The organism is Mucilaginibacter puniceus (assembly GCF_054783175.1).
The window spans coordinates 403,572-461,242 of record NZ_BAAGRB010000002.1 but is presented as its reverse complement, the minus strand read 5'-3'; the positions used below and the strand labels follow the sequence as shown (position 1 = coordinate 461,242).

At 37.8% G+C, this 57,671-nt stretch carries 59 protein-coding genes (2 of these 59 cut by a window edge); 31 read left to right on the top strand and 28 right to left on the bottom strand.

Annotated elements, in window-relative coordinates:
- Together ACYVJ6_RS08985 and ACYVJ6_RS08980 are read left to right on the top strand one after the other, a co-directional pair.
- Positions 1-2,152 carry the 3' portion of a TolB family protein gene (locus tag ACYVJ6_RS08985; RefSeq protein ID WP_460693721.1) on the top strand. It extends 659 nt beyond the left edge of the window, so 2,152 of the gene's 2,811 nt are visible here — the last part of the coding sequence; its start codon lies beyond the left edge, outside the window; it ends in the stop codon at positions 2,150-2,152.
- Positions 2,153-2,181: 29 nt separating this feature from the next.
- Entirely contained in the window at positions 2,182-3,156 is a 975-nt protein-coding gene (locus ACYVJ6_RS08980; RefSeq protein WP_460693720.1) for a helix-turn-helix transcriptional regulator, read from the top strand.
- Between the two features lie 108 nt (positions 3,157-3,264).
- Here ACYVJ6_RS08980 and ACYVJ6_RS08975 read toward each other — a convergent pair whose 3' ends face one another.
- Positions 3,265-4,599: a dihydroorotase gene (locus ACYVJ6_RS08975; RefSeq protein ID WP_460693719.1), complete on the bottom strand. Its 1,335-nt coding sequence runs from the start codon at positions 4,597-4,599 to the stop codon at positions 3,265-3,267.
- A 131-nt stretch (positions 4,600-4,730) separates the two neighbouring features.
- On the opposite strand from ACYVJ6_RS08975, the gene ACYVJ6_RS08970 reads away from it, so the two are divergent.
- The 7 genes from ACYVJ6_RS08970 (at position 4,731) to ACYVJ6_RS08940 (ending at position 12,024) form a co-directional block, all read left to right on the top strand.
- Positions 4,731-6,074, top strand: coding sequence for a DEAD/DEAH box helicase (locus ACYVJ6_RS08970; RefSeq protein ID WP_460693718.1), 1,344 nt, complete (start codon positions 4,731-4,733; stop codon positions 6,072-6,074).
- Positions 6,075-6,083: 9 nt separating this feature from the next.
- The gene (locus ACYVJ6_RS08965) at positions 6,084-6,350 is read left to right on the top strand and encodes a hypothetical protein (protein WP_460693717.1); all 267 of its coding nucleotides are present in this window, start codon (positions 6,084-6,086) and stop codon (positions 6,348-6,350) included.
- Positions 6,351-6,355: 5 nt separating this feature from the next.
- Entirely contained in the window at positions 6,356-6,685 is a 330-nt protein-coding gene (gene gldC, locus ACYVJ6_RS08960; protein WP_460693716.1) for a gliding motility protein GldC, read from the top strand.
- Positions 6,686-6,688: 3 nt separating this feature from the next.
- Complete coding sequence (locus ACYVJ6_RS08955; RefSeq protein WP_460693715.1) at positions 6,689-7,096, top strand: hypothetical protein; 408 nt, start codon at positions 6,689-6,691, stop codon at positions 7,094-7,096.
- Between the two features lie 78 nt (positions 7,097-7,174).
- Complete coding sequence (locus ACYVJ6_RS08950; protein WP_460693714.1) at positions 7,175-10,615, top strand: response regulator; 3,441 nt, start codon at positions 7,175-7,177, stop codon at positions 10,613-10,615.
- Position 10,616: 1 nt separating this feature from the next.
- Entirely contained in the window at positions 10,617-11,447 is an 831-nt protein-coding gene (locus ACYVJ6_RS08945) for a CheR family methyltransferase (RefSeq protein WP_460693713.1), read from the top strand.
- Positions 11,437-12,024 (top strand): chemotaxis protein CheB, encoded by a 588-nt coding sequence (locus tag ACYVJ6_RS08940; protein WP_460693712.1) that lies wholly within the window; start codon positions 11,437-11,439, stop codon positions 12,022-12,024. Before ACYVJ6_RS08945 ends, ACYVJ6_RS08940 begins: the two co-directional genes overlap by 11 nt.
- Before the next feature lie 3 nt (positions 12,025-12,027).
- Here the strand turns inward: ACYVJ6_RS08940 and ACYVJ6_RS08935 are convergent, their stop codons facing one another.
- A complete protein-coding gene (locus ACYVJ6_RS08935; RefSeq protein ID WP_460693711.1) occupies positions 12,028-12,516 on the bottom strand; it encodes a methylated-DNA--[protein]-cysteine S-methyltransferase in 489 nt (162 codons plus the stop codon).
- A 56-nt stretch (positions 12,517-12,572) separates the two neighbouring features.
- Between ACYVJ6_RS08935 and ACYVJ6_RS08930 the strand changes: the two genes are divergently transcribed.
- The 14 genes from ACYVJ6_RS08930 to ACYVJ6_RS08865 all read left to right on the top strand — a co-directional run bounded on the left by ACYVJ6_RS08930 (position 12,573) and on the right by ACYVJ6_RS08865 (position 24,969).
- Positions 12,573-13,286 (top strand): heme exporter protein CcmB, encoded by a 714-nt coding sequence (locus ACYVJ6_RS08930; RefSeq protein WP_460693710.1) that lies wholly within the window; start codon positions 12,573-12,575, stop codon positions 13,284-13,286.
- Positions 13,287-13,356: 70 nt separating this feature from the next.
- Positions 13,357-14,619 (top strand): carboxypeptidase-like regulatory domain-containing protein, encoded by a 1,263-nt coding sequence (locus ACYVJ6_RS08925; protein WP_460693709.1) that lies wholly within the window; start codon positions 13,357-13,359, stop codon positions 14,617-14,619.
- 55 nt (positions 14,620-14,674) lie between these two features.
- The gene (locus tag ACYVJ6_RS08920; protein WP_460693708.1) at positions 14,675-15,349 is read left to right on the top strand and encodes a cytochrome c biogenesis protein; all 675 of its coding nucleotides are present in this window, start codon (positions 14,675-14,677) and stop codon (positions 15,347-15,349) included.
- A gap of 2 nt (positions 15,350-15,351) precedes the next feature.
- Positions 15,352-15,558, top strand: coding sequence for a CcmD family protein (locus tag ACYVJ6_RS08915; protein WP_460693707.1), 207 nt, complete (start codon positions 15,352-15,354; stop codon positions 15,556-15,558).
- A gap of 60 nt (positions 15,559-15,618) precedes the next feature.
- Positions 15,619-17,049, top strand: coding sequence for a Glu/Leu/Phe/Val family dehydrogenase (locus tag ACYVJ6_RS08910; protein WP_460693706.1), 1,431 nt, complete (start codon positions 15,619-15,621; stop codon positions 17,047-17,049).
- A 43-nt stretch (positions 17,050-17,092) separates the two neighbouring features.
- Entirely contained in the window at positions 17,093-18,808 is a 1,716-nt protein-coding gene (locus tag ACYVJ6_RS08905; protein ID WP_460693705.1) for a gliding motility-associated C-terminal domain-containing protein, read from the top strand.
- A 98-nt stretch (positions 18,809-18,906) separates the two neighbouring features.
- A complete protein-coding gene (locus tag ACYVJ6_RS08900; RefSeq protein WP_460693704.1) occupies positions 18,907-19,317 on the top strand; it encodes a cytochrome c maturation protein CcmE domain-containing protein in 411 nt (136 codons plus the stop codon).
- Positions 19,318-19,326: 9 nt separating this feature from the next.
- Positions 19,327-21,807, top strand: a complete 2,481-nt coding sequence (gene ccsA, locus ACYVJ6_RS08895) for a cytochrome c biogenesis protein CcsA (RefSeq protein ID WP_460693703.1) — start codon at positions 19,327-19,329, stop codon at positions 21,805-21,807.
- 40 nt (positions 21,808-21,847) lie between these two features.
- A complete protein-coding gene (locus tag ACYVJ6_RS08890) occupies positions 21,848-22,390 on the top strand; it encodes an STM3941 family protein (protein WP_460693702.1) in 543 nt (180 codons plus the stop codon).
- The gene (locus tag ACYVJ6_RS08885; protein WP_460693701.1) at positions 22,390-23,172 is read left to right on the top strand and encodes a Rossmann-like and DUF2520 domain-containing protein; all 783 of its coding nucleotides are present in this window, start codon (positions 22,390-22,392) and stop codon (positions 23,170-23,172) included. The genes ACYVJ6_RS08890 and ACYVJ6_RS08885 overlap by 1 nt, the downstream gene beginning before the upstream one ends.
- 19 nt (positions 23,173-23,191) lie before the next feature.
- Positions 23,192-23,524: a 2Fe-2S iron-sulfur cluster-binding protein gene (locus ACYVJ6_RS08880; RefSeq protein ID WP_460693700.1), complete on the top strand. Its 333-nt coding sequence runs from the start codon at positions 23,192-23,194 to the stop codon at positions 23,522-23,524.
- Between the two features lie 56 nt (positions 23,525-23,580).
- Positions 23,581-23,823 carry a Fe-S cluster assembly protein IscX gene (iscX, locus tag ACYVJ6_RS08875; protein ID WP_460693699.1) on the top strand — a complete coding sequence of 81 codons (243 nt, stop codon included), beginning with the start codon at positions 23,581-23,583 and terminating at the stop codon, positions 23,821-23,823.
- Positions 23,824-23,828: 5 nt separating this feature from the next.
- On the top strand, positions 23,829-24,350 hold the full coding sequence (locus ACYVJ6_RS08870; RefSeq protein ID WP_460693698.1) for a KdsC family phosphatase: 522 nt from the start codon (positions 23,829-23,831) through the stop codon (positions 24,348-24,350).
- Positions 24,351-24,396: 46 nt separating this feature from the next.
- Positions 24,397-24,969 carry a Maf family protein gene (locus tag ACYVJ6_RS08865; protein ID WP_460693697.1) on the top strand — a complete coding sequence of 191 codons (573 nt, stop codon included), beginning with the start codon at positions 24,397-24,399 and terminating at the stop codon, positions 24,967-24,969.
- Here ACYVJ6_RS08865 and ACYVJ6_RS08860 read toward each other — a convergent pair.
- From ACYVJ6_RS08860 to ACYVJ6_RS08835, 6 genes are all read right to left on the bottom strand, one after another.
- Positions 24,958-25,887, bottom strand: a complete 930-nt coding sequence (locus ACYVJ6_RS08860) for a Ppx/GppA phosphatase family protein (protein WP_460693696.1) — start codon at positions 25,885-25,887, stop codon at positions 24,958-24,960. The genes ACYVJ6_RS08865 and ACYVJ6_RS08860 overlap by 12 nt on opposite strands.
- A 118-nt stretch (positions 25,888-26,005) precedes the next feature.
- Entirely contained in the window at positions 26,006-27,172 is a 1,167-nt protein-coding gene (gene dnaJ / locus ACYVJ6_RS08855) for a molecular chaperone DnaJ (RefSeq protein WP_460693695.1), read from the bottom strand.
- Positions 27,173-27,286: 114 nt separating this feature from the next.
- Entirely contained in the window at positions 27,287-27,862 is a 576-nt protein-coding gene (locus ACYVJ6_RS08850) for a nucleotide exchange factor GrpE (RefSeq protein ID WP_460693694.1), read from the bottom strand.
- Positions 27,863-27,992: 130 nt separating this feature from the next.
- Positions 27,993-28,676, bottom strand: a complete 684-nt coding sequence (locus tag ACYVJ6_RS08845; RefSeq protein ID WP_460693693.1) for a cell division ATP-binding protein FtsE — start codon at positions 28,674-28,676, stop codon at positions 27,993-27,995.
- Positions 28,677-28,681: 5 nt separating this feature from the next.
- Positions 28,682-28,885, bottom strand: a complete 204-nt coding sequence (locus ACYVJ6_RS08840) for a fructose-6-phosphate aldolase (protein WP_460693692.1) — start codon at positions 28,883-28,885, stop codon at positions 28,682-28,684.
- A gap of 75 nt (positions 28,886-28,960) precedes the next feature.
- Positions 28,961-30,007, bottom strand: coding sequence for an acyl-CoA reductase (locus ACYVJ6_RS08835; RefSeq protein WP_460693691.1), 1,047 nt, complete (start codon positions 30,005-30,007; stop codon positions 28,961-28,963).
- 102 nt (positions 30,008-30,109) lie between these two features.
- Between ACYVJ6_RS08835 and ACYVJ6_RS08830 the strand changes: the two genes are divergently transcribed.
- Positions 30,110-30,463, top strand: a complete 354-nt coding sequence (locus tag ACYVJ6_RS08830) for a 4Fe-4S dicluster domain-containing protein (protein ID WP_429376594.1) — start codon at positions 30,110-30,112, stop codon at positions 30,461-30,463.
- Positions 30,464-30,564: 101 nt separating this feature from the next.
- Positions 30,565-31,329 carry a C40 family peptidase gene (locus ACYVJ6_RS08825; RefSeq protein ID WP_460693690.1) on the top strand — a complete coding sequence of 255 codons (765 nt, stop codon included), beginning with the start codon at positions 30,565-30,567 and terminating at the stop codon, positions 31,327-31,329.
- Here the strand turns inward: ACYVJ6_RS08825 and ACYVJ6_RS08820 are convergent.
- The 10 genes from ACYVJ6_RS08820 to ACYVJ6_RS08775 form a co-directional block, all read right to left on the bottom strand.
- Positions 31,326-32,234: a WD40 repeat domain-containing protein gene (locus ACYVJ6_RS08820; RefSeq protein WP_460693689.1), complete on the bottom strand. Its 909-nt coding sequence runs from the start codon at positions 32,232-32,234 to the stop codon at positions 31,326-31,328. The genes ACYVJ6_RS08825 and ACYVJ6_RS08820 overlap by 4 nt on opposite strands.
- A 70-nt stretch (positions 32,235-32,304) precedes the next feature.
- Positions 32,305-32,892, bottom strand: a complete 588-nt coding sequence (hisIE, locus tag ACYVJ6_RS08815) for a bifunctional phosphoribosyl-AMP cyclohydrolase/phosphoribosyl-ATP diphosphatase HisIE (protein WP_460693688.1) — start codon at positions 32,890-32,892, stop codon at positions 32,305-32,307.
- A 102-nt stretch (positions 32,893-32,994) separates the two neighbouring features.
- Complete coding sequence (hisF, locus tag ACYVJ6_RS08810) at positions 32,995-33,750, bottom strand: imidazole glycerol phosphate synthase subunit HisF (RefSeq protein ID WP_460693687.1); 756 nt, start codon at positions 33,748-33,750, stop codon at positions 32,995-32,997.
- Positions 33,751-33,820: 70 nt separating this feature from the next.
- A complete protein-coding gene (locus ACYVJ6_RS08805; RefSeq protein WP_460693686.1) occupies positions 33,821-34,570 on the bottom strand; it encodes a 1-(5-phosphoribosyl)-5-[(5-phosphoribosylamino)methylideneamino]imidazole-4-carboxamide isomerase in 750 nt (249 codons plus the stop codon).
- A gap of 6 nt (positions 34,571-34,576) precedes the next feature.
- Positions 34,577-35,167 (bottom strand): imidazole glycerol phosphate synthase subunit HisH, encoded by a 591-nt coding sequence (gene hisH / locus ACYVJ6_RS08800; RefSeq protein WP_460693685.1) that lies wholly within the window; start codon positions 35,165-35,167, stop codon positions 34,577-34,579.
- 13 nt (positions 35,168-35,180) lie between these two features.
- Positions 35,181-36,323: a bifunctional histidinol-phosphatase/imidazoleglycerol-phosphate dehydratase HisB gene (hisB, locus tag ACYVJ6_RS08795; protein WP_460693684.1), complete on the bottom strand. Its 1,143-nt coding sequence runs from the start codon at positions 36,321-36,323 to the stop codon at positions 35,181-35,183.
- The gene (hisC, locus tag ACYVJ6_RS08790) at positions 36,320-37,366 is read right to left on the bottom strand and encodes a histidinol-phosphate transaminase (RefSeq protein ID WP_460693683.1); all 1,047 of its coding nucleotides are present in this window, start codon (positions 37,364-37,366) and stop codon (positions 36,320-36,322) included. The genes hisB and hisC overlap by 4 nt, the downstream gene beginning before the upstream one ends.
- Positions 37,367-37,468: 102 nt before the next feature.
- Positions 37,469-38,758, bottom strand: a complete 1,290-nt coding sequence (gene hisD, locus ACYVJ6_RS08785) for a histidinol dehydrogenase (protein WP_460693682.1) — start codon at positions 38,756-38,758, stop codon at positions 37,469-37,471.
- 97 nt (positions 38,759-38,855) lie between these two features.
- Complete coding sequence (gene hisG, locus ACYVJ6_RS08780) at positions 38,856-39,707, bottom strand: ATP phosphoribosyltransferase (RefSeq protein WP_460693681.1); 852 nt, start codon at positions 39,705-39,707, stop codon at positions 38,856-38,858.
- 247 nt (positions 39,708-39,954) lie between these two features.
- Complete coding sequence (locus ACYVJ6_RS08775; RefSeq protein WP_460693680.1) at positions 39,955-40,440, bottom strand: D-glycero-alpha-D-manno-heptose-1,7-bisphosphate 7-phosphatase; 486 nt, start codon at positions 40,438-40,440, stop codon at positions 39,955-39,957.
- A gap of 357 nt (positions 40,441-40,797) precedes the next feature.
- On the opposite strand from ACYVJ6_RS08775, the gene gltB reads away from it, so the two are divergent.
- The 3 genes from gltB to ACYVJ6_RS08760 all read left to right on the top strand — a co-directional run bounded on the left by gltB (position 40,798) and on the right by ACYVJ6_RS08760 (position 47,446).
- The gene (gltB, locus tag ACYVJ6_RS08770; protein WP_460693679.1) at positions 40,798-45,315 is read left to right on the top strand and encodes a glutamate synthase large subunit; all 4,518 of its coding nucleotides are present in this window, start codon (positions 40,798-40,800) and stop codon (positions 45,313-45,315) included.
- 8 nt (positions 45,316-45,323) lie between these two features.
- A complete protein-coding gene (locus tag ACYVJ6_RS08765) occupies positions 45,324-46,808 on the top strand; it encodes a glutamate synthase subunit beta (protein ID WP_460693678.1) in 1,485 nt (494 codons plus the stop codon).
- A gap of 215 nt (positions 46,809-47,023) precedes the next feature.
- The gene (locus ACYVJ6_RS08760) at positions 47,024-47,446 is read left to right on the top strand and encodes a hypothetical protein (RefSeq protein WP_460693677.1); all 423 of its coding nucleotides are present in this window, start codon (positions 47,024-47,026) and stop codon (positions 47,444-47,446) included.
- A gap of 11 nt (positions 47,447-47,457) precedes the next feature.
- On the opposite strand, the gene ACYVJ6_RS08755 is transcribed toward ACYVJ6_RS08760, so the two are convergent.
- Together ACYVJ6_RS08755 and ACYVJ6_RS08750 are read right to left on the bottom strand one after the other, a co-directional pair.
- Positions 47,458-47,988 carry an RNA methyltransferase gene (locus tag ACYVJ6_RS08755; protein WP_460693676.1) on the bottom strand — a complete coding sequence of 177 codons (531 nt, stop codon included), beginning with the start codon at positions 47,986-47,988 and terminating at the stop codon, positions 47,458-47,460.
- Positions 47,988-49,151 (bottom strand): galactokinase, encoded by a 1,164-nt coding sequence (locus tag ACYVJ6_RS08750; RefSeq protein WP_460693675.1) that lies wholly within the window; start codon positions 49,149-49,151, stop codon positions 47,988-47,990. The genes ACYVJ6_RS08755 and ACYVJ6_RS08750 overlap by 1 nt, the downstream gene beginning before the upstream one ends.
- A gap of 152 nt (positions 49,152-49,303) precedes the next feature.
- On the opposite strand from ACYVJ6_RS08750, the gene ACYVJ6_RS08745 reads away from it, so the two are divergent.
- Positions 49,304-49,597: a YciI family protein gene (locus ACYVJ6_RS08745; protein ID WP_460693674.1), complete on the top strand. Its 294-nt coding sequence runs from the start codon at positions 49,304-49,306 to the stop codon at positions 49,595-49,597.
- Between the two features lie 2 nt (positions 49,598-49,599).
- On the opposite strand, the gene ACYVJ6_RS08740 is transcribed toward ACYVJ6_RS08745, so the two are convergent.
- From ACYVJ6_RS08740 to ACYVJ6_RS08710, 7 genes are all read right to left on the bottom strand, one after another.
- Positions 49,600-50,334: a hypothetical protein gene (locus ACYVJ6_RS08740; RefSeq protein ID WP_460693673.1), complete on the bottom strand. Its 735-nt coding sequence runs from the start codon at positions 50,332-50,334 to the stop codon at positions 49,600-49,602.
- A 141-nt stretch (positions 50,335-50,475) separates the two neighbouring features.
- A complete protein-coding gene (locus ACYVJ6_RS08735) occupies positions 50,476-53,190 on the bottom strand; it encodes a carboxypeptidase regulatory-like domain-containing protein (protein ID WP_460693672.1) in 2,715 nt (904 codons plus the stop codon).
- A gap of 244 nt (positions 53,191-53,434) precedes the next feature.
- Positions 53,435-53,641 carry a hypothetical protein gene (locus ACYVJ6_RS08730; protein WP_460693671.1) on the bottom strand — a complete coding sequence of 69 codons (207 nt, stop codon included), beginning with the start codon at positions 53,639-53,641 and terminating at the stop codon, positions 53,435-53,437.
- A gap of 520 nt (positions 53,642-54,161) precedes the next feature.
- Positions 54,162-54,491, bottom strand: coding sequence for a YbjQ family protein (locus ACYVJ6_RS08725; protein WP_460693670.1), 330 nt, complete (start codon positions 54,489-54,491; stop codon positions 54,162-54,164).
- Positions 54,492-54,610: 119 nt separating this feature from the next.
- A complete protein-coding gene (gene ppnP, locus ACYVJ6_RS08720; RefSeq protein WP_460693669.1) occupies positions 54,611-54,892 on the bottom strand; it encodes a pyrimidine/purine nucleoside phosphorylase in 282 nt (93 codons plus the stop codon).
- Between the two features lie 53 nt (positions 54,893-54,945).
- Positions 54,946-55,668: a class I SAM-dependent methyltransferase gene (locus ACYVJ6_RS08715; protein ID WP_460693668.1), complete on the bottom strand. Its 723-nt coding sequence runs from the start codon at positions 55,666-55,668 to the stop codon at positions 54,946-54,948.
- Between the two features lie 244 nt (positions 55,669-55,912).
- The gene (locus ACYVJ6_RS08710) at positions 55,913-56,596 is read right to left on the bottom strand and encodes a DUF4397 domain-containing protein (RefSeq protein ID WP_460693667.1); all 684 of its coding nucleotides are present in this window, start codon (positions 56,594-56,596) and stop codon (positions 55,913-55,915) included.
- A gap of 111 nt (positions 56,597-56,707) precedes the next feature.
- On the opposite strand from ACYVJ6_RS08710, the gene ACYVJ6_RS08705 reads away from it, so the two are divergent.
- Positions 56,708-56,998 carry an antibiotic biosynthesis monooxygenase family protein gene (locus ACYVJ6_RS08705; protein ID WP_460693666.1) on the top strand — a complete coding sequence of 97 codons (291 nt, stop codon included), beginning with the start codon at positions 56,708-56,710 and terminating at the stop codon, positions 56,996-56,998.
- Positions 56,999-57,007: 9 nt separating this feature from the next.
- On the opposite strand, the gene ACYVJ6_RS08700 is transcribed toward ACYVJ6_RS08705, so the two are convergent.
- Entirely contained in the window at positions 57,008-57,427 is a 420-nt protein-coding gene (locus tag ACYVJ6_RS08700; RefSeq protein WP_460693665.1) for a hypothetical protein, read from the bottom strand.
- Positions 57,428-57,562: 135 nt separating this feature from the next.
- Here ACYVJ6_RS08700 and mutS point away from each other — a divergent pair, with 135 nt between their 5' ends.
- Positions 57,563-57,671: the start of a DNA mismatch repair protein MutS gene (mutS, locus tag ACYVJ6_RS08695; protein WP_460693664.1), read on the top strand. 2,501 nt of this gene lie beyond the right edge of the window; only the first 109 of its 2,610 coding nucleotides appear in the window; its start codon is at positions 57,563-57,565; its stop codon lies beyond the right edge, outside the window.

The following is a 57,671-nucleotide window of genomic DNA, read 5'->3' as shown; positions in this document are numbered from 1 at the left end:
AGGATACATGATGGTAAGTTATGGCCGCGAGAAATATGGTAATGCATTTTGGAAAGATGTTACCCATGATGCGGCTTCATTTAATGGTTTATTTTACCCATTACAAAAAGCGGTAAAAAAATATTCAGGTGAAAGCTATAAACAATTCAGGACAAACGGTTTAAATTACTTCAAACAACAGTTTGCAGGCGATAAACCATCTTCAAACTCACTCAATCATTCGCTAATTGATAAACAGCATTTTATTGCCGACCAGGAATATCCTGCATTTGTAAATGACAGCACTATCATCTACCTCAAATCTACCTACAGCCATCGCCCGGTATTTGTTATGAACGAGGGAGGTAAGAAGAGAGATATTGCCGTAAGGTCGGTCTCCATAGATAATTACTTCAGCTATGCCAACGGTAAAATAGTATATGCCAGTTACCGCCCTGATGTACGCTGGAGCTATCGCGATTATAGCGAATTGAGGTTGTTAGATGTAAAGACAGGACATGAGCAGCAGATAACGAACGGCACAAAATACTTTTCGCCCGCTTTAAATGATGATGGGAAAACTATTGTGGCCGTGCAGGTTGATCCATCGGGTAAAAGCCAATTACATATTTTAAGTGCCGATAACGGGTGCGTTATTACTGTAGTGCCTAAAAAGGATAACCTGTTTTACACCTATCCCAAATTCTATGGCAGTGAACAGATCATATCAGCAGTAAGGAACTTTGCCGGGCAAATGAGTTTGGTTTTGATCGATATTAAAACCGGTAATATCAAATATTTACTGCCATTTACCTATCAGCCTATTGCTTTCCCGACCGTCCAGAGTAGTGTAGTTTATTTTTCGGCTACGTCGGGTATTTATGATCGGTTATTTGCGTTGGATATGAGTTCGGGTAAACTATCACAGGTCAATAAGGATAATACAAGCCAATATCAACCCGCTGTGGGGCAAAATAAGCTTGCCTGGGTTGAGCAAACTGCTTACGGGTATCAATTACAGCAAAAAAATAAAAATGCGTCAGAATGGACGGAAATCAATAATATCCCAAATGGATTACCAGATTTTGGAGTGTCGGCGTTAAGGAAAGATTCGGCTGCTAATTTATTGACAACAGTAAGCAACAAACCATTGCGGGTTACTAACTATAATAAAGCTTACCAACTATTTAACTTTCATAGTTTGATACCTGATTTTACTGATCCTAATTATAAGTTATCGTTGGTTGGCGAAAATGTCTTGAATACTTTCCAATCAGAATTATCATTTAATTACAACCGGGTTGAGGGCTATAAACAGTTTGGGTTTGACGCTATGTATGGGGCATTATTCCCCTTCATCACCGCAGGATATAACTATACGTTAGACAGAAGAGGGTTGTTTAATGGCAACCGTGTATATTGGAACGAAAGCGATTTACATGGCGGCTTGCGTTTACCTTTAAATTTTAGCCGTGGCAGACAATTAACAGGGTTAACGTTTGGAAGCGATGTCCATTATAATTTAACCAGCTTTCAGCAGCCATACCGTGCTATGTTCACTGATGTTAATTATACTTACCTAAACAACTACATCATATTTAGTACGCGTATACAGCAAGCCCGGCAAAATATTTACCCCCGTTTAGGGCAAACTTTCACGCTGAACTATAAAACTACTATTGATAGATCAAACGCCCATCAGTTTTTAGCATCAGGCACGTTTTATTTTCCGGGGTTGCTTCAAAATCATAACCTGGTTATTAATGCCGCCTATCAGCAAAGGGGCAGGGATGATGTTATTAATTTTTCCAATAACTTTCCGTATTCGCGAGGATACACGGCCGAGAACTTATATCAGCTGAGTAAAATAGGCGTTAACTATCATTTCCCGATTGTTTACCCGGATGCAGGTGTGGCCAACACGGTTTATTTTTTAAGGGTAAGAGGGAATTTTTTTTACGACTATACGCACGTTAATGACTTTTTTACCAATGGTGCTACCTTTAAAGCTGATTTTAAATCGGCAGGGGTAGAGGTGTTTTTTGATACCAAGATATTTAACCAGCAAAATATAACCATTGGTGTACGGTATAGCCGTTTATTGGACCGCGACCTGTTTGGTGGGCGAGGTGCTAATCAAATTGAAGTCGTGCTTCCTGTAAGTTTTTTCTAATTGGTGATAGTTTTTTGTTAATTTGAGGCATGAACCGCATCGACCGTATATCGGCTATTTTAATTCAGTTACAATCGCGCAGGGTGGTGAAGGCCAGTGACATTGCTGAACGCTTTAATATCAGCCTGCGTACCGTGTATCGTGATGTTAAAACGTTGGAGGAAGCCGGTATACCGCTGATAGGAGAGGCAGGGGTAGGTTATTCTATTATGGATGGTTACCGTTTACCACCAGTAATGTTTACCCGCGAGGAAGCTATGGCCTTTTTAACTGCCGAAAAGTTTGTAGAGAAGTTAACGGATAGAAATACGTTAACACATTATCAATCGGCCATGTATAAGGTGCGGGCCATACTTAAAACGACGGAAAAGGACATGTTAGAAGGGATGGATAACCGCATAGCGGTAATTGAAACGCCGGTTCAGCAAAACAGTAATACCAATAACCACATTCAAAGTATTTTAAATGGTATCATCAATAAAAATATACTCACCATTAAATACTTTGCCAGCCATAGCCAGGAGGATACCAAAAGGGATATTGAACCGGTAGGCATATTTTATTTATCCAGCTACTGGCATTTGATAGCTTATTGCAGGTTGCGCAATGCATATCGCGATTTTAGGGTGGATAGAATAAAAAGCCTTACCGTTACAGATGAACATTTTAATGCAGAGCACCCAACCTTAAAAGATTACATCACCAAAACAGCTAAGGAAAAGCATTTAGAAGAGGTGGTTATCAGGGTTGACAAAAAGGTACATCGGTTCCTGGATGGGCAAAAATATTACAGCGGATTTATATCTGAAAAGGAAGTAGGAGACAGGATAGAAATGATGTTTTTAACCGACTCGCTCAATCATTTTGCCCGGTGGTTTTTAATGTTTGGCGATAGTGCCGAAATTATAAAACCTGAAAAATTAAAGGAAGAGGTGAAATTGATAATCAGTAAAATATCACAGCAAATAGATACCCCAATACCTGCTGACACTATGTCATATTGATATTTTTATCAATTTAATAATCAGGTATTTATTTAATTTATATGAATATTTAATTTATATAAATTAAATCCTATAATCAATAAATCCTATCAATCAAGGTTCAGACAATTACCTGTTAAAACTCAATCTTTTTCCTGCCGTTTCGCTTACCAATTTGCCTTTGCTCCAAGCCAAATTACCTGATACAAAAGTATGCTCAATGGTAGATTTAAAGGTTGTGCCTTCAAATGGGCTCCATTTGCATTTGTACAATAAGCTATCTTTAGTCACAGTATTGGCCCGGTTCAAGTCTACCAAAACAATGTCCGCCCAATAACCTTCGCGGATAAAGCCACGCTTCTCAATTTGAAAACAGGTAGCCACATTGTGCGACATTTTTTCGGCAATTTGCTCCAGTGTTATTTTACCCTGGTGATAAAGTTCCAGCGTGGCTTGCATAGCCTGTTGCACTAATGGTCCGCCTGATGGGGCTTGCAGGTAGGGTTGTGATTTTTCTTCAATAGTATGTGGCGCATGGTCGGTTGCTATAACATCAATACGGCCATCAAGCACAGCTTTTAATATACCTTCACGGTCGGCAGCGGTTTTTACCGCCGGGTTCCATTTGATCAGGTTGCCTTTGGTTTCATAATCTGCATCGCTAAACCATAAATGATGAATACAGGCTTCGGCAGTTATGCGCTTGTCTTTTAACGGCGTGGTATTATCAAAAAGATGCGTTTCTTTTTCTGTGGATATATGCAATATGTGTAAGCGCGTATTATGCTTTTTAGCTAATTCAACCGCCATGGATGATGATAGATAACAAGCGTCCTCGCTGCGTATTATCGGGTGTAGCTTAACTGGTATATCATCTCCCATTAATTGTTTATAATGGGCCAAATTACGTTGTATAGTAGTTTCATCTTCACAATGCGTAGCTATCAGCATAGGCGATTGCGCAAACAATTGCTCCAAAGTAACCGGGTTATCTACCAGCATATTCCCAGTTGATGATCCCATGAAAACCTTAATCCCGCACACATTTTTGATATCAGTACGTAGCACTTCATCCAAATTATTATTGGATGCACCCATAAAAAACGAGTAGTTAGCCAATGAGTTACGCGATGCTATTTGGTATTTATCTTCCAGTAACTCCTGTGTCAACGTGTTAGGCACAGTATTCGGCATCTCCATAAACGAAGTAATGCCACCTGCCACCGCCGCGCGCGATTCGGTATAGATCTCCGCCTTATGCGTTAATCCAGGCTCCCTAAAATGTACCTGGTCGTCAATTGCACCCGGTAAAAGATGCAAGCCCTCGGCATTAATTTCCTGGTCGGCTTTAACATCAATTTGTGGCGCAATACGGTCAATTAAGCCGTCTTTTATTAACAGGTCGGCAACAAATTGTTTATTCTCGTTTACTATTGTAGCGGATTTTATAAGGATCGTGGGCATGAGACAAATATAAATAATTGCGGGAGAGTTGAGGTGTTCCAAAATGTTCCAATCTCGCAAAAGAACACCCTTGAAAACTTTCCGTCTTACGGTCTTTCCCGACTTCCCGACTAATAGACTATCTTTGCCGCATGGCTGCAAGTTTTGAAGATTTTAAATTTAACCGGCAAGTTTTAAATGCAATTGCCGATGCCGGTTATACCGAGCCAACGCCAGTGCAGCAAAAAGCTATCCCACCTATATTGAACGGACAGGATGTGATGGGTATAGCGCAAACAGGTACCGGTAAAACTGCCGCATATGTGTTGCCTATCATCATGAAGCTTAAATACGCCCAAGGCGACCATGCCCGTGCGCTGATAATAGCCCCAACACGTGAGTTGGCCATGCAGATAGAGGAAAATGTGCGCATCTACGCCAAATACACCGATCTGCGGGTAGTTACGGTTTACGGTGGCCTGGGTCCTAAAACACAAATAGAAAACATTAATAAAGGGGTTGATATTATTGTAGCCACTCCCGGCCGCTTTATGGATATTTATTTAGCCGGCCATATTGTTACCAAACCCATCCAGGTATTGGTACTGGACGAAGCAGATAAAATGATGGATATGGGCTTTATGCCACAGATCAATAGAATATTGGAGGTCGTGCCCGTTAAACGGCAAAATCTGTTGTTTTCTGCTACGATGTCTGATAAAATACACCAGTTATCAGGTAACTTTTTGGAGTTCCCAACGGTGATAGAAGTTACGCCGCAGGCTACGCCTGCACAGACTGTTAACCAAAAGGTATATCATGTGCCCAATAATAAAACCAAGATCAATCTGCTTAAAAACTTATTGGATGCAGAAGGTGATATTACCAAGCTAATGGTATTCTGCAAAACCCGTATGGCTGCGGAGGATGTGTATAAATTTCTGTTGCGCAAGTTTGGCGAGAAAGAAGTAAGGGTATTGCATGCCAACAAGGGGCAAAACACCCGTATCAATTCCATGAACTCGTTTAAAAATGACGAAGTGAAAATACTGGTCGCTACTGATGTAGCCTCGCGCGGAATTGATGTTAGTGATGTGAGCCACGTGATAAATTTTGATGTACCGGTGGTGATTGAAGATTATGTGCACCGTATTGGTCGTACAGGTCGCGCACTACAATCGGGCGAAGCCATAACTTTTTGTAACCCGGCAGAGGAATATTATTTGAATAAAATACAAAAGCTCATCAGGCAAACTATTCCGGTGCAGCCTATACCTGATGAGGTATTTATAGAAGCTACACCTTACGACGAAAAGCAGGATCAGGCCAAAGAGGTTGATATGCAAAAGCGCAGGGAAGACCCTGATTTTAAGGGTGCATTCCACGAAAAGAAAACCTTGAGCCAGCGCAAAAAATTTGATGCCGAAAGGGCCAAACGCACAGGTGGCCATGTACCCGGAACAAAAAGGCCCGGCAGGAAATTTAAAAAGAGATAGTACAATACAATGAAATTCAGAATAACGCCCTTAAACTTTTGCAGCGCGCTACTTTTAATACTGGCAATTTATGTATTAATATATGGTGCCAAAATTACAGGGATGCAATACCCTCATTTGGGCACTGCTATTGGTTTAATATTTTTGCTATTCGCTTTTGTAGTGGCTTTTTTGGATATAATGTTGCGAAATTTCTTTCCTGTGACCAAAACTTTATGGATTGTGGAGCTAAGCTTTATAACTTTGGCCGCAATAATATTTTTACTTGTTAAATAATTTGAATGAAAACTTCTGAAATAAAGCTAACCATACAGCTTGACGAAAATAATATCCCTGAGAATATTTTATGGGAAGCAACCGATGCCGAGAGTAAAGAGAAGCAGGCGGTAAAATCAATGATGCTATCTATGTGGGATCCGCATTATAAAAACACCATGCACATTGGCCTTTGGACAAAAGAAATGCAGGTTGATGAAATGAAGCGCCATTTTTATGAAACCCTGCAAACCATGGGTGATACCTTTTTACGCGCCACCGGTGAAACAAATATTGTAGAGGATCTGCGTGATTATTGTGCGCATTTTGCTGATAAAATGGAAATAAGCAGATAGGATATGAGACTGCCTTCATTGATATCCTTCATTGGGTTTGTACTATTAATGGCTGCTACGTACTGCCCAGTATTGCGACCATTTGGTTTATTTAACTGGGATGTTTATGATCTGAACAAACCTTATGGTATGGTTATATTGTTAATGTCTGTAGTGGGTATTATAGCTGTCGTATTAAACCGGCCAAAATTAGTTAAACTTATATCTTTGATATCGTTAGCACTGGTAACCCTATTGTTGCTGGCTGCATTCTTAAAAATACACACCAGCTTTAGCTTTATACCATTTAAAGGTATAACTGCTTTTTTAGAGCGGCAAATAAAATTTAAATGGGGATGGTATTTATTATTTGCAGGGCCACTGTTGTCATTAGTTGGTACATTCTTTAAACCTTCAAAATATTCAAGGTAGTTGTAAATAAAACCGTTAATTATAATGTAATAATTAAAACAGTTTTTTAACATATTTGTAATTACACAAACCATTGAAATGTTAAAGTTATCTTTTCGTAACCAGGTACTATTAGGCTTTGCCGTATCTATATTGCTTGTTTTTATTGTTGGCATACTATCTTTTAATAGTATTAACCAGTTACAGGATGATACCGTTATGGTTGAGCATACTCAACAGGTAATCAAAAAATCAACCAATTTATTACAACAGTTAATTGACGCCGAAACAGGTATGCGCGGTTATTGCGCTGCGCAAAAGAAGAGTTTATTAGATCCTTATTATAAAGCGTTACCTGCTATAGATGATGATCTGAACGAACTTAAAGGACTTGTTGCTGACAATCCTACTCAGGTTAAAAGATTTGAATTTTTAACTAATATGGTTGATAGCCAGCTAAATATATTTAAAGCTGATATAGAGACCCGGGATAGTAAGGGTTTAGCGTACATGGTCCAGAACAACATGTTTGTGAATGGAAAAAAGAACATGGATGATATCCGTGGACTTATCACAAAGGTTATTGATACTGAAAATCAATTATTAGCCGATCGTAAAGCCAGTTCTGGTGCTGCTTCAAAAAATGCAATGGTATTTATTGTTGTAGGTTCTATTATATTCCTGGTAATAATAATTGTGCTGTTCTATTACATACAGCAAACCTTTGAAGAGCAGAAAAAAATAGAGGAAGAGATAAAAATTGCCAATACTGAGTTAGAAAATGTACTCGGCGAAAATAAAGCTAAAAACTGGTTACTAACGGGTACCGGACTGCTTAACGAAAAGATGCAGGGGCAGCAAAGTGAAAAAGAATTATCAGATAATATATTAAAAGAAGTTTGTAGCTATACTAATGCCAAAGCCGGAACCTTATACTTATTTAATGAAGCAGAGGATAGGCTTGACTTTTATGCTTCGTATGCTTTTGCAAATTTAGGTGCTATAAAAAGAAATATTAAAATAGGCGAGGGTTGGATAGGACAGGTAGCAAAAGATAATAGAGCCGCCGTAGTAAAAGGTAGCTTAAACGAAAAATTGGATCTGGAAACATCAATAATAACCGATGTTTTGGTAGAGAGCTACATTGTACCTTTCTTTTTTGATAAAAAGTTAAAAGGGGTTATTGAGATAGCCTTTGATGAGAAACTGGATGATCACAACCGCGATTATATTACTGCTGTAGCTAATGACATAGGAATAGCAGTTAATACGGCCCAGGCGCGTACCATAATGCACGACCTGTTTGAAGAAACGCAGCAACAGGCCGAAGAATTAGCAGCACAGCAGGAAGAAATGCGTGTTACCAACGAGGAATTGATGAATAAAACAGAAATGTTAGAAGCATCAGAAGAAGAGTTGCGTGTACAGCAGGAAGAATTGCGTACCATTAACGCCGAGTTAGAGGAGAAAGCCAGTTTGCTGGAAGAAAAGAACCAGGCAATTGAAGAGGCGCGCCAGGCCATAAATATTAAAGTAGAAGAATTAGAAACAACCGGGAAATATAAATCGGAATTTTTGGCTAATATGAGTCATGAATTGCGTACCCCGCTTAATAGTATCCTGGTACTGGCACGTATATTAAAAGATAATAAACCGGCCAATCTATCCGAAGATCAAATTAAATACGCAAGTGTAATATTCAATGCCGGTAATGATTTGTTAACACTGATCAATGATATTTTAGATCTGTCGAAAATTGAATCGGGCAAGCTGGATATGCACAACGAGGTTATAAACATAACCGATATTTTGGGCGATATGGAAAGTTTGTTTAGTGAGGTAGCCGTCAATAAAAATATATCCTATACTACTTCCGTTGGCGACAATGTTAACCCCGGCATATTTACCGACAAGCTGCGTGTGGAACAGGTAATTAAAAACCTGCTATCAAACGCGTTTAAATTTACCCCAGAGAATGGTGCTGTAGCGATTAATGTTGTTAAAGGTAAAGGGCAAACTATCGATTTCTGCATTAAAGATACAGGCATAGGGATCGCACCTGATAAGCAAAAAATAATTTTCCAGGCATTTCAACAAGCTGATGGTTCAACCAGTCGCAAATATGGCGGCACAGGATTGGGTTTATCAATAAGCCGCGAACTGGCAAGTTTGTTAGGCGGATCAATATCATTAACCAGCACACCGGGCCAGGGGAGTGAGTTTGTGTTAACACTACCAATTGAGGCTAAACCGGTTGCAGAAAAGAAAGATAGCGATACCATTCCAACTGCTGAAAGTTTTGAACCTATCAGTGAGTTTTTAAAGCCTATTCAACGACCGGTTGGACAGGAAAACCGCGAGCCCTTAGTAGTTATTGTTGAGGATGATAAGAACTTTGCAGATATTTTACAGGATTATGCCCGCGATCATGGTTATAGATCCATCATAGTAAATGAAGGCACTGGTGCTGTTGATGCAATAACTGAAAATATGCCTGATGCCGTGATATTGGATATTATGCTTCCGGGTAAGGATGGATGGCAAATACTAAAAGAGCTAAAGCAAATAAAGGAAGTAGCCAATATTCCTGTTCATTTAATGTCTGCAGGCGATGCCGCTGCCAATAAGGTTAAGGGAGAAGGTGCCATTAGCTTCTTGAAGAAACCAATTGACACTTCCACGCTTGATAAGTTATTTGGCGATATGATGGTACAAAGTGGGGTTAAATTTAAACAGATATTATTGGTTGAAGATCATTTGGCACAAAGTCAGGCTTTAAAAGAAATGATGCAAGCCAATGGCATAAATGTTGAGCAGGCATTTGATGGCGAATCAGCTTTCCAGATGTTGCAGGAGAATGAATATCAATGCGTGATATTGGATTTGAACCTGCCAGACATTTCGGGGCTTGATCTGTTAGACAAAATTAAAGCTATTGAACAATTTGCCGCATTACCAATAATTATAAATACGGCAATGGAATTGGATAAAACATCGGTTAGCAGGTTAATGAAATATGCTAACGCGATGGTTGTAAAAACAAATAAATCATCAGATAGGCTTATAGACGAAGTAAACCTGTTTTTAAATAAAATTAGCGGTACAAATAATCATCATTCCAGATCCAATCCAAACAAACAGGTTATGACAGCAGGTAAAGACATCATTAAAGGAAAAAAAGTGTTAATAGTTGATGATGATATGCGTAATATTTTTGCGTTAAGCAGCGCTTTACAAAGCTATGATATGGTGGTTGAGGTTGCCGGTGATGGCGAAGAGGCGTTAACCAAATTAGAGGACATAAGCGACATTGATATTGTGTTAATGGATATTATGATGCCCAAAATGGATGGCTATGAAGCTACAAGGCAAATACGTAAGAAAAACAAATGGGCCAGGCTTCCGGTTATTGCGTTAACTGCAAAAGCTATGATGGACGATCGTGAAAAATGTATTGAAGCCGGTGCCAACGATTATATTACCAAACCGGTTGATATGGATAGGCTTATTGCTTTAATGCAATTGTGGCTGGAAAAATAATATGCATGCTTCACCCGAAACAATAACTATTGAAGAATTACATGAACTTATAGATCTGATAAAAAAGATATATGGATTTGATTTTTCATATTATTCAAAAGCGTCACTTAAGCGTAGGTTATTAAGGGTTTTGCAATTAAAGCGGCTCCAGTTGTATGATTTAAAGCATTTACTGGTAAATGACCCCGCTTTTTTTCAGTTTCTTTTAGAAGAAATTACGGTAAACGTTACTGAAATGTTTCGTGACCCAAGTTTCTACAAAGCGCTTAACAGCCAGGTAATTCCTTATTTATCGTCCTATCAACATTCAAAAATATGGTGTGCCGGATGCTCTTCCGGAGAAGAAGTTTATTCGTTAGCTATATTGTTGAATGAAGCCGGCCTGCGTAAAAAATCATTTATTTACGGAACTGATATTAATACCGAAGTGTTAAAAGAAGCACGGAAAGGAATTTATAGTTTGCGCAAAATAAAAAGCTATGTAGAAAACTACCAGCTTACCGGCTTAAGCGGGTCCATAACAGATCATTTCACTATATTGTATGATGCAGCCAGTATTCATAACGAATTAAAGCAAAACACCCTATTTTCTGTACACAATTTAGTGTCTGATAATGTTTTTAACGAATTTCAATTAATTAGCTGTCGTAATGTTTTTATATATTTTGAGATAAAGTTGCAGGAACGTATACTTGATTTGTTTTATAAAAGCCTGGCACCTTTAGGTTTTTTGTGTTTAGGAACTAAAGAAACCATTCGGTCAGATTTTTTTAAGAAAAAATTTAAGGTCATCAATCAGAAAGAAAATATATATCAAAAAATTGGCTCTTAACAATGACATAATTGAGCGTTGGCATAAATCAGAACTGCTACTTTTGGGCGGATCGGCAGGTTCATTTAAACCAATTTTTAACGCCGTGCAGGCGTTCCCATCAACACTAAACAAAGCTGTATTGATAATAATTCACCGGAAAAAGAATTTTTTTAGTGATATAGAAAATCTGTTTGCCGAAAATAGTCGAATGTTAATGCGGGAAGTGAACGATAAAGACTGCATAAACAAGCAAACAATTTATATAGCGCCGGCTAATTATCATACCCTAATTGAAAAGGAGAAATGTTTTGGCTTAGATGTATCAGAAGCGGTATGGTATTCAAAACCATCTATTGATGTGAGTTTTGAAAGTGCGGCCGAAACTTATAAGGATTGCTGCACAGCAGTGCTTTTTTCGGGTGCCAATCAGGATGGGGCAGAAGGGTTATTAAAATTGCGTAAAAGTGGTTCGCTAACTATTGTACAAAATCCTAACGAAGCCGAAATGCAGGATATGCCCCAAGCAGCTATTGACATAAAGGCTGCCGAATACGTATTGAGCTTAGCAGATATACTCCAGCTTTTTAAAATGTAATCTCTAAAAAGGCATTTTAATTTGCCCTATTCCTAACGTTGTAGCTTCATGTTCAAGTAACCATTGTTTGCGCCACAAGCCACCGGCATAACCGGTTAAGCTACCGTCAGATCCAATTACGCGGTGGCATGGTACAACTATCCACAAATTATTTTTACCATTGGCCGCCGCAATAGCCCTAATGGCCAGCGGACTTTTCATTTGGTTGGAAAGTTGCGCATAGGTTATAGTTGTGCCATACTCGATATTTAATAACTGTTGCCATACTTGTTGCTGAAAGTCGGTACCTGATTGTTTAATAGGCAGATCAAATTTTTTTCTTTTTCCGGAAAAATATTCATCTAATTGATCAACAGCCATTTTTTGCACTACCGATGCTGGTTCTTTAATGATGGCTTCATCATTATCAGTTATAGTGATAGCGGTTATAAAATCATCTTCTGAACTAATTTTTGCTATCCCAACCGGTGTACGATAATAAATTATTGACATAAGGTAAAGTTAATCATAATCCCAAATACTAATCGCCAATAACTATATTTGTGCTAATGGAACTCATCAATCAAACCTGGTATCTTTTTAAAAAGGAGATATTATTGGAGTGGCGCTCAAAGTATGCTTTTAACGGGGTGTTGCTGTATGTGGTTTCTACAGTGTTTGTATGTTATATTGCTTTTAATTTAACACCTGGTTTTGCCCAGATGGGTGGCGTTAAACCTGGCGAAACGGTAAGCACAGGCTACAAAGTGGTTTGGAATGTATTGTTCTGGATTATTATACTTTTTGCTGCGGTAAATGCCATTGCTAAAAGCTTTTTGCAGGAAAGCAGGAACCGTTTATTATACTATTACACCATAGCCAGTCCACAGGCCATTATTTTGTCTAAAACAATTTATAACATACTATTAATGTCATTATTAAGTGTATTGGCATTAATAATTTATGTACTATTCTTCCCCAATTCTATTGGCGATCCATTATTTTATTTTTTAGCTGTAATATTAGGTAGTATAAGTTTTTCAACTGTTTTTACTATGATATCAGCCATTGCATCAAAAGCAGGCAATAATGGCACTTTAATGTCTATATTAAGTTTCCCGGTTGTTATACCCGTTATTTTAATATTGGTGCGTTTAAGCAAAAATGCTATGGACGAACTTGATCGTAGTGTTAGTTATAGCGATATAGGCGCTTTATGTGCTATTAATGTCATTGTAATAGCTACTGCTTTGTTGCTCTTCCCTTTTTTATGGCGCGATTAACAATGTTGCTACATTGTTGAATGGCTATTCTTAATTAGCATATTTACTACATTTATAGGAATTTAATGCTATGCGCTTATTTTGGTTAATATACTTATGCCTGGTATGCCCAATGGTTACATTGGCACAGCGCGGTAGTATTATCGGTAAAGTAGTTAGTGCAAATTCAAAATCACCAATTCCCCAGGCCAGCGTTTTCTTAAGCAATTCTTCTTTCGGTACAATTACAAAAAATGATGGATCTTTTGCTTTAAACAATATTAGGCCAGGGCAGTATACTTTGGTGGTAACTGCTATTGGTTATCAAGATTTTACGAAGACTATATTAATAGAAGGTGAAACCATAAATATAGATGTAGAGCTGTCGGGAAAATCCATAGAGCTTAGAGAGGTGACCATATCTACCAGTTCAAAAGCTGATTGGCGACGCCATTTTGAACAGTTTAAAACTGAGTTTATAGGCTCGGACGCAAATGCAAAAAATTGTGAAATAATAAATCCGGAAGTGTTGAACTTTACCTATCGTAAAAGCAAACAGGTTTTAGAAGCTTACGCAGATGAATTCCTGATAGTTGAGAACCGTGCATTGGGATACAGGGTTAAGTTTTTAGTGAAAGATTTTAAAAGTGATGGTATATCCGGTATCATATCGTATTCCGGGCAACGACTGTTTGAAGAATTACCGGCCAAAGAGCCGCAAAAGAAAAAATGGCGCGTTAAACGCGATGAAGCCTATTATGGCTCGGCCATGCACTTTTATAGGTCATTATATAAAGATATATTAGACCAGGAAGGATTTGAAATATACAAAATACACAGAGAACTTAACCCTAATCGCCCACCTGATCATGTGATCCAGAAAAAAATAGAAGGATTTAGGGCATTATATAATCAAAGGGGAAATATTACTATAGTACTTGATTCGGTAAATTACTGGACCAGTATGCAAACCATGCCCCGGTATTATAATCAAACCATTAGCAGTGTAAAGTATTTTTCAACCGAGGTGCTTACAACAACCGATAAGCCGGGGATATTTGCGCTAACTTTTCCGGAAAACTTATATGTAATCTATACCAAAAAAAGAGAAGAAACCTATTTCAGAGATGTATATAAGCCATTAACTATGCCCAATTATGAAACCACCATACTTTCATTTCTTGATCAGGCAAGGTTTTCTTTGTTTGATATGAACGGAATAATTGTAGCCAACGGGCCATTATACGAAGGTACCTGGTCCAAATCACGCTTATCAACCTTGTTACCGGTTGATTATATACCCATAGCTGAACAGGAAGCGAATAAACACACACCATTGCCCGCGAAGAGATAGTAACTATTGCCATTTTACAAACCAAGTAAATTATTACATTTGCTTCATATATATTATGAATTTCATTTATCAAACCTGGTGGAAAGTAATTGCAGTATTAATGGTATTTTCTACCTTTTTTACCGGCTTGCTTTTTGATGTGCCTGCATTGCCTGTATTGCACGAAACAATACGGAATTTGTACTTCCATGTTCCTATGTGGATGGCCATGTTAACCGTCTTTGTAATATCTGTATTTTATAGCATAAAGTATTTACAAACAGGTAAAGAAGAATACGATTTGATAGCGGTTGAATGTGTTAATACCGGTTTGCTGTTTTACACATTAGGCTTAATAACAGGCATGATATGGGCCAAATATACCTGGGGCGATTATTGGAGCGGCGACCCCAAACAAAACAGCGCTGCAATAGCATTTTTATTATACTGTGCTTACCTGGTACTGCGTAATTCGGTAGATGAAGAGCAAAAACGTGGTAAAATATCAGCTATCTATAACATATTTGCGTTTCCAATAATGTTGGTGCTTATATTTATTTTACCAAGACTTACAGATTCTTTGCATCCCGGTAGTGGTGGTAACCCGGCATTTGGTAAATACGATTTAGATAACGGCATGAAGATCGCGTTTTACCCCGCAATGCTGGGATGGAGTTTTATTGCCTTATGGATAGCCTCAATCCGCTATCGTATCCGTTTAATTGAGTACAAAAGGAACGCTACTAATTAATTATGAAAAAAATAACCGCTTTGCTTTTCTTGCTTTTAAGCTTCATTACTGTATTTGCACAAAATGAGCCTGTAGAAATGGCCGACTCATTTCGTGCTTCAGGTAAAATATACGTGGTGATAACTACTATTGCCATTGTGTTTACGGGACTGGCCATTTACCTTTTTTCAATAGACCGTCGTCTTAAAAAAATAGAAAAGGAAAAGTAGTTAAACATAGTTTGTAGTTGATTGTTAATGCTGTATCTTTAATAGTATAACATTCAAGCTATGTCTCCAAACTATTCTGCCCTTGACCAGTCTACCCATTTTTTTAATGATGTTTGCCAAAACTTTGACCACGCTGCCCAATTTACCAAACATGATGCCGGTTTATTAGATCAGATCAAGTCATGTAATAGTGTTTATCGTTTTCGCTTTCCTATCCGCAGGGGTAACAATTTCGAGGTAATTGATGCCTGGCGTGTAGAGCATTCACATCATCAATCGCCCACAAAAGGTGGTATACGCTACAGCGAAATGGTAAACGAGGATGAGGTGATGGCACTTGCCGCTTTAATGACCTACAAATGTGCTATTGTAAATGTGCCCTTTGGCGGGGCCAAAGGTGGTATCAAGATCAATCCTAAAAATTATACTACGCAGGAGTTAGAAAATATAACACGCCGTTATACGGTTGAATTAATAAAGAAAAATTTTATAGGTCCAAGCATTGACGTACCCGCACCCGATTATGGATCGGGCGAACGTGAAATGAGCTGGATTGCTGATACGTATGCCACCATGAACCCCGGCCAGTTGGATGCAATGGCGAGTGTAACCGGCAAGCCAATTGCGTTACACGGTATAATGGGCCGCCGGGAAGCAACTGGCAGGGGGGTGGCCATTGCAGTACGCGAGTGTGTAGATGTGGCAGAGGATATGCAAAAATTGGGTCTAACAGCTGGTTTATCAGGTAAAAGAATAATTGTACAGGGTTTAGGTAATGTAGGATATTATTCAGCTAAATATTTATCAGAATTTGGCGGCGTTATAGTAGGCATCAGCGAAATGGAGGGTGCGATTTATAATGCTGATGGCTTGGATGTTGAAGCTGTTTTTAAGCACCGAAAAGAAACAGGATCTATATTGGGTTATCCGGGAGCAAAAGACCTTTCTTCTGCAGATGGAATTGAACAGCCCTGCGATATTTTAGTTCCCGCTGCATTAGAGAACCAAATTACTATTAAAAATGTAAAAAACATAAAAGCTAAAATTATTGCCGAGGGGGCTAATGGCCCAACCAGTCCCGAAGCAGAGGCTGCTTTTTACCAAATGGGCGGTATAATAATACCTGATATGTATGCCAATGCAGGTGGTGTAACCGTGTCATATTTTGAATGGCTTAAAAATTTATCGCACGTGGCTTTTGGGCGTATTAACCGCCGTTTTGAAGAAAATACTAATAAAAACCTGGTAAACATGGTGGAGAGCATAACAGGTGCATCATTATCCCCGGCAGAACGCGCAGTTATTGTTAAAGGATCATCTGAACTGGAGTTGGTAAATTCGGGTTTAGAGGATACCATGATACGCTCATACCACGAGATACGAAATATATATGTAGATACCGATAAATTAGATAGTATGCGCACCGCAGCACTGGTAGGCGTAATTAATAAAATAGCCGTATCTTATCAAAACCTGGGTATTTGGCCATAAAAGTTATAATTACAACTGTAAACTTTTACCTTTAGGGTGTCCAATGAACCTATTGTGTAAAATATTTTTTGTTTTATTACTGTTAGCAAGCAATATCTTGTATGCACAGTTGCCTAATAATATAGGTTTTGAAAATGGTAACTTTGATGGATGGGAAACATCTATAGGTACAAGAAATAGGACGCCCGGCTCAACTGATATTATGGACCCGCCCGGTACTCCCGTGTATGGAAGACATACCATATTTGATGCCACTTATAACAAAAACCAAGTTGACCCTTATGGAGATTTCCCGGTAGTTTGTCCTAACGGTAGTAAATACTCTATTAAATTAGGCAACGATGTCCCGGCAGGTAAAATGCAGCGTGTTAGTTATACTTTTAAAGTTCCTAAAAATGTAACACGGTACAGTATAATCTTTAATTATGCTGTGGTAATAGAGGATCCTAATCACCGTGTCGAAGAACAACCTTTTTTCTCAGCAAAGGTATATAATGTATCTGCCGGAAATTATGTTACTTGCCCTTCATTAGATTTTTCCCCACAATCTGGTATTCCGGGATTTGATAAATCCGACATTACCAGAGCTACAGCCAATCCCGGAGGGCCTGCGCCGATTTATTACAAAGATTGGTCAACCGCAATGATCGATCTTACAAACTATACCGGTGAAACCATTAGGTTGGAATTTACAGCAGAAGATTGTAAACCCAGCGGACACTTTGGTTATGCTTATTTAGATGTGGATGAAGTATTAAGTTTAAAACCAATTAACGGAAATGTGTTTTGTAGTAACCAAACTCAAACTACATTAATTGGTCCATCGGGTTTTGAAGAATACATGTGGTATAAGGATAATGACACTACAAAGCCTGGCATCCCCGGGCAAAACATAACCGTGCCGGCAGTTGATGGGGATAAGTATATGTTACACATTATTCCTTACCTTAATTTAGGTTGTGAAGACGACTTATACATTACGCTTCAAAAATTGGCCGAGCCTTTTAATTTAGTAGTTGACCCTAAAGTTTATGGGTGCAATGGTACAGGGTTTGATTTAACAGCAGCAAGTATAACAGCAGGTAGCAGTACCATGAGATTTTCTTACTATAAAAAAGATGGTGATGGATTTGAGTATTTGCCAAATCCTGATAAAGTATTAACATCAGGCACCTATTACATAAGAGGAACCAATGAAGGTGGTTGTACTGATATACTACCCATTGAAGTAATTTTAACAAACCCTGAAATTACTATTACCCAGCCATTGCCGGTTAGATACCCAACCAAAGTAGACTTGTCAACCACCTTTACCCATATAGCAGGGGTTAATTACAATTACTTTACTGATGCTGCCACAACAATACCTATGGTAGATTTTAGTGTAAATGTCAGCGGAACTTATTATGTAAAAGCTACCAGTGGCATAGGTTGCTCCGTTGTTGTTCCCGTAAAGGTGATAGTTAACCCACCGCCACCTTATACTATTGAAGCCTCCAATACATTTACTCCAAATGGCGACGGTATCAATGATAACTTTTCTATAAAAACTACCGGTTACGTAACCCTTACTTTACTAAGGATATTTAATAGGTATGGCCAGCTGGTTTTTACTACACGGTCAATTAATGATAAATGGACCGGTGCTAATGGCGGTGGTACCTTACCTGAAGGTACGTATTATTGGGTGTTTGAAGGCACTGACGATTATTTTCATACCCCGGTAAAACAGGCTTCATCCATAACAATTGTACGTTAGTTATTAAGAAAAATTCTAAATAACACATATCCGTAGTAATAAATATTATTACCTGTACGTTTTGTATTTTTGTAATCCCAAACGGAAATAAACCAACGATGAAAAAAAGTTCAATTTTTGGCCTGGTAGTTATAGCTATAGCAATTGCGGTTATAATCAGCGTGTATTCAAGTTCAAGCACTTACGGCACATTTAGCGATGCAAAGCAAACTGAGAGCCAGTTACAGGTAGTGGGCCAGTTAGATAAACAACGAGAATTGGAGTATGATGCTACAAAGGATGCTAATTATTTTTCATTTTATATGAAAGATAATAAAGGGCAAAATTGTAAGGTGGTATTCACCGGTGCAAAGCCGCAGGATTTTGAGCGTTCAGAACAAATTGTGTTAACCGGGCAAATGAGAGGCAATGAATTTCATGCATCAAAAATATTGATGAAATGCCCTTCAAAATATACCCAGGATAAAGTAGAGATCACCGAATTTAAGGCTAAAGAAGCCAATATATAATCTAAATTAATGGATATAGTATTTAAAGGGGAACACCTTTTACCGGGCCAGTTGGGCCAGTTCTTTATTGTATTGGCATTTGGTTCGGCCCTGATATCTGCAATAAGTTATTTTTTCTCTGTAAAACATCCTAATGATCGGTCATGGTTAAAAATGGGTCGGATAGGAGCCATTGTAAACATGATTGCTGTGGCGGGTATCGGAGCAAGCCTGTTTTATATCATAGGTAATTACTATTATGAATATTATTATGCCTGGGCTCACTCATCACGTACGCTGCCTGTTTATTATATAATTTCCAGCTTTTGGGATGGGCAAGAGGGTAGCTTTTGGCTATGGACCTTTTGGCAGGGTGTTATCAGCATGATACTGGTATGGCGGGCAAAATCATGGGAAAGCCCGGTTTTAGCTGTGGTAATGCTTGCACAGGCTTTAATTGCTTCTATGCTTTTAGGGGTTGAGCTATTTGGTGAACGTATTGGCACATCGCCATTTATATTATTGCGTGAGGCTATCAACCTCAAAGAAACAACGCCAATATTTGCTACCAACCCTGAATATTATAAAAATTACCTTACCTATATCAAAGACGGTAACGGTATGAACCCATTACTGCAAAACTATTGGATGGTAATACACCCGCCAACGTTGTTTTTAGGTTTTGCATCAATGGTTGTACCGTTTGCTTACGCTATTGCCGGTTTATGGCAAAAGCGCTATAAAGATTGGGTGAAGCCTGCTATAACCTATTCGCTGTTTGCAGTGATGATATTAGGTACAGGTATTATCATGGGATCTTTTTGGGCATACGAGTCATTAACCTTTGGTGGTTTTTGGGCATGGGACCCGGTAGAGAATGCCTCAATTATACCGTGGCTCATATTGGTAGGTGCGTTACACGTATTAATTATTTATAAAAATACGGGCCACTCTTATAAAACAGCGTCCATATTAGTAATTGCCAGCTTTGTGTTGGTATTATATGCATCCTTCCTAACCCGTAGCGGTATTTTAGGCGAAACATCGGTACACTCATTTACTGATGCCGGTATGTTTTGGCATTTGGTGGCTGATGTGTTAATATTCTTAATATTAGGCATTGTGATGTTGGTTATCCGCTGGAAAGAACTACCAACAAGCAAAAAGGACGAAGAAACCTATTCTCGCGAGTTTTGGATGTTTGTAGGTTCTATATTTTTGGCCTTATCTTGTTTCCATTTGGTGGTAGTAACTTCAATACCGGTATGGAATGCGTTATTTGGAACCAAACTGGCGCCACCTACCGATCCGATTAAACATTACAATACCATACAGGCAGCTTTTGCGGTAATAGTTACCTTCTTAACTGGATTTACCCAGTTTATGAAGTATAAAAAAACTGATCTGTCCAAGTTTTTTATAACAACAATTATTTATTTAGTATTTGCGGCATTAATAACAGCATTGGTTGTATATATCACCGGTTTATATACATTACATATTGTATTTATCATGATCATGGTAGGTGCTATATATTCTATATTGGCCAATACTAAGGTATTTGTTGACGCCATAAAAGGCAAGGCTAAGCTGGTAGGCTCGGCAGTTGCGCATATTGGTTTTGGTTTGATGATGGTAGGTGCATTAATATCGGCAGGAACCAGCAAAGTTATATCTGAGAACAATACCGGAGATCTGAATACTACCGAATTTGTTAAATCAAAAAACGACCCGAAAGAAAATATCCTAATGTACAAAAATACACCTGTACAAATGGGTAAATATACCGTAACCTATATAGGCGATTCTATCGCTCCGCCAAACCATTATTTCAAAGTGGAGTATAAAGTGGTTGATGCCAGTGGTAAGGTTACTGAACAGTTTATATTAACCCCTAATGCACAGGCTAACCGCAGCATGGGTTTAATAGCATCACCGGATACCAAGCATTATTTGTTTAGTGATTTGTATACGCACGTAAATATGTCAAACGCTATAACTTATGATGAACAGGCAGAGGGCGATGGGCATGAAGATGAAGCGGATGATGACAAAAAATACGATGCCCCTGTAGTTTATGAAGTTGCGGTAGGTGACACTATTCCTTTTAGAGAAGGTTACGCGTTGTTAAAAGAAATATCAACTGTAGATAAATTGGAGAATATACCCATTACAGGTAAGGATGTAGCCGTTGCTGCCAAAATGGATGTGGTTACACAAGGCAAAACTTACCAGGCAGCCCCGGTATACCTGATAAAAAATGGTGGCGCTTATGATTTTGCCCGCAAGGTTGAACAGGCTGGTTTAAAGTTCCGCTTCTCTAAAGTTTTGCCTGAGAAAAAGAAGATCGAAATTACGCTATACCAAGAGCCTGAAAGCGCAAAGAAATATATTGTAATGCGTGCTATACAGTTCCCGTACATTAACTTTTTATGGGCAGGTACTATCATTATGGTGATAGGTATTTTACTATCCATATTCAGAAGGAATAAGGAGTTAAAGACGCTTTAAAATTTAGATATTAAATCTATGTCACTATATTCATATAATTATGAATGCAGATTTGAATGCCTCACAATCAATACTAATACCATTTAGTAAAACCAAATTAGTTTTGTCACTTATTGGATCTGTAATTTTTGTTGCTAGTGGTATAGCATTTCTTGCTGATCCTAAAATGTATTCTACCACAGGTTTTCGTCACGTACCTGTACCGGTTATTGTTGTAGTTGGATTTTCTGCAGTGATTTTTTTTGGTATGTGTGCAATTGCATTTTTGCTAAAGTTTTTTGATAAGAAGCCAGGTCTTATTATAGACGATGAAGGGATTCAAATTAATTTAGGTATCAAAGATTATTTCACTTGGGGTGATATAGAAGGAATTGGCATTAACAAAATAGGTAGGAGTAAATTAATTATACTGTATTTAAAAAATCCTGAAAAATATATCGATAGACAAGAAAATGTTTTTAAAAGGAAATCAATGTTGTTGAATTTTAAATTATGTGGTAGTCCTGTAACCATTACCAGTAATCAATTAGAATACAGTTTTGATGAATTATATCAGCTTTTGTCAGATAAGCTAAGTAGTTAATGCGCATCACCCTTATAGGTTCAGGTAATGTTGCCACCCATTTGGCGGCGGCTTTAAAAAACGCCGGGCATACTATTGTGCAGGTATATAGCCGCACTCTGCAAAACGCGTTATTACTGGCATATCATGTAAAAGCTGAAGCGATTGATGATTTAAATGCGATCAATATAGATACCGATCTTTTTATCATCGCTATAAAAGATGATGCCATAGGCCCAATAGCCGAACAATTGGCAGCTCATCAAAAATTAATGGTGCATACTTCAGGTGCGACCGATCTGTACAGCTTGTTGGCTTTTTCTGATAATGTAGGTGTTTTTTATCCGCTGCAAACATTTAGCAAAATTAAGGAGGTAGATTTTAGGAATGTACCACTTTGCATTGAAGCTAAGAATGAAACTATTGCTAATATCTTAGAACAACTGGCCCAAACTATCAGTAACAGGGTTTATTATATTGATAGCGAGAAGCGTAAAGCCCTGCACCTGGCAGCAACATTTGCCTGCAATTTCCCCAACTACTTATATAACATCGCGCAGCAAATTATAGCTAAGCAAGGACTGGATTTTGAACTATTGAGGCCATTGATACAGGAGACTGCTGAAAAGGTACAAAATGCCATTCCTGCTACGGTACAAACCGGGCCGGCCATCCGTAATGATGAAAATACAATGGCCATGCATCGGCAAATGCTTGAAGGCGAACCCGAATTACAGCAATTGTATTTTTTATTAAGTCAGGGTATTATCAAATTGGGCGATACGCAACGCGGGGATAAGTAATTTTATTACTTTTGCGCCAATGAATATTTTTAAAGTAAAGATAAACTTTGAGGAAAAAGGGCACGAACCTATTGAGTTGCCAATTGCCGAAGGAGAATCTGTTTTAGATGTTTGCCTTGACAACGATATTGAGTTACAGCACAACTGTGGTGGTGTATGTGGCTGTAGTACCTGCCATATATATGTAAACAAGGGAATGGATAACATCCAGGAAATATCTGACAAAGAGGAAGATTTTATTGATAGGGCAGTTAACCCGCGTATTAATTCAAGATTAGGTTGCCAATGTGTAATAATTGATGGTGATATTGAAGTTACCATACCCGATCAATCACAGTTTTTAGGACATTAAATGAAAGTTTTACGTGGTACGTATTACGTTAACGTTTGACTTATAAAATAATAAAAATGAACGACGATAAATTTGCTTTGCCTATCCATTGGAATGATTATGAAGACATTGCTATGGGCCTTTATGAAAAATTTGGACCAGAATATGGCGAATCAAAAATATACCGTATACGCTTTACTGATTTATTAGAGTGGGTATTATCATTACCAAATTTTGCAGGTACCCGCGAGCAAGCTAATGAAGGTCACCTGGAGCAAATACAATCTGCCTGGGTTTATGAGTGGAGAGATAACCAATAATTCTCATGGAATCATTTTTAAGTAAATTACAGGATATTACCACCTTTGTATTTGATGTGGATGGAGTGCTTACCGATGGCGCTGTATTTGTAGCAGAAAATGGCGAGCAAAGCCGTGCATTTAATATTAAAGACGGCTATGCCTTGCAATTAGCCGTAAAATGCGGCTATAATGTATGCGCAATTTCCGGCAGTCGCTCAAAAACTGCCATCCATAGGCTCAATGCTTTAGGTATTACCGATGTATATCTTGGCGTAAATATAAAATCAACTAAGTTTAAAAATTATCTGGAAGAGAAGCATATCAGGGCCACCAATGTATTATATATGGGCGATGATATCCCGGATATTGAGGTAATGAAAATAGCCGGGTTAGCCGTTTGCCCTGCTGATGCGGCTGAAGAGATAAAAGCTTTAAGTGCTTATGTTTCTCCATTTACAGGTGGCAAAGGCTGCGCCCGTGATGTTATTGAAAAAGTGTTGAAGATACAGGGTAAGTGGATGAGTACTGAAGCTTATAGCTGGTAATAAAGGGTTAAAGCTGAAAGGTAAAAGCAGAAAGCTAATAATCGTTATGACAAAATTTCCACCAATCATACTGGCTTCTAAATCCCCGCGCAGGCAGGAATTGTTGACGTTGATGGACCTGGATTTTCGTATTGTACTTAAGGAGGTTGACGAATCATACCCTGATGATTTAACTCCAGAAGAAATTGCCGTTTATATAGCCCAAAAAAAAGCTGAAGCTTTTGATGAAATGGTAGGAGATGAAATAGTACTTACCGCCGATACCATAGTCAGTATTGAAGGACATATATTAGGCAAACCCGAAACCGAACATCATGCTGTTGAAATGCTGCAAATGCTGTCGGGAAAAACGCATCAGGTAATTACCGGTGTTTGTTTGTTTTATAAGCACCAGTATCATAGTTTTTATGAGGTGTCAGAAGTTACCTTTCGTGATATGAGCGAGGAAGAGCTTAGGCATTATGTAACCAAATACAAACCCATGGATAAAGCCGGCTCATACGGCATACAGGAATGGGTAGGAGTTACCGGCATCAAAAAAATTAATGGGTCATACACCAACGTAGTTGGACTACCCACGGAGCGTTTATACCAGGAATTGGTTAAACTAACCCGCTAACATAGCGGCCGCAACACCTTCTTTTAACGAATTGGTTGATAAAGCAACTCTGTAAATATTTAACTTTTGCATCACAAATCTAGTTACCAGGCTTGCTACTACAATCATATCTACCCGTACAGGAATAATGCTTTTGGTGTTTTTTCTTTCCTCGTGCGATGAATTAATTAATTTATCGGTTACCCCTATCAGTTCATCGGTATCAAAAGCATAATGCTTGATAGTTCTTATATCAAAAGGATTACCTTTTTCGGCTTCTATAACCTCGGCAAAAGTCTCAAACGCTCCCGATGAGCCTATTAGATCAATGATCTGGTAATTGCCAACTGCGGACAACATATCCGCCAGGCGGTCTTCTAAATAAGTATTAAGTCTATCTATTGCTTCTGCAGTAATAGGATCAACCTGATGAAATTTATCCATCAGTCGTGCCGCACCAATTTCAAAACTTTGTTTCCACATCATATCTTCTTCATTACCCAAAATAAATTCTACACTACCACCGCCAATATCCATGATTAGCGAATTTTGTTTAGATAGGCAACCGCCCGCTTTTACACCGTTATAAATATAACCTGCTTCTTCATCGCCATCTATTGTTTCGATATGGATGCCGGTTTTAATTTTCACTTCATCAATAAATTCCTGTCCGTTGCCTGCGCTACGCAGAGCAGAAGTAGCTATTGCTTTAATATGCTTTACATTATGTTTTGCTATTTCTTCGCTAAACTCTTGCATAGCTTTTACACCACGTTTATAAGCGTTTGGTGCTATAAGGCCCTTGTTTATACCGCCTTCGCCCAGTTTGGTAGGGTTAGTAGTTTGAAATAATATATGTGGATTTGAACCATCGCCTTCGGCAATTAATAAATGAAAAGTATTTGTGCCGAGGTCCATTACGGCAATTGGTTTACCCATATGATTGTGTTGAATCAAATATACAATTCAAAATAGTAAATGTTTAAAAAAGCAAAAAGCCCATGAATAAATTAATCATGAGCTTTAGCTTTTCCTTTCAGCTTTATCCTTTCACTTTTTATTCAAAATATTCCTTCATCCGTTCAAAAAAGCTCTTCTCGTTTTTGCCCGGGTTAGGTTTAAAGTTAGGCGAGTCCTGTAATTTTTCTAATATGGCCCTTTCCTCACTATTAAGCGCTTTAGGCGTCCAAATGTTAATATGGACTAACTGGTCACCGCGGTGATAAGAGTTCACCTCAGGCACGCCTTTGCCTTTTAAACGCAATATTTTACCGCCTTGTGTTCCGGGATCAATTTTGATCTTGGCTTTGCCATCAATGGTAGGTATTTCAATACTTGTACCCAAAGCCGCGTCAATAAATGATATATGCAGATCATATATCACATTATTACCATCGCGCTTTAAGGTTTCGTGCGGTATCTCTTCAATTAATATGATAAGGTCGCCGGGTACACCGCCTCTTGGGGCAGCATTACCTTTGCCGCTCATACTTAGCTGCATACCTTCGCTAACACCTGCAGGCACATTAATGCTAATGGTCTCTTCGCCACGCACCACACCATCGCCATGACAAACTGTACATTTTGAAGTGATGGTACTGCCTTCGCCATTACAGGTAGGGCAGGTGCTGGTAGTTTGCATCTGGCCCAAAATGGTATTGGTTACACGCCTTACTGCTCCCTGGCCACCACAAGTTTTACAGGTTTGAAAAGATGATTTATCTTTTGCACCTGTACCATCGCAGGTTTTACATAATACTTGTTTGTTTACTTTTATTTTCTTTTCGGTGCCATTGGCAATCTCATCAAGTGTTAATTTTACTTTAATGCGCAGGTTACTGCCACGCGCAACGCGTCTGCCCCCTTGTCCCTGGCGGCCGCCGCCGCCACCGAAGAAACCCTCAAATGGGCTACCGCCACCAAATATGTCGCCAAACTGGCTAAATATGTCTTCCATATTCATGCCTCCGCCGCCATAGCCGCCACCGTTGGCAGATTGTGCGTTAGCTGCATGGCCAAACTGATTATAACGCTGGCGCTTCTCCGGGTTGCTTAAAACCTCGTAGGCTTCTGCCGCTTCTTTAAATTTTTCTTCAGCTGCCTTATCACCCTCGTTTTTATCAGGGTGATATTTAATGGCCATCTTACGATAAGCTTTCTTTATTTCTTCGGCATCGGCACCTCTGGCAACGCCAAGCACATCGTAGTAATCTCTTTTAGACATCTTTTATTATTTCGGATTTCGAAATTTCAATTTCGGATTTTCAAATTATGCATATCATGTTTTTAGATGTTCAATTTTCCTGAATTGAAAATGAACATCCGAAATTCAAATCACTTATGCTCCAACAACAACCTTAGCAAAGCGTATAACGCTGTCATTCAGGTAATAACCTTTTTCCATTTCATCTATTACTTTACCTTTCATATCATCGGTCGGTGCAGGGATATTAGTTATAGCTTCATGCAGGTCGGCATCAAATGCATTACCAATTGATTCCATAGGTTTTAATCCTTTTTGCGAAAGGATATTATTTAGCTTGTTTTGAACCAATACAACACCTTCTTTAACAGCTGTTACATCAGTAGCAGCTTCCATTGATTTAATGGCACGTTCAAAATCATCCAGCACAGGTAATAGCGAAACAACTATTTCTTTTCCTGCAGTTTGTAAAAGTTCAATACGTTCTTTAGTAGTACGTCTTCTAAAATTATCAAATTCGGCATATAAGCGTAGGTATTTATCATTAGCTAATGATAATTCTTCTTTTAAAAGGTCCTCCGGTGATTTTTCATCCAATGCGCCGTTTTCCTGTTGTGGCGTCTCTTCCGAATTAGTATCCATATTTTCACTTACAATTTCAGGTGTATCTGAATTATTTGTTTTCTTCTTCAACATGTCGTTAAAATTCATAGTAAATACAGCAAGTCAAGTATCTTGCCATTGTGCAAAAGCCGACAAGCTGTCAGCGATAATATTTTTTTGAGGTAGACATGTCAGTATACTATGCTAAAGTAGCAGCATCATGACATTAAGGAAAAATTTAAGCTATTTGTACATCCTCCAGCACTTTACCGTTTTCGCACTTAATTATGCGCGAAGGGAAGGTGCGGATAATATGATAATCATGTGTGGCTACAACAACAGCTGTGCCCGATTGACTGATTTGCTTAAGTAATAAAACAATTTCCTCTGATGTATCAGGGTCAAGGTTGCCTGTTGGCTCATCTGCCAAAATAATTTCGGGATCGTTTAACAAGGCACGGGCAATAACTACACGCTGTTGTTCGCCACCTGAAATTTCATGAGGCATTTTTTTCAATTTCGAACGTAGTCCAACTTTTTCCAAAACATCCAAAATACGGTCGGCAATTAATTTTTTATCGGTCCAACCGGTTGCATTTAAAACAAATTGCAGGTTTTGTTCAATTGAACGGTCCGTTAATAATTGAAAATCCTGGAAAACAATACCCAGTTTACGGCGTAAAAATGGAACATCATTATCTGTAATTTTAGTGAGGTCATAGCCGCAGGCATGCCCCGATCCGGTAGTAACCATCAGATCGCCATAAATAACTTTTAGCAAGCTACTTTTACCTGAGCCCGTTTGGCCAATCAACCACACAAAGTCACCTTTATCAATATGCAGGTTAACTCCAGATAACACCAGGTGCTTTTGCTGAAATATGTTAACACCGTTTAATTTTATAATCGAATTTCCAATCATGGTAATTATAGTTCTAATTTTAAGATATGTCCAAAAGGCAGGTCCTTAACAATATTCATAATATATTCAGCTTTATCGCCCAGCCCTGCTTTATCTAACGATTTATCAGGGCGGTCAACCCTAAAATAAGCTAAAAGCGTAAACTCATCGTCCCTAAGCTGTACATAATCAGGTATTTTGGCAACGCCTTTAACTTTAATAATATACATTTTTTTCAGTCATTAGTCATTTGCTTCGCGTCATTGGGTCATTTTAAATTATACAATGACCTAATGACCAATGACTCAATGACCATCATCAAAGGTATAAAGATTTGACAAAAAATCCATTGTATCTATACCATCAGCATAATCCCATAAAGCAGGTTGCTGGCTCATCCCAAAATTCACCACCTGGTTAGGTATTTGTAACGGTAATGCGCTTACTACGCATTGTATTTTATCGCTTACCTCATTTATTTTTTGCCCTGCAGATGATAAATCGTCATAATATTCAAAAAACAAAACAGCTAATGGCGATACCCAATTTTCATCCTCTTTAACCAGTAAAAAGCCGTTGTCTAAATGTTTGACCATATTTACCAGGTAGATGGATTTATTATAATCATAATTGTTGTTGTATTTATTATGATTGATAATGGGGTAGTAGGATTGTATCGACTCAAAAAAGAAAGTAAAATTATAATCTTTAGGTACTAATAGTTTGGATACATTACGGCAACCTAAGCCATAATAATCAAAAATATCATGGCCCAGTTCCGCTAATTCAACCGCTGTTTCGTTTCCGGTTAATACGGCTACACTGTTGCGGTTTTTGCGTATAATGTGCGGTACTTTGCTAAAGTAATATTCAAAATATCTTGAAGTATTATTACTTCCGGTTGCTATAACCGCGTCAAAGTTTTCTAATCGCTCAACAAAACTATATTGATCGCCCAAACCCGGTTCTATTTCAACCAGCTTATTTAATATATGCTTTATCAGGCGTGCATCCTGTGCTGATGCTTTTATCAGGGCATGATTGCCTGTGGATAGCACACAAAGCACATCATGAAAGCCAACTAATGGGATATTCCCAGCCAGTATTAATCCTATCTTTTTGCCGCCAATATTGGTATCAATTTGATATTTACTTAACCAGGCTGTTAAATCAGCTGCATTTAATGATTTTCCTATGGCTGTAACCGCCCGTTTTACATTTTCGGGCGTGAACCAGGCGTTATAATGATGTTCGCTTTCTATAACTACTAATAGTTGATCATCAGGGTTTAATAAATATTCTCCTAATGCCGAAAATGCATTTACCAGTTGTGTTGTTTTTAATTTTGACATATATATGGTTAAGGATTGAAACTGTTAAATCCTTTTTTTGTTATATTTGCACTTTGTAAGTACGATACAAAGTTAATTGAGAATATAAGATATTATAAAAATATGGCGATTATAATCACCGATGAATGTATAAACTGCGGAGCTTGCGAACCCGAATGCCCTAATAACGCTATTTATGATGCAGGTGCTGCATGGCGTTTTTCTGACGGAACGGATTTAAAAGGTGTTATTGATTTTGGCGATGGTGTTACTTTAAATGCCGAAGAAACACAGGCCGCTTTATCTGACGATATTTACTATATAGTACCTGATAAGTGTACTGAGTGTGTTGGCTTTCATGATGAGCCTCAATGCGCGGCGGTTTGCCCGGTTGATTGCTGTGTTGATGATGAGAATGTACGTGAAACACGCGAAGAGTTACTGGCCAAAAAAGACTGGTTGCATATAAACGGATAATTATTTATTCATTTTATAAAAAAGGGGGTACATTTATGTAGTCCCTTTTTTATTTATAAAACTTTTGTTGCCTTTTATCGTATAATAGTCAACTTAAAATTATGGAATACGGTATTTGTAATTTGGCTATTGTACCCATGCGTGCCGAACCAAACGAACGCAGCGAAATGGTATCGCAGATATTGTTTGGCGAAGCTTTTGAGATTTTGGAGTGGAGGGATAATTGGGTACAAATTACTACCGCATTTGATAACTACACAGGTTGGATAGGTAGATTACAATTTACAACGCTGGGCCAGCAATTATACGCACAACTTAAAGAAAATCCGCCCCACCTTACTTACCGCCCTGTTACACAAGCATGGAAAATAGCCGACAATAGTATTGTATATCTTCCTGTCGGTGCATCGTTGTCATTTTTAAAAGGCACAACTTGTAATATAGGCCATGAAAGATTTGAAATAATTGGACAGGCCGGAGAGCAAGACACTATTGATATTGTTGCCAAATCGTTTTTAAACGCACCTTACTTATGGGGTGGACGCACACATTTTGGTATAGATTGTTCTGGCTTTACACAAGCCGTATTCAGGTTATGTTGTGGCATTAATTTGAAGCGTGACGCTAGTTTACAAGCAGAAGATGGAAAGACTGTAAACTCATTGTCAGACATTAGGTTAGGTGATTTGGCTTTTTTTGATAATGCCGAAGGAAAAATAACCCACGTTGGCATTATGTTAAATAAAATGCAAATTATACATGCTTCGGGAAAGGTTAAAATTGATCTGTTGGAGAATAAGGGTATTTACTCAGAAGAGCAAAAACGTTATACTCATAAACTGAAAGTTATTAAGCGTTATATTTAAAAATTAATATCCCACACGATAATACGCTTATCATCACCGGTAGATATCAAATGGTTGGGGCCATCCCACACTAATTTATTAACTGACAAATGATGTGTTGCAAAACCCTTTTCGCGACTGATAACTTTATACAATTTAAAATCATCCGACCCCCAAATTTTAATACTTTTATCCATGCTGGCTGTAGCGAAGTAGGGTTCGGTAGGATGGAAGGCGATATGATTAATCGCAAATAAATGGGCAGGTATATTTTGCTTTAATTCAAAAGTAGTGGTATCCCATAGTTTTACCTGTGCATCACGGCTGCCTGATACTAAATAATCTCCCAGTAGAGAATATTGTAAAGAAAATACAGCCATACTATGTCCCTGTAAAGTATTAAGTAAGGTATAATCTTCCAGATCATAAACTTTTACCTGGTTGTCACGACAACCAAAAGCTACTTGTTTTTCATCAGGAGATATACTTATACAGCGTACAGTATCTGTAGATACTTGAATTGTGTGTACCAGCTGTAATGTATTTAAACTCCATACAGAAACAGTCCCATCTTCAGAAGCTATTAATAATTCATTTTTGTTATTAATTGATTTAATATCAAAAGCAGGTTTTCGGTGATGCCTAAGGGGGGGTAATAATTTCTGTTTAATAAAATCAAAAACCAAAACCTCGCCACTACGAAGGCCGGTAAACATTAAAGGATAATCTACAGGGCAATGAATACTGTATACAGACGCTGCAACCGGAAACATGACCTTAATAAAGGAATTTGTTTTTAAGCTCCACTCCACAACGCCTTTATCATTACCCCCGGTAAATAAAATACCCGGCTTTTGCGAAAGTTCCATCGCGAAGATGGGGTTGGAGTGTCCGGTAAGTTCAGCTATTTTTTCTACAGTGATCATTTTGTTGGTTTATAGTCCATAGACCATAGTCCATAGAAAATCCATGGACTATTGACCGTATACCATGGACTTATTTGTGTCTTTCCGCTAAGTTTTTAGCAATAACATCTAAGGTTAAACCTTTTTCGCGAAGCAAAACCAATAAGTGAAATATCAGGTCAGATGATTCATTGATCAAATCGGTTTCTGTTTCGGCTAAAGCAGCGATTACCGTTTCAACACCTTCTTCACCAACTTTTTGGGCTATTTTATTCAAACCTTTTTTACGCAGTTTATTTACGTACGATCCTTCTACCGGATTTTCATAACGGTCAGCTATAATTTGCTCTAACTGTAATATAAAATTTTGATTGTAATCTGTATTAAAACAGCTACGGTTGCCGGTGTGGCAGGTAGGGCCATCAGCTTTAACTTTTATCAATAAAGTATCGTTATCACAATCCAGATGAATACTTATTACATGCAGAAAATTATTGCTGGTTTCGCCTTTTGTCCATAAGCGGTTTTTTGAGCGCGAAAAAAAGGTTACAATATTTTCCTTAATGGTTTTATCATAGGCCTCCTGGTTCATGTAACCCAACATTAATACTTCTAATGTTTGGTTATCCTGAATAACTACCGGCACTAAGCCATCTGTTTTGTTGAAATCGATATTCATTTTTCTATTCAATAATGTCATTTCGAACAAAGTGAGAAATCTATACACATGCTAATCAATGCATGGATTCTCTTCTTACCTCGTCGAAAGGACAAGTGGGAATTATATTCGTACTTCTATGCCGTTGCTTTTTAAAATCTCTTTTAAATCAGGTATCAATATTTCGCCATAATGAAATACAGATGCGGCTAATGCTGCATCTACATTACTTTGCTGAAATACATCAACAAAATGCTGAACATTACCCGCACCACCTGAGGCTATAACCGGGATATTGACTGCGTTGTTAACCTGTTTTAGTAAATGGTTATCGAAGCCGGCTTTAGTGCCATCATGATCCATTGAGGTTAATAATATCTCGCCAGCACCCCGACTTTCAGCCTCTAATATCCAGCTTAAAGTTTCTTTTTCTGTTGGTATGCGGCCACCATTTAAGTGGACTATGTTTTTACCGTCATTTAAACGGGTATCAACAGCGATGACTACAAACTGCACCCCAAATGCTTTAGCCAGTTCATCAATTAAAGCCGGGTTACGCACCGCTGCCGAGTTAATGGATATTTTGTCGGCACCAGCATTTAAAAGCGCATCTGCATCGGCAATTTCATTTATACCGCCACCAATAGTAAAAGGTATATTTATTTGCCGGGCGACTGATTTTACCAGTTCCACCATCGTTTTACGACGCTCGTGTGTTGCTGTTATGTCCAAAAATACCAATTCATCGGCACCCTGGTTGGAATAGTTCCAGGCCAGTTCCACCGGGTCGCCTGCATCACGCAGATCAACAAAGTTTACACCTTTTACAGTACGACCATCTTTGACGTCTAAACAGGGAATAATTCTTTTAGCAAGCATAAATTATGAAATAGTCAATGCATCCGTAGAGATTATCAAGCTACGTCCGCAATGACGTTAAAGAGTTGGGTTATATAGACATTAAACTCTCCAAATTCCAGTTTTTAACTTCATCAACTGTAATATGCCCTTCGTATATAGCTTTACCTACTACACACGCCTCTATTTTATAATTGCTTAACTCTTCAATATCTTTCATTGAACTTACCCCGCCAGAAGCGATCAGTTTAATGAATGGAGAATGGTCCAGCAGTTTCTCATATAATTCAATACCTGCGCCACCTAATTTGCCATCTTTATTAATATCAGTACATAAAAATCGGAAAAAACCAAGGGCTAAACATTTGTCAACATAGTCCATCAGTTTAATAGGTGAACTTTCCATCCAGCCTGAGTATTTAATCACCTCATCTAACACGTCAATAGCAATAACTACCTGGTCCGAACATTTATCGCGTCCGCAAACAGTTTTGCTTAACTCATCTAAAAAAGTAGGATTAGTAATAGCCTGTGTGCCTACTATAACACGATGCACTCCTGCATCAATTAATTCCTTAACCTTATCAATGCTGCGTATGCCACCGCCGTACTGCACTTGCATGTCGGTTTTGCGTATTACATCAAAAAGATATTGCTGGTTTGAAAAATCGTTTTTTGCGCCATTAAGGTCAATCACGTGGATAAAGTTGGTGCCGTTTGACTGGTACTTCTCTATCATTTCTTCCAATGAAACGTCGTAAGTAGTAACTTGTTGATAATCACCTTCGCGTAAGCGAACCACTTTCTTATCCAATATATCTATCGCCGGTATTATATACATGTCTTTTTATAGTTTTGAAAAATTAGTCAATAGTTGTTCGCCATACTTGCCGGATTTTTCCGGGTGAAATTGTACGCCGTAAAAGTTATCCTGCCAAATTGATGCCGAAAATTTAATATTATAATTAGTTGATGATAAAGTATATGCGTTATTGTACTCAATAAAGTATGAATGTACAAAGTAAAAGTGTGAACCCGCAGGAATATTTTTAAAAAGCGGACTATCTTTTTCAGTAAAAACCTGGTTCCAGCCGGTATGGGGTACTTTGTGATTTACATCGCTACTAAACTTTAAAGTTTTTATGGGGATAATATTTAATAGATTAGAATCGCCCTCTTCTGAATACGAAGTAAGTAATTGCATACCCACACAAATACCTAATGTTGGTTTTTTAAGCGCTTTGATCTTTGGTACCAAACCGGTTTGCTCCAATTTTTGCATGGCAGCACCTGCGTGGCCAACACCGGGTATAATGTATCGGTCATATTGCTCCAGATCTTCCTCACTGTTCACCATTCCATAGGCTATGCCCAACCGCTCTAAAGCAGCCGTTAATGAAAAGATATTCCCCGCACCGTATCTTATAATTCCAATCATTTATCCTTTAACTCTATAACAAGCCTTTTGTTGAAGGTAAAACCATATTATTTACATCACGCTTAACCGCCATTTTAATAGCTTTAGCAAAGGCTTTAAATATAGCCTCAATTTTATGGTGCTCATTTTGTCCCTCGGCTTTGATGTTTAAATTACACTTCGCCGCGTCGCTAAATGATTTGAAGAAATGGTAAAACATTTCTGTTGGCATTTCTCCAATTTTTTCTCTTTTAAATTCCGCATCCCATACTATCCAGTTACGGCCCCCAAAATCAATAGCTGCCTGTGCCAGGCAATCATCCATTGGCAGACAGAAGCCATAACGCTCAATTCCCTTTTTATTACCCAGAGCTGCAGCAAAAACCTCGCCCAAAGCAATACCGGTGTCTTCAATAGTGTGATGTTCGTCAATATGAAGGTCGCCGTTGGCAATAACCTCTAAATCAAGGCTACCATGACGGGCAATTTGATCCAGCATATGATCAAAAAAGTGCAATCCGGTTGATACTTTGGCTTCGCCGGTACCATCCAAATTAAGTTTAATATAAATGTCCGTCTCTTTGGTGGTACGTTTATGTTCAAAAACGCGCTCACCCAGTTTTAAAAACTCATATATCTTTTCCCAATCGGTGGTTTCCAGTGCGATGGTATCTTTAAGATCATCATTAGTGGTAAACTCATGCCCACCAAGGTTCGACTGGTTATTTAACCATATCGCCTTTGCGCCTAAGTTTTTAGCCAGCAACACATCATTACGACGATCGCCTATGGTAAATGAATTTTTAAGATCGTATTTATCTGTATTGAAATACTGAGTAAGTAATGCCGTTCCCGGTTTACGGGTAGGGGCATTATCTTTGGGCCATGTACGGTCAATATATACATCGGTAAACTTTATACCTTCATTTTCAAATGTTTTGAGGATGAAGTTATGTACGGGCCAGAAGTTTTCTTCGGGATGTGCAGATGTACCTAAACCATCCTGGTTGGTAATCATTATCAGTTCATAGTCCAGTTCTTTAGCTATTTTTGATAAGTACAGCAAAGCACCCGGATAAAACTCCAGCTTTTCAAACGAGTCTATCTGTTCGTCAGCCGGCTCTTTGATCATAGTGCCGTCGCGGTCAACAAAAAGTATTTTTTGTGGATTGCTCATTTGAAATTTTGTAAAGTGTTTATCAATATTTCATTCTCATTAGGTGTGCCAACCGTTATGCGTAAGCAGCCCTGGCAAAGTTCAACTTTTGAACGGTCGCGTACAATGATACCCTTTTCTACCAAAAAATTGTAAATTCCTTTGGCATCAGTTGTTTTTACCAGTATAAAATTAGCGTCTGATGGGTAAATATCAACCACAAAATCAAACTTTTTAAGATTGAGTACTAATTTATCGCGCTGTAATAATGTTTCTTTTATCCACCCATTTACCTGGTCAACATTAGCTAAGGCCTGCAAAGCTAATTGCTGCGATGCTTCATTCATGTTATAAGGCGGTTTAACCTTATTCATTACCTCAATGATCTCTTCGCTGGCAAAAGCCATGCCTACGCGCAATCCGGCTAATCCCCATGCTTTTGACAGGGTTTGCAATACTACCAAGTTAGCGTATTCAGTAAGCTCCTGTATGAAAGTTTTTTGCCTGCTAAAGTTAATGTATGCTTCATCAACTACTACCAGACCATCAAAACTTGCTAAAAGGGTTTCTACATCATCACGATTAATAGAATTACCCGTAGGGTTATTAGGCGAGCAGATAAATATCAATTTGGTGTTTTTATCAATGGCTTCTGCTATACCTTCCAAATTCAGTTGAAAATCTTCGGTTAAGTTGACCTTACGGGTTTCAATATCATTAATATTGGCTGATACTTCATACATGCCGTAAGTAGGGGGCACCAGTATCACATTATCTACACCCGGGTTGCAAAAGCTTCTGAATAGGATGTCAATTGCCTCATCGCTGCCATTACCTAAAAATATATTGCGTACAGGTACGCCTTTAATTTCGCTCAGGCGCTTTTTAACGTTGTATTGTAGTGGATCAGGGTAACGGTTGTATGGTTGTTCAAGAGGCGAGCCAAACGCATTCTCGTTGGCATCTAAAAACACACTGGCCTCACCCTGGTACTCATCACGTGCAGATGAATAGGGGGTTAGGTTTTTGATGTTTTCTCTTAGTATGTTATTTATATTAAACATTGTATTAATCTTAGTTGTCTGTCAGAACCATGATTCACTTGAGTGCAGGATGGTAGGATTATAATCATGTAATCTATTAATCCTAAAATCATGGTTCTGACATTAATCATCTTTCAATCTCACACTCACTGCATTTTTATGCGCATGTAAGCCTTCCATATCAGCCAATATCTCAACTGACGGGCCTATATTTTTAACGCCTTCCGGCGATAGGTGCTGAAACGTAATTTTTTTCACAAATGAATCAACCGACACGCCCGAATAAGCCCGTGCATACGAGCTTGTAGGTAACGTATGATTGGTTCCTGATGCATAATCTCCTGCACTCTCCGGGGTTAAATTACCAAGGAATACTGAGCCTGCGTTGATAATGTCATCAGTTATCTGTTGCCATTTTCCAGTAGCCAATATCAAATGTTCAGGTGCATATAGATTGCTAAATTTCATAGCTTCGTCCAGCGTTTTAGTTATAACGATGTATGAGTTATCCAATGCTTGTTTAACAATCTCGGCACGTGGTAAAACTGCTGTTTGTTTTTCAACTTCAACCAACGTTTCTTCCGCGATTTTGGCGGATGTTGTAACCAAAATAGATTGGCTATCAATGCCATGCTCAGCCTGCGCTAAAAGGTCGGCAGCTACGTATTCCGGCTGTGCCGTTTCATCAGCAATTACCAAAACTTCTGATGGCCCCGCAGGCATATCGATAGCCGTGGTAGTGGTAGATTGCACAATGGTTTTTGCTTTAGTAACAAACTGGTTTCCAGGGCCGAATATCTTATCAACTTTAGTAATAGTTTCTGTTCCGTAAGCCATGGCCGCAATAGCTTGCGAACCACCCACCAGGTATATTTTATCTATACCCAATGCTAACGCAACGTAAGCTATAAAGGCGTTAACCTTGCCGTTTTTTTGCGGTGGCGAACACACCACAATTTCATGGCAACCGGCAATGCGGGCAGGTATCCCCAGCATTAAAAAAGTACTTGGCAAAACCGCGGTTCCACCGGGAATATATAACCCAACTTTCTCAATGGGCCTTACTTCGCGCCAGCAGGATACGCCGGGCATGGTTTCTACTTTATCCTCAGCCTTAAGCTGCGTTTGGTGAAACTTATAAATGTTATTGTAGGCAATATCCATCGCGGCCTTTTGCTCCGGTAAAACTGCCGTAGCAATCTCGGTTAGTTCGGCTTTATCTAAATAAAGTTTATCTAAAATAACCTTATCAAACTTACCGGCATAATCAAACAAAGCACTGTCGCCATTTTGCTGTACGGTGGCTAAAACCTCCTCAACTATGGTGCGTATCTCGTTAGCCGGGTCAACATTGCGTTGAACCAGTTTACTGATCTCGTCTTTACTTAAGTCTGAATAGTTATATGTTTTCATTACCTCACCCCAACCCTCCCCAAAGGAGAGGGAGTTTTTAAGTATTCTTTAAACCCTGCTTTAAAGTCCTCCTCTTTGGGGAGGATTTAGGTGGGGTCTATAATATTATCTTTTCAATAGGCATTACAACAATTCCCTGCGCGCCGGCTTGTTTGAGTTGGCTAATACGATCCCAAAAATCACGCTCAGGTATTACGGTATGCACGGCAACCCAACCTTCTTCGGCCAATGGTAATACCGATGGGCTTTTAACACCCGGTAATAGGCCTAATATATCCTGTAAGTTGTCTTTTGGTACATTTAATACTACATACTTGGTTTCTTTAGCACGTAATACCGATTGGATACGCTGTATTAACTCTTGCACCAAATCGCTATTCTCAATATTTTTTGAACCTATCAATACTGCTTCAGACGACATTACATCAGCAAATGGTTTTAAGCCATTGCTTTTTAGTGTGCCGCCGGTTGATACCAAATCGCAAATAGCATCGCTTAAACCTAAACCAGGTGATATTTCAACCGAGCCGGATATGGTGCGAATATCAGCAGTAATACCTTCTTTTTTCAGGAATTTACCCAATATAACAGGGTAGGTAGTAGCGATAGCTTTGCCGCCCAGATCAGCTAATGACTGGATATCATTATTATTAGGTACAGCAATTTTTAATGAACATTTACCAAAACCTAATCGCTGTAAATAGCTTACTTCCACTTCGGTTTCTTCAATAACGTTTTCGCCAACAATACCTAAATCGGCAATGCCGTCTTGTACATATTCAGGAATATCATCATCACGCAAAAAAAGAATTTCGAGCGGGAAATTAGATACAGGAGATATCAGCGAGCTTTTATAATTTTCAAAATTTAAGCCGCAATTTTTAAGTAATTCAACGGATTTTTCGTTGAGCCTACCCGATTTCTGGATAGCTATTTTAAGTGTTTTCACAAATTTGAATTAAGGAACTATAAAAAAAGTATAAACAAGGGTTGTATTTCGCGTAGAAACATACATTATCTGATCACCACATGGTGGTGATGGTTCAAATGAAGATGATGTAGTTTAAAGCTTCCCATTTTTTATATAGTTAATAGATGGATAAGAATTATATGCTGCAAATATAGATAGTAATTACCAAAAACAAAATATAAACAGTATTTTTAGGATTTTGAGGATGAACAGGAATACCTTATACTTAAGCTATCAAATCTAAAACACTGCTTATCGGCTGGTCGCTATCAATTAATATACCCGTAACTCCCGCGGCTGTGCCTGCTTCCACATCACGTTCGCGGTCGCCAATAAAATAAGATTTTGAAGGGTCTATATTATATTTAACAATACCTTGTAATAATAAGCCGGGTTTAGGTTTGCGGCAATCGCAAGGGCCGGTAAACTCGGGGTGGTGGGGGCAATAAAATATGTCTGTAAATTCTACACCATGGCTTTTATAAGTTTCTCTTAACTGCTGGTGCATTTTAGCCAGTTCATCTTCATTATACCAGCCTTTGGCCAAGCCTCCCTGGTTGGTAGCTACTATTAATAGATAACCACGGCCCTGCAGCGTTTTTAAAGCCTCGAAATTATCAAGTATATGAAAATCTTCTACCCGACAAACGTAGTCGCCCATTTCACGGTTTAGTACCCCGTCACGATCTAAAAAAACAGCCTTATTTTTCACAAGTATTAATTACAATTTTAGCAAAGATAGGAAATCTCAAAACCTATTTTTTAATGTTAACTCCATGTATGAAAAACATAAAAAAATCAATTTTACTGGTATTTAACATATTATTTTACTAATTTAGGTTAGGTTTCTGACCATATTAATAAGTAAATAGACTGCCGCGAACGGAAAATTGGTTGTATTAAATTGTAATATAATAACAGATTTATTAACAATTTGATAATTTTGAAACCTTTAAATGTGATATTATTTAAGATATCCTAAAAAGTTTAGGAATATTTTAAAATAAGTATCATATACTGTAACTTCGTGGTTACACCAAATTATATTTTAAAACGGTTAAATTTAAAGATGAATCAAGCTGATTGCGACCAAGGGCTTTACAGGCCAGAATTTGAACACGACTCTTGTGGAACGGGATTTATAACTAATATTAATGGTCATAAGTCAAACCAGATTATTGCAGATGCGCTTACCATGTTAGAGAATATGGAGCATCGTGGTGCATGCGGATGCGACCCCGACTCTGGTGATGGTGCGGGTATATTAATACAATTACCACATGAATTTTTTATGGAAGAATGCTCAAACCTGGAGATCAGTTTACCTGAACCGGGCGAGTATGGGGTAGGGATGATATTTTTCCCGAAAGAATCAGCCGTGAAAAAAGCGTGCCGTACTACTATTGATGCCGCTATTGAAAAATTAGGCTTACATAAATTGGGTTATCGCAAAATTGCTGTAAACTCATCAGTAATTGGTGAAACCGCTCGTAGTGCCGAACCGGATGTGGAGCAAATTTTTATTGCAAGGCCGCATTCAATTACCAATGAAGATGATTTTGAACGTAAATTATACGTATTAAGAAGATATATCAATAAAACAATTACGGAGAGTATGCCGGCAGCAAGGCCGCATTTTTACTTCCCGTCATTGTCTTGCAAAACTATTATATATAAGGGCCAGTTAACTACCTACCAGTTAAGAGAGTATTATACTGACCTTCAGGATCCGCGTATGGCGTCGGCCCTGGCGGTGATACACTCACGTTTCTCAACCAATACTTTCCCGTCATGGAAGTTGGCTCAGCCATTCCGTATGATAGCGCATAATGGTGAGATCAATACCTTAACAGGTAACTTAAACTGGTTCTACTCTGGCTTAAAATCTTATGCTTCTTCCTACTTTACCAGCGAAGAAATGGAGATGTTATTGCCTGTAGTTGATAACGGCCAGTCAGATTCGGCTTGTTTAGATAATGTTATCGAGATATTACAGCATACGGGCCGTTCATTACCACATGTTATGATGATGTTGATACCTGAAGCATGGGATGGTAATGAGCAAATGGATCCGCTTAAAAAGGCATTTTATGAATTTCATGCTACCTTAATGGAGCCGTGGGATGGACCTGCCGCTATTAGCTTTACTGATGGTAAATTAGTTGGTGCTGTATTAGATCGTAACGGATTACGTCCTTTACGTTATACCATTACCAGCGATGGTCGTGTTATTGCCGCTTCAGAAACAGGTACTTTAGAGATTGACGAGAAAACTGTTTTACGTAAAGGCCGTTTACAGCCGGGTAAAATGTTGTTGATCGATACAGAGCACGGTAAGATCATCACCGATGAAGAAATAAAGCAACAAATAGCCTCACGCCAGCCTTATGGTACCTGGTTGGAGAATTATAAAATAAGATTAGGCGAATTGGCCGAACCACGTTTAGCATTTGCTAATTTAAGTGCTGATTCTGTTTTCCGTTACCAGCAGGTATTTGGTTACAGCCGCGAGGATATCGATACCATTATAAAGCCAATGGCTTTAGATGGTAAAGAACCGGTAGGATCAATGGGTACTGATGTACCTTTGGCTATTTTATCTGATAAGCCACAGCATTTATCAAGTTACTTTAAACAATTTTTTGCACAGGTAACCAACCCGCCAATTGACCCGATACGTGAGCGTTTGGTAATGAGTTTAGCTGCATTTATAGGCAATAATGGCAATTTACTGGACGAAGATAAAATGCATTGCCATTGTGTAACGCTTAAACACCCTATTTTAAAAAATCACCAGCTTGAAAAATTAAGAAGCATTGATACAGGTATGTTCCATGCCAAAACTTTGCAAACTTATTTTAATGCCGATGGTCAGCCCGGTTCATTACAAAAAGGTATTGAACGTATTTGCCGTTATGCCGAAGATGCAGTTGCCGATGGTTTTGAAGTATTAATATTATCTGACCGTGCTGTTGATTCAGAACATGCACCTATACCGTCATTGTTAGCGGTATCTGCTGTACATCATCACCTGATCAAAAAAGGATTACGTGGCGCGGTAGGTATTGTTGTGGAGAGTGGTGATGTTTGGGAAGTACACCATTTTGCTTGTTTACTGGCATTTGGCGCAACTGCTATTAACCCTTACCTGGCACAAGCTACTATTGAGAATTTAAAAGAAAGCGGAAATTTAGATACTACGCTGGATACTAAATACCTGTTAAAAAACTACGTAAAATCTGTCAATGACGGTTTGTTGAAAATATTCTCAAAAATGGGGATATCAACCTTACAGTCATACCACGGATCACAGGTGTTTGAGATATTAGGCTTAAATAAAGACGTAGTAAACAGATACTTCTGCGGGGCAGTTAGTCGTATAGGTGGTTTAGGCTTAGATGAAATCGCGCGTGAATCGCTTTGTAAACACCGTATAGGTTTTGGTGCCCGTAGTGAAAGTAATTTATTGCCTGAAGGTGGTATTTACCAGTGGAAACGCCGTGGCGAACAGCACTTGTTTAACCCAACTACTGTACACTTGTTACAACATGCTACACGTAGCAATGACTATTCAGTATATAAAAACTATGCTAAGGCTATAAACGATCAAAGCGAAAAACATTATACTATAAGGGGGCTGCTTGATTTTGCACATCACCGAGAAGCTATTACAATAGATGAAGTTGAACCGGCAGAAAGCATCATGAAGCGCTTCGCTACGGGTGCCATGTCATTTGGTTCGATATCTCATGAGGCACATAGCACCATGGCTATTGCTATGAACCGTATAGGTGGTAAAAGCAATACCGGCGAGGGTGGTGAAGATGAGATGCGCTATGAAGAAATGGCCAGTGGCGATTCAATGCGCTCTGCTATTAAACAAGTAGCATCTGGACGTTTTGGGGTTACATCCAATTACCTTACCAATGCCGATGAATTACAAATAAAAATGGCTCAAGGAGCAAAACCGGGCGAAGGTGGCCAATTACCTGGCCATAAGGTTGACGATTGGATAGCAAAAACCCGTCACTCTACTCCGGGTGTTGGTTTAATATCGCCACCGCCGCACCATGATATTTATTCTATCGAAGATTTAGCGCAGCTGATATTCGATTTAAAAAATGCTAACCGTGCCGCCCGTATCAATGTAAAACTGGTATCAAAATCAGGTGTAGGTACTATTGCAGCAGGTGTGGCTAAAGCGCATGCCGATGTAATTTTAATTGCCGGTTATGATGGTGGTACCGGAGCATCGCCAATAAGTTCAGTTAAACACGCAGGCTTACCTTGGGAACTTGGTTTAGCCGAGGCTCACCAAACCCTGGTACGTAATAAATTACGCAGCCGTGTAGTATTGCAAACGGATGGTCAGTTAAAAACTGGTCGCGACTTAGCTATTGCCGCCCTAATGGGGGCAGAGGAGTGGGGTGTTGCAACTGCGGCGCTTGTTGCGGGTGGTTGTATCATGATGCGTAAGTGTCATCTAAATACCTGTCCTGTTGGTGTTGCTACACAAGATCCTGAATTAAGAAAACTATTCTCAGGTAAACCTGACCATATAGTGAATCTTTTCCGTTTTATGACAGAGGAACTGCGTGAGATCATGGCCGAGTTAGGTTTCCGTACTGTTAATGAAATGGTTGGCCGTGTTCAGTTCTTAAAAGTTAAAGAAAATATTCAAAACTGGAAAGCTAAGAAGGTAGATCTTTCAGCTATACTACACCCGGTTAACAATGCCAAGGGTATGACGCTATATAATAGTGAACAACAAGATCATGGTATGGCTGATATTATTGACTGGAAATTATGGGAAGATGCAAAACCCGCTTTGGCCGATAAAACACCGGTATTTGGTACCTATGATGTGAAAAATACAGATCGTACTATAGGTACTTTATTATCTAACGAAGTGTCAAAAATATATGGCTCGGCGGGATTACCTGATAACACGATAAACTATAAATTCAAAGGCTCGGCTGGTCAAAGTTTTGGTGCTTTTGCCACAAAAGGGTTATCTTTTGAGTTAGAGGGTGAAGGTAATGATTATGTAGGTAAAGGTTTATCGGGTGCGCAGTTAGCGGTATATCCATCACCTGACGCTACATTTGTTCCGGAGGATAACATTATAATTGGTAACGTTGCTCTTTATGGTGCTACAGCCGGCGAGTTATTTATACGTGGTATGGCAGGCGAGCGTTTTGCCGTGCGTAACTCTGGTGCTACAACAGTTGTTGAAGGTATAGGTGACCATGGTTGTGAATATATGACAGGTGGACGCGCGTTAATATTAGGCCCAACAGGCAGAAACTTTGCAGCGGGTATGAGTGGTGGTATTGCATGGGTATATAACCCGGATAATGCATTTGCCGAAAACTGTAATACCGAAATGGTTGATCTGGATCCTTTATCAGTTAAAGATGAGGAGCAAATTACTAATCTGCTACGCAAACACGTAAGCCTAACAGGCAGTAAATTGGCACAAACCATTTTAAATGACTGGAAGAAAGCTTCTACACAGTTTGTAAAGGTTTATCCAAAAGAGTACAAAAAAGTTGTTGAAAAATTAGAATATCAAACTATCAGCTAATAATATAGATGGGAAAAGTAACAGGTTTTCAGGAGTATGACAGGAAATTACCTCAAAAATTACCACCTGCAGAACGTATAAAAAATTATAACGAATTTGAAAGTTTATACACCGATGAAGAATTAAATCATCAATCAGCTCGGTGTATGGATTGTGGTATACCTTTTTGCCATTCGGGATGCCCGCTGGGTAATATCATTCCTGAATTTAACGATGCAGTGTATCGTAAAGATTGGGAGGAAGCTTACCAGATTTTATCATCAACTAATAACTTCCCTGAGTTTACCGGTCGTATATGCCCCGCACCGTGCGAATCTGCATGTGTATTAGGTATTAATAAACCACCGGTTGCTATTGAAGAGATTGAGAAGCATATTATTGAAATAGCTTATACCAAAAAATTGGTTCAGCCCGTTGCTCCATTAGTTAAGACGGGTAAAAATATTGCAATTGTAGGTTCCGGACCTGCCGGTTTAGCCGCTGCAGCGCAATTGAGCAAAGCCGGCCACCTGGTAACTGTTTACGAACGGGATGATAAAATAGGCGGTTTACTACGCTATGGTATCCCTGATTTCAAAATGGAAAAATGGATCATTGACCGTAGGATGGAGGTGATGGAAAAAGATGGTGTAGTATTTAAAACCAATGTGGAAGTAGGTAAAGATATAGCCGCTGATGAACTGGTGCGTAATAATGACGCAGTAGTATTAGCAGGCGGATCAACTATACCACGTAACTTAAATATACCGGGCCGTGAATTAAAAGGTATCCATTTTGCTATGGACTTTTTGAAACAGCAAAATAAACGTGTAGGCAACTCAAAATTTACCGCCGAAGACATTTTAGCTACAGGTAAAGATGTAGTAGTAATAGGAGGGGGTGATACCGGATCTGACTGTGTAGGTACCTCAAACCGGCAGGGTGCAGCATCAGTAAAGCAATTTGAAGTAATGATGCAACCGCCGGCGCAGCGTACTCAACATATGCCTTGGCCAACTTACCCAATGGTATTAAAAACAACTACTTCACACGAAGAAGGTGTTGAGCGTTTTTGGGGTATTAATACTAAAGAATTTTTAGGTGATGATAAGGGCAATCTAAGGGCACTTAAAGTAACAGATGTAAGCTGGGAGTTGGACGTAATGGGTCGCCCAATTAAATTTAACGAAGTAGAGGGATCTGAACGTGAAATACCTTGCCAATGTGTATTCCTGGCAATGGGATTCCTTAACCCTCAATTTGACGGCATGTTGGAAAATTTGGGCGTTGAATTAGATGAACGTAAAAACGTAAAAGCCAAAGAAGGTATTTACCGTACCAACGTAAGTAAAGTATTTTCAGCCGGTGATATGCGCCGTGGACAATCATTAGTAGTTTGGGCTATATCTGAAGGACGCGAATGCGCCCGTAAAGTTGATGAGTTTTTAATGGGCTATTCTACCTTAGAAAGCAAGGATTCCGTTAATCAGTTCGAGCAGGTTTTTAATCATTAATAACTCAAACATACTATTTAAAAAGGCCGGGATTTATCCCGGCCTTTTTCATTTTAAGCAAATGGGTAATTATTATTATAATATATTATTCTGCAATTATTATTAGTAAATATTTTTTTTTAAATAATTTATTATGATTATAATTATCTGTTAATCAGTAAAAAAGCTGATTAATTCAACCCAATTATTAAACTAATATATTAGGAGTATTATTAATGTCAAAGCGAATTTTTCTAATATTTTGTTTGCTTTTTATTGTAGCAGTCTCATTTTCCCAAAATAGATATTATGAAAATCCATTCTTAAACCTTAGGTTTTCTAAAGGATTTACTGATACTACCATAATAGCATCGTTTTCAGGCATTAGTAATGATGTTGGAATATCTAATAAATCTCTAATGGAAACTATAAGTAAACATACGGGAAAAAAAATAAAAGGTTTTAACTATGCTATTGATCTTAAAATAGGAGATTACTCATTGCTTTCTGTTGCCTGTAAAGATCAGAGCATGCTCGATGTCTTGAAAAATAATGTCGGTAAAAACACACAATTACGTATCAAATGTACGGTATATCGTTTTTATACTTTTGACGGGATTTGCAATTTCTTTTATATTAACAAGCTTAGCCTGATATAACCTACTTAATTTTATAAATTTAATTTTGCATAAAAATCCCAAAGTACTATTCCGGCTGATACTACCACGTTAAAAGAATGTTTAGTGCCAAATTGAGGTATCTCAATACAAGTGTCAATTTGTTGCATTACTTCATCACTTACGCCATTTACTTCGTTGCCAAAAACCAGCGCGTATTTTTGATTCACTGAAGGGATAAATTTATTTAGCATAACACTATTTTCAGCCTGTTCAATAGCAATTATTTGGTATCCATCGTTACGCAAGTGTTCAATAGCTTTTAATGGTGTTTCAAAATAAGTCCAGTTAACAGATTGTGTAGCACCAAGTGCTGTTTTTTCAATTTCGCGATGTGGGGGTTGTGCAGTTATTCCACATAGATAGATTTGTTCAACCGCAAATCCATCACTGGTACGAAAAATTGATCCGATATTATGCATACTGCGGATATTATCTAACACAACAGTTACCGGCAATTTATCCTGGTTTTTAAATTCAGTTACTGATGCACGGTTAAGTTCATCTAGTTTTAATTTTCGCATTAGTTGTCTAAATTTATTTTGCCTACGCCATTACCAATGGAGGTTTTATATACCGATGGTGCATAGCCTATAGCTTTTGTGTAGGTTTCAATAACTCCTTTACTAAATTCTTCAAACTTATTGGTTTTAACCAAAGCTATTGCACAACCGCCAAAACCGGCGCCTGTCATGCGTGCGCCGGCTACATCGGGATTGGTTTTGCAATATTCAACAATGGTATCTAACTCTTCACAACTTACTTCATATAGGTCGCGTAACGAGTAATGCGAGGCATACATCAATTTGCCAAATTGATCAATATCGCCACCGTTTAACGCAATGGCTGCACTCTTTACCCTATCATTTTCTTCAACTACGTGCTGCGCCCTTTTTAACGCATTATCAGTGGTAATTAAATGCCTATAGGTATTGAATACATTAGTATCAATATCACACAGGTAATTGATATCTAGCTTGCTTTTTAGCATTTTTAATGCGTCCTGACAATCTTGTGCACGTGCATTATATTGTGATTCTTCAAGTTTACGGGGTTTATTGGTGTTAATAATAATGAGCTCATATTCCTTCAGATCGCAGTTTACGGCCTCATAGGTAAGGTTATTACAATCAATAAGCACTGCTTTATCCTTTTCACCAAAAGTCACGGCAAATTGATCCATAATGCCACTGTTTAAACCAATAAAATCATTTTCAACGGCTTTGCACATTTTAACCAGGTCAAGCTTAGAATACCCGGCGTTAAATAGCTCATTCAGCGCAAATGCGGTTACAATTTCTATAGAAGCAGATGATGACAAACTTGCACCTATAGGCATATCACCATAATAAAGCATATCTAACCCTGTTATAGGATGGCCATCTTTTAAAAATAAATTAAAAACACCTAACGGATAATTAAACCAATTTTTACCTGCTTTTTGATATTGATTTTTTAGGGGTGTATCCAGCGTTTCGTCAAAATTTAAACTGCGCAGCCTTAAAAGGTTATTGTTATTGGTCGAGATTAAAAGGTAAGTGCCGGTATTGATAGCGCAAGGCATCACCAAACCACCATTATGATCAATATGTTCGCCAATTAAATTTACCCTGCCTGGCGAAAAGTAAACCTTTTCGGGTTCTTTATGATATAAAATATTAAATTCTTGTTGCAGTTTTTCTTTCATGCGATGTATGTTTGCAATGGCAAATATGTAAATATTGTATGACTACTTTTGTTTAATGTGAGACAAACTTAAAGCTATTTTTATATATGCTTAGTTTATTAAACATAAAAGTATTTACCTTGTTGAATTATCAATTATAACATTATAAACTCATGAAACAGTATTTAGTAACAGGGTATGATTATACCGATGAAGGGGCTTTAGATCGTCGTATGTCGGTACGTCAACACCATTTAGATAATGCGAAAAAGTATAAGGAAAGCGGAAATTATATAACAGGAGCTGCCATTTTAGATGATGCGGATAAAATGATAGGTTCTGTTATGATTTTGCAATTTGAAAACGATGAGGAATTAGAAGCCTGGAAAAAAGGGGAGCCTTATATTACTCAAAAGGTTTTTGAATCAGTTGATGTAAAACCAATAAGGATGCCTAACCTAGGCTAATATTATTTTTTAACAACATTTCCGGTGTTAATATCAATATTGTATTCGTTCCCATTAAGGGTTAATATTGCTGAGGATGCACTTAATGTTAGTTGTCCGTTATAAGTAAAATTTGCCTTTTTGGTGGAGCTACCTGTTACCATAATCATTGCTGTGCCACTAATAATCTTGTGGCTTGCCTTTGAAACTATGAGGTTTTTTACACCAAAATATATGTTAGCCGTACCTTTATTGGTGGTGTCTGATTTAAATTTATAGTTATTATAACATTTATATTCGCCATTAAACACTTGGTTATCAGCCGCGGGTGTTAAACCTGCTATGCGATATACTCTGGATCCTGTAAATTCAGATATTAATTTAGGGCCTGTAAATTTACCTGCATAAGTAAGGCTACCGGTAATATTATCGGGTAAATTTGATGCGTTGCAATTTAATTTATTAGTGTATTTCAATTTATAATCACAATTGAAATTGGCCCCTAATGTACTTTTACGAATTACAGAATCAGTTACACTTACACCGCAAAATGAACTGCTTTTATTAGCTAATGTTATGGCATTATCGTTAATGTCCTGGGTGATATTATTAGCACCATAGTTATTTGTAGCTAACGCTTCTGCTATTAGTATGGCAGCATCATCATTAGGGGCATCCATATTAGTCAACTGTGCTTTTTTACAAGCCGTCATTCCGCTAATAATTACTCCAATTACAACTATTTTTAAAAATTTCATAATTCACCTATCAATTTTGAGGTTGATAACTGTAATATAAAATGTTTTTTTGTAAAAATTATATTTTGTGGAAAAATTCTAAACTATATTTATACTCGATTTCTTATGGATTTGTTTTTTTATCAATAGTTAATAATAATTTTATTGTACCTTATATCGATATATAGCGCGGCCAATATTGCCATTACTATCAATACCTTCTATTATAGCCCGATATGAACCTTTTCCGTCGGCATTGTAAAATTGAAAAGTTGTATTACCTGTAGTATCGGTTAATACATTTGGATTCCAAAATATAGTGGTTCTTAGATCACCACCAATTGCTGATTCTTTTGAAACCTCATATTTTGGAGAATAAAAAACCTTTGATTCTGAATAACCACGCGGAGTAATACTAACTGAACTATTTTGCTTTAGCAGTGCTAAAAAATCTTCTTTTTTATACTTTACCTTGGGAACAATTTTTGAATTTATTACTAATACTCCCAATGTATTGCTCATCCTATTAATGCCGCTTTGGCCATCAGTTCTAAAAAATTCTATAGATTCAATCTCACTTGAAGGTATATTTTGAAAATAACCAAATTCAACATTCAAGCCATTATGAAAATAGGCCACAGGTGGACTAACGCCTGGTTGATAACCACGGGAAACAAAGAGATTATAGTTATCATAGATTAATCCGGGTACAATGGTTTGAATACATTGTAATATAATTGGACATGCAGCAAAGCGTTCGCTGGTAATAACCGCATCAGGAATAGAGCTTAACCCTGATAATCTTGGGTAGTCGGCATGGTTTTTTTGTTTTATAACAGGAGCGGCATTTATAGTAACCTCCTTAAGCTCCCGTGAGTTTTCAATACGTTGCTTGGCATTTTTTAAATAAGGGGTTAAGGTGCTGTCAATATTTGCTATAGTGCCGGGCGCATTTATATCCGCGTCTATTGGTTGAAAAATTTCATTGTCAACCAATATCATTAAGTTGTTACTGTTGGGATTGTTTTTTGCATTTATAGATATTTCTGTAGAGTCGGGTATTACCAGGTTTGTAAATTTAAATTCGCCCTGATTATTAGAAGTAGTATAAAGCGAAATATTTTTATCAGGCACGGTTAAATTTAAATTTGCTTTTGCTAATGGGAGGCCGGTATTGTTTCTTATTGTTCCGGTTATAGTTATACCTGTTTCTGGTAAAAACTTTTTTGATGGGTAATTATTAGCTAAAATATCTTTATACACTATTCTGCGATAACCTTGAGTAAGCATTAATAAATCTGCGTCTGCTATCGTTTTCTCATTTACATTGGTAAAGTAATAATTAGGCTTTTCTATATATCCCTTTAAATCAGATGTTAATAATAAATTTGTTAATATCGTAGTTTCTGAAAGCTCATCAAATGGCACTTTAGTTTCATCAATAACTGTTACAGACATGTTAGCCTCTGACGGTTTTTGATCTTTGTTAACTGTAACATTCATAACCACCTTATCCCTTATGGTATACGTAGGTTGCGGTGTTTTCATGGTAATATTTAAAAGATCGTTACGCTGTATTAAAACAACACGTTCTGATAATGCCTGTTTTCCAGAAAATAACGTTAGTCTTAGTACACCCGATGGAAACTTTGTTTTAGGGATTGACGCCGAGTATATGTTAGCATTTAACACTGTTTGGGCAGCAAACAAAATGGTTTGGCCATTTTGAGCAACAATAAAAAAAGTTTTCCCCTGGTTTTTTTCAAAGTATGCTGCATTTGATGATAGCTTAATATTTAAATTTTGCGGGTTTGAATTGTCAGCACTTAATATTATTCCTTCATTACGCGCTACAGGCAAATTGTAAGTGTTTTGTGAGCCATCAGGAAAAATAATATTTGCCTTATAGGTTTTTCCGCTTTGGGGTGTAAATTCAAATGCCCCCATACCTAAATGCTGTGAAGTAATATCCGCTATTTTAGTGCCTGAATCGTCAACAATACTGCCTTTAATATCAGCACCTATACCATCGGGATTAATAGCCTTAAAACCCACTCTTGACCGCACACTATTTACCAGGTCGCCTCCCTCCGGAAAAAACTGAACATCTGGCTTGTCAGCAGCATGTTTTAATGAAAAAGTATTGGTTAGCGATTTATAATCAGCATAATCTATATCAGTGCTTAAAGTACTTGTATTTAATGCGCTGGTTTTGTTGGTCGAAAAATTTACAACTAAAATACCGTTAGCATCAGTAGTACCTTTGCCGTTACTAATTTTTTCATCATCATAACTTAATACTTTCCAGCTAACTTTTTTATTGGCGTAAGGATTGCCTGCGGCATCTTTATAGCTTACCCGGGCAGTTACCTTGGTATTATTATTTTGTGTTACTCCTGATACCCAAATATTGGTACTTATTTGTTTTTCAACATTGCCTACAGCAATTGTTTTATTAAAAAAATATGCAGCATCAAAATTGCGCATCCAATTGGTATAGGCACGAAAACGATAATTGCCTTGCTTATAAAGTGGTGACGATAAAACAATATTACCTAAGGCAGTAGCAGCAGATGCCTGTAGTTTTAAGGTTTGTACAAGAGAGTCTTTACTACTTATTACATCTACATAAACCACTTTGCTAAGGGGCGATGGCTGATGAACGTCAATAGTAATATAGGCTTTGAACCAAATAGTATCGCCTATGGCATAATAAGGTTTGTCAAAATGTAAGTAAACTTTCTCGAACGGGTACTCATTTGCCAATTTTACACTTTTTGAAATGATAGTATTCAAACTTGTAGTATCTGTTTGTGAAAAAGCAGCAAAACTGACTGTAAATAGCAGCAAAATAAAGTATACTTTTTTTAGGTTCATCTTGATAGGATAACTGAGATTGTAAATATATTTATTTATAGTATAAATAGGGTAGGGATACCCGATTTTAACATTTTTTTACAAATGTTAAAAATTGCAATATTAAATATTATCCGGTAAAAAATGGAAACAGTGTTGTACTTAGCTATGAGAAACTAAACTGCTATTAAAAATGAGGATAACAAAAAAGCAGGATATTATCCTGCTTTTTTGTTTGGTTTGTTGGTTAGTGTGCAATGTTTGTTTACCAGCCGGTACCTTTTTTAGCATTGCCATTTTTTACATGCTCTTCTGCAGTGGCTTTACCCATAATTGCGGCCATTTTGTTGCCTTGTGCATCTTTACCAGTTGCAATGTATCTTCCTGATTTGATATCAATAACAGGATCGATCATTGGTACATTTTTAGTTTTTGTTTTCACCGAATAAGCGGTAATTCCAGATGTTGCCATGATAAGTTTTTTAATTGTTTTTTAAAAATTAACCCTTGCGGGAGTGATTTGTTTCACAAACATAGTTTATTGTAGCTAACAAGAGAATAGTTGTGAATAAAAATTATCACCAAAAAAGGGCTATTTTGAGCGTATTTGACTGTTTTTGTTAATATGTGGATAACTTATGGCTTTTATTGGTAATTGTTGACTTGTAAAAATGAGATCAAAAACACTTAAAACAATATTATCATATAGTTAATCAAATATAATTCTATGTTATTCTTACAGCTATAATTAATAATTTTGCATTAACTCATAAGTATCACTAGCAAGCAACTTTATGAAAAAACGCGAGTCAAGCATTTTATATCTCTTTTTAGGATTATATGCACTAATGATAAATTGGTACTATAACCATTCTATCATCTTACTAATACTTTGTTATATATTTTGGCCATTGTATTTATTATACGCCCTGCTTACGGGCAACCTTGCCCATGGTATGTGGAAACAAATACCATTATCATATTTTAAATAACTATTCTTTTTCAACTACTACGGCAGTACCATAAGCCAGTACTTCGGTTATGCCTTGCATAACTTCGTTGGCATCATAGCGCATATTTATAATGGCATTTGCGCCTAAAGCTTGTGCATGTTGTATCATTAATCGATAGGCCTCTTCGCGTGCGTTTTCGCAAAGCTCAACATAAATGGATAATCTGCCCCCAAAAAGCGATTGAAAGCCACCTGCAATATTACCTAATGCGCTGCGGCTGCGTACAGTAATGCCACGTACAACGCCAAGTTGTTTAACAATTTTATATCCTTCTAAAGTAGTGCTGGTGGTAATTAATGAAGTATCCATGGTTTTATGGTTTAAATGATATGAATTAGAGTTTAACTGACAGAATTAGTTACTAAAATTAGTCAAAAAAAGCCTCTCTTAACTATTTAAGAGAGGCTTTAAATATGATTATCGACCTTTTATTTATACTTACATAAGTATGAACTTTGTCCGTTAGTTTTAACTTTAAAAGAGGTGTTGGCATCCACCTGGAATGATTGGCCATTTTTATATACCGCCCAATCTTTTGCACCCGGCAATAATGCAATAAGTTCACCTTCAATAACTGTCATGGTTTCATGCTGTGCTGTGCCAAATTCATACTCGCCTTTTTCAATTACGCCAATGGTTGATTTTCCGTCGGCTGATGTATAGGCCAGTGATTTAACTGCCCCTTCAAAATATTCGTTTACGTTGATCATTGTTTTTTATTTGCGGCCTAAGATGATAAAATTTAGGCAAAGCTTAAAGCAATTTATTTTATTGCCCCAAACGCGGCGAAATATGAATTTTTGTGTAGTATCTCTACTTGTTTAAATCCTACCTTACTTAATAAGGCTATTTGGTAATTTACCGAGCGCGGTGTATCCTCATGCGCAATATAATCAAATACTTTTTCACGATATTCCGGCCCGCCTAAAGTATCCAGATAATCACTATACTTTTGGTGAAAAAGCTGGTTTATAGGTACAGAATCATGTGCAATCAGATCAGATATCCAGATGCTACCGCCAGGTTTTAAAGTATTGTAAAATTTAGTAAATACCAATTCCCAATCATCATCACCCCGTAAATGATGTAATGTAGCGGCTGCTAATATGATATCAAAGTGGTTGTCTGGTAAATCAAGATTACGCATATCATCCTGTATCAGTGTTACGCTTCCACTGGTTTGTGCACCTACGCGTTCTTTTGCCCGTTGCAGCATAGGCATGCTCAGGTCATTTAAAGTGCAATTTAGATTACTTATTTTGCTTAACATTTTTAGGGAATAGTTGCCCGCACCACATCCTATATCGAGCAATTGAGTTGCATTAGGGTTTACATATTTAGCAGCTTCTGTACACAACTCCATAGTAAGCGGAGCATCAATGGTCGTCATTTGCCCGGTATCCAGGTTTGAGAAACGTTCAACATCATTATCAAATCTGTTCCTTATTTCATCATTAGTAGCTTTATGTGAATAATGTGTATTCATTTTTAGTTGGTGATTTATAACAAATCTATCAGCTTTTATTTTCAAAATCTCAATTTGGCTTTCTTTTATATTGTATTAAAGCTTAAGGGTCCTGATGTACATAATAATTAGGATAAATAATATAGCACCCGCTACCAGTTTCATTAGCTGTTGTTTTAAGTTCTAAATAATTATAATGCCCACAATATTATACAAAAAAGGCCGGCTATAATTTACAGCCGGCCTTTTTTGTATATGATTACTATTAATTTTCTGCATAAACTGTGTAAGTAAGGGTAGCTTTAGTAGTACCTGATATTATAATAGTATAAATTTTACCTGCCTCTATAGTAGTAGGTATATTTAATTCTACGGTTGATGAACCTGCTGCATATAATGTAAAAGAAGTAGCGGCATCAACTTCGTTATAAGCGGATCCAATTTTATAAGCCAGGCCGGTTACTATTTTACTGCCTGTAGAGATGCCAAAATCAACACTGCTATTTAAAGCTGTACTTAAATTCATAAAGCGTACACGGGCTTTACCGGCTTGTGGTGCTGTACGATCGTCCTGGGTAGTTACACCTGTATTGTCATCAGCATAATATATCGTGTTGTACGTACCTGGCACTAAATAAATACTGCCTGCTACGTTTACATTACCGGTACTTGATGTTTTAAATATAGCAGCATGTGTAGTAGCATAGGCTGTAGCATAAGCTGTAACTTGAGTATAAGCCAACGGGGTTGTATTTACTTTACTCTCATCTACGTAAAAATCCTGAGGAGCAGATGCCTGTGCTGAGTTTGCGGCTCTAATATAAGCGAAGCCAGGATCTTCAGGAGTACTACCTTTTTTACACCCTGTGAAGCCAATTGATAATAAAACAAATGCCGTTAATAAAATTGATAAGGTTTTAGGGTTCTTCAAATTAAAGTATGTTTTCATGTTTTGTTAGATTTATTTTAATATAAAATTAGTATTATACAAGCATAAACAACTGATATTTATAAAATGTTTTATTATTAGAGCTGTAATTAAGAAATAAATGTGTTAAAGATGATTTTAGAGGCAGCTATATTAAATATTATTGCCGGTAAGCAAAAGCAATTTGAAATTGACTTTGACACTGCAGGCCAATACATAAGTTCAATAAAAGGGTATATTAAACATTCACTTAATAAATGTTTAGAGCAGGAAAATAAATATCTCTTATTAGTGGAGTGGGATAGCTTGAAAGATCATACTATTATATTCAGACAATCAGAACAATACAAGCATTGGAAGCAACTATTGCATCATTATTATGCCCCATTCCCTATAGTTGAACATTACGAAAAAATAATTTAGCATAGCCAATTACTTCTCCTTCTTCATGATCACATTGATGGTTTTAAATTTTACATTGTCGTCAACACCTGTAAAACTGGACTGGTCGCTCCATCTATAATAAATTTTAATTTTATCTACTTTGTCGGCCCTTATAACATTAGCGGCAATAGCAGGATCTTCGGTAAAAAACTCACTACCGTCTACCAGTATTCTTTCAATAGCTTCGCCTTGTGAGTATATTTTACCTTTGTTGTCAACAGTTATAGCAGGTATACGTTTTAGCAGTTCGTTTAATTTATCATTGGGCTGTATAACATAGTTGCCGGCCTGAAAAACTAAGGTATCATTGCGTCCAATGAGGAGTCCTTTCGTTTGTGCGGATGCTTTAATGTTTAAAGCAAAAATAAAACTGGCAAGCAAAAAACTGATGAATAGCGATTTTTTCATTTTGAATATTGATAAGATTAGGTTAATCGAATATACATAAAATGCAACAATCCACAAGTAAGCAAATTTTCAACAATCCAACTAAAGCCCGCTCAATGCATTAACTTTACCCATTCACCAATAACTATTACCCGTTTGGCAAAGGACGCAACCAAAGAAACCCCTTTAATGCAGCAATATAATACCATTAAGGCTAAGTACCCTGGTGCCTTATTGCTGTTTCGTGTGGGCGATTTTTATGAAA

Coding starts and splice junctions, on each gene's coding strand:
- iscX (WP_460693699.1), top strand. CDS start 23,581: ATGAACGACGATAAATTTGCTTTGCCTATCCATTGGAATGATTATGAA.
- ACYVJ6_RS08945 (WP_460693713.1), top strand. CDS start 10,617: ATGCATGCTTCACCCGAAACAATAACTATTGAAGAATTACATGAACTT.
- gldC (WP_460693716.1), top strand. CDS start 6,356: ATGAAAACTTCTGAAATAAAGCTAACCATACAGCTTGACGAAAATAAT.
- ACYVJ6_RS08710 (WP_460693667.1), bottom strand. CDS start 56,596: ATGAAAACATACTTTAATTTGAAGAACCCTAAAACCTTATCAATTTTA.
- ACYVJ6_RS08955 (WP_460693715.1), top strand. CDS start 6,689: ATGAGACTGCCTTCATTGATATCCTTCATTGGGTTTGTACTATTAATG.
- ACYVJ6_RS08750 (WP_460693675.1), bottom strand. CDS start 49,151: ATGAAAGAAAAACTGCAACAAGAATTTAATATTTTATATCATAAAGAA.
- ACYVJ6_RS08880 (WP_460693700.1), top strand. CDS start 23,192: ATGAATATTTTTAAAGTAAAGATAAACTTTGAGGAAAAAGGGCACGAA.
- ACYVJ6_RS08905 (WP_460693705.1), top strand. CDS start 17,093: ATGAACCTATTGTGTAAAATATTTTTTGTTTTATTACTGTTAGCAAGC.
- ACYVJ6_RS08730 (WP_460693671.1), bottom strand. CDS start 53,641: ATGGCAACATCTGGAATTACCGCTTATTCGGTGAAAACAAAAACTAAA.
- ppnP (WP_460693669.1), bottom strand. CDS start 54,892: ATGATCAACGTAAACGAATATTTTGAAGGGGCAGTTAAATCACTGGCC.
- ACYVJ6_RS08925 (WP_460693709.1), top strand. CDS start 13,357: ATGCGCTTATTTTGGTTAATATACTTATGCCTGGTATGCCCAATGGTT.
- ACYVJ6_RS08885 (WP_460693701.1), top strand. CDS start 22,390: ATGCGCATCACCCTTATAGGTTCAGGTAATGTTGCCACCCATTTGGCG.
- ACYVJ6_RS08850 (WP_460693694.1), bottom strand. CDS start 27,862: ATGAATTTTAACGACATGTTGAAGAAGAAAACAAATAATTCAGATACA.
- ACYVJ6_RS08920 (WP_460693708.1), top strand. CDS start 14,675: ATGAATTTCATTTATCAAACCTGGTGGAAAGTAATTGCAGTATTAATG.
- ACYVJ6_RS08725 (WP_460693670.1), bottom strand. CDS start 54,491: ATGGATACTTCATTAATTACCACCAGCACTACTTTAGAAGGATATAAA.
- ACYVJ6_RS08835 (WP_460693691.1), bottom strand. CDS start 30,007: ATGTCAAAATTAAAAACAACACAACTGGTAAATGCATTTTCGGCATTA.
- ACYVJ6_RS08865 (WP_460693697.1), top strand. CDS start 24,397: ATGACAAAATTTCCACCAATCATACTGGCTTCTAAATCCCCGCGCAGG.
- ACYVJ6_RS08805 (WP_460693686.1), bottom strand. CDS start 34,570: ATGTATATAATACCGGCGATAGATATATTGGATAAGAAAGTGGTTCGC.
- ACYVJ6_RS08760 (WP_460693677.1), top strand. CDS start 47,024: ATGTCAAAGCGAATTTTTCTAATATTTTGTTTGCTTTTTATTGTAGCA.
- ACYVJ6_RS08980 (WP_460693720.1), top strand. CDS start 2,182: ATGAACCGCATCGACCGTATATCGGCTATTTTAATTCAGTTACAATCG.
- ACYVJ6_RS08700 (WP_460693665.1), bottom strand. CDS start 57,427: ATGAAAAAATCGCTATTCATCAGTTTTTTGCTTGCCAGTTTTATTTTT.
- ACYVJ6_RS08745 (WP_460693674.1), top strand. CDS start 49,304: ATGAAACAGTATTTAGTAACAGGGTATGATTATACCGATGAAGGGGCT.
- ACYVJ6_RS08890 (WP_460693702.1), top strand. CDS start 21,848: ATGAATGCAGATTTGAATGCCTCACAATCAATACTAATACCATTTAGT.
- ACYVJ6_RS08975 (WP_460693719.1), bottom strand. CDS start 4,599: ATGCCCACGATCCTTATAAAATCCGCTACAATAGTAAACGAGAATAAA.
- ACYVJ6_RS08860 (WP_460693696.1), bottom strand. CDS start 25,887: ATGGGTAAACCAATTGCCGTAATGGACCTCGGCACAAATACTTTTCAT.
- ccsA (WP_460693703.1), top strand. CDS start 19,327: ATGGATATAGTATTTAAAGGGGAACACCTTTTACCGGGCCAGTTGGGC.
- ACYVJ6_RS08935 (WP_460693711.1), bottom strand. CDS start 12,516: ATGTCAATAATTTATTATCGTACACCGGTTGGGATAGCAAAAATTAGT.
- ACYVJ6_RS08840 (WP_460693692.1), bottom strand. CDS start 28,885: ATGTATATTATTAAAGTTAAAGGCGTTGCCAAAATACCTGATTATGTA.
- hisC (WP_460693683.1), bottom strand. CDS start 37,366: ATGTTTAATATAAATAACATACTAAGAGAAAACATCAAAAACCTAACC.
- hisB (WP_460693684.1), bottom strand. CDS start 36,323: ATGAGCAATCCACAAAAAATACTTTTTGTTGACCGCGACGGCACTATG.
- ACYVJ6_RS08830 (WP_429376594.1), top strand. CDS start 30,110: ATGGCGATTATAATCACCGATGAATGTATAAACTGCGGAGCTTGCGAA.
- ACYVJ6_RS08820 (WP_460693689.1), bottom strand. CDS start 32,234: ATGATCACTGTAGAAAAAATAGCTGAACTTACCGGACACTCCAACCCC.
- ACYVJ6_RS08765 (WP_460693678.1), top strand. CDS start 45,324: ATGGGAAAAGTAACAGGTTTTCAGGAGTATGACAGGAAATTACCTCAA.
- gltB (WP_460693679.1), top strand. CDS start 40,798: ATGAATCAAGCTGATTGCGACCAAGGGCTTTACAGGCCAGAATTTGAA.
- ACYVJ6_RS08845 (WP_460693693.1), bottom strand. CDS start 28,676: ATGATTGGAAATTCGATTATAAAATTAAACGGTGTTAACATATTTCAG.
- ACYVJ6_RS08900 (WP_460693704.1), top strand. CDS start 18,907: ATGAAAAAAAGTTCAATTTTTGGCCTGGTAGTTATAGCTATAGCAATT.
- ACYVJ6_RS08970 (WP_460693718.1), top strand. CDS start 4,731: ATGGCTGCAAGTTTTGAAGATTTTAAATTTAACCGGCAAGTTTTAAAT.
- ACYVJ6_RS08950 (WP_460693714.1), top strand. CDS start 7,175: ATGTTAAAGTTATCTTTTCGTAACCAGGTACTATTAGGCTTTGCCGTA.
- hisIE (WP_460693688.1), bottom strand. CDS start 32,892: ATGAATATCGATTTCAACAAAACAGATGGCTTAGTGCCGGTAGTTATT.
- dnaJ (WP_460693695.1), bottom strand. CDS start 27,172: ATGTCTAAAAGAGATTACTACGATGTGCTTGGCGTTGCCAGAGGTGCC.
- ACYVJ6_RS08825 (WP_460693690.1), top strand. CDS start 30,565: ATGGAATACGGTATTTGTAATTTGGCTATTGTACCCATGCGTGCCGAA.
- hisF (WP_460693687.1), bottom strand. CDS start 33,750: ATGCTTGCTAAAAGAATTATTCCCTGTTTAGACGTCAAAGATGGTCGT.
- ACYVJ6_RS08735 (WP_460693672.1), bottom strand. CDS start 53,190: ATGAACCTAAAAAAAGTATACTTTATTTTGCTGCTATTTACAGTCAGT.
- hisD (WP_460693682.1), bottom strand. CDS start 38,758: ATGAAAACATATAACTATTCAGACTTAAGTAAAGACGAGATCAGTAAA.
- ACYVJ6_RS08930 (WP_460693710.1), top strand. CDS start 12,573: ATGGAACTCATCAATCAAACCTGGTATCTTTTTAAAAAGGAGATATTA.
- ACYVJ6_RS08705 (WP_460693666.1), top strand. CDS start 56,708: ATGATTTTAGAGGCAGCTATATTAAATATTATTGCCGGTAAGCAAAAG.
- ACYVJ6_RS08755 (WP_460693676.1), bottom strand. CDS start 47,988: ATGCGAAAATTAAAACTAGATGAACTTAACCGTGCATCAGTAACTGAA.
- ACYVJ6_RS08740 (WP_460693673.1), bottom strand. CDS start 50,334: ATGAAATTTTTAAAAATAGTTGTAATTGGAGTAATTATTAGCGGAATG.
- ACYVJ6_RS08965 (WP_460693717.1), top strand. CDS start 6,084: ATGAAATTCAGAATAACGCCCTTAAACTTTTGCAGCGCGCTACTTTTA.
- ACYVJ6_RS08910 (WP_460693706.1), top strand. CDS start 15,619: ATGTCTCCAAACTATTCTGCCCTTGACCAGTCTACCCATTTTTTTAAT.
- ACYVJ6_RS08915 (WP_460693707.1), top strand. CDS start 15,352: ATGAAAAAAATAACCGCTTTGCTTTTCTTGCTTTTAAGCTTCATTACT.
- hisH (WP_460693685.1), bottom strand. CDS start 35,167: ATGATTGGAATTATAAGATACGGTGCGGGGAATATCTTTTCATTAACG.
- ACYVJ6_RS08870 (WP_460693698.1), top strand. CDS start 23,829: ATGGAATCATTTTTAAGTAAATTACAGGATATTACCACCTTTGTATTT.
- ACYVJ6_RS08715 (WP_460693668.1), bottom strand. CDS start 55,668: ATGAATACACATTATTCACATAAAGCTACTAATGATGAAATAAGGAAC.